Raw genomic sequence first — 55129 nt, forward strand, 5'->3', positions numbered from 1 at the left:
GAACTCCGGCGGGTGAGGAGCGGGCACGAACGACATCCTTCCCGGCGGACGAGGTCCGCCTCAGAGGAGGTGTCCGGCCTCAGGGGCCAAGCTCAGTTGGGGTAGGGCCGATGTTGCCGGTCGCCCCCTCGACCACTACTGGTCGTACCTCGAGCGACAGGCGCCTACGGGGCGTTCGCGGTTAGTCCGTGAACTGGGTGGATGCCGCCAGGAACAGGGTGTAGCGGTTTCCGTAGGTGGGGTAGCGCGTGAGCATTTCGTCGATTAGGTCGGGCGCGGTGGCGGACTTGGCGGCGAGGTGGTCGAAGTCCTCGATGTGGTGGCGTGACTGGTCGAGTACGCGGGTTGCGTTGTCGTCGGGCGCGTCGGGGTCCTTGTGCCCCACGATGATGGTGGTCGGTTCGAGGGCGGCGACGGCGTCGAGGGAGGCGAGCCATGCCTGCCGTGACTGTGGCGTCGAGTTCCACAGCCACATGTGGATGTTGTTGTAGGCGATGTCGCCGGAGCAGATGGTGTGCAGCTCTGGTGCGTGCACGATCGTGGTGAGCGCGCCGTCGGCCGTGCCGATCGTGCGGAACAGTACGGGGTGTCCTTCCAGGTCGAGTTCCTGGGAGTCGGCCAGGACAGGTGTGGTGGGGGACTGGGGGAACTGGCCGGCGAACCAGGAGTTCCAGAGCGTCATGGCCTGAGGGGTGATCTGGGTACGGGCTTCGTCGACGACCTGTTGATCGCCGGCTACCAGCGCCGCGCCGGGGAAGGCGTCGAGCAGCGGACCGGCGCCGAAGAAGTGGTCGCCGTGCCCGTGGGTGACGAGGCTGCCCGGAGGTACTTGCCGGAGTTGCGGACCCATGTCGTCAGCCGCTGTCCCTCGCTGCTGGTCATCAGGGCGTCGACGAGGAGGGCGTCGCGGTCACCGGAGATCAGCGTCGATGTGCTGGCCGGCCAGGTGGCCGGCGTGCTGTCGTCCCATCCCGGTCCGCCGGGAATCGGCTTGTACCCGCTGATGAACACGTCGAGCGACAACGAAGTGGCCATTCCTGCCTCCCTGGCTTGATCTGCTTCCCGGCGGTCGTCGACGGCACCGACGGCGTCCTTCGCGATCTGCCCTCCCGCACTGCCGGCTCGGGGCCGCGGTCACACCTTTCGCGTTGTGCGGTTCAGACACCTCGGGTGCTGCGGTCGCCCGCCGGGATGGTGGCCAGCTGGCGGTGATGCCGGCGGCAAGGTTGGGGTGAACGGGCAGGGTCGCCGCACTCGGCCCGCGCGGCCTCCTCCCACGCGGGTGAGCCGACGAACGGTGAGGTTCTCGCCCCGGACTTGTCCTGGACCCGTCTGCTCCATGCCAGGCGCATCGGTCCCGTCCTGTGCGTGACGGTGGCGCAGCGGTTCCGATCCGGCCGCGTGTTCCTATGACCCGCCCCTGCTCGAGGTAGCGGTCCGCCACCGCGTCGACGGCCTTCGCGCACCCCAGCCCGCCCGTTTGCAGCTCGCCGGCCCGGGTCCGACAGGCTCGAGGCCCCTCGTGGTGAGGCCCTCCCACTTCTCGACCGGTTCGCCCGGCTCGACCGGGCGGCTCCTCGGACACCCCGGAAAAGCGGCATCCGCGATTGAGCTGTGACCTCCCGCAGCTGAGCGCGCTGGGGCGTCCGGATCGGCCGGTGGTGGCGTCCGCGCGAGCGGAGAGGGCGTCACCGGTCAGCGTGATCGACTCGCTACGCTTGTCCGCCTTCACCGGGTCCGGTGGTAGGTCTGGGCGAAAAGAACTCGATCAGCAGCTGTGTGACGCGTTCGGGGGCGTCGTGGTGCACCCAGTGCGAGGCGTCGGGCAGGTACTCGACGCGGTCGAGGTTGGGCACGTCGTCGCGGCTCGGCTCGGCCAGTTCCGGGCCCAGATAGCGATCGCGCTGCCCCCAGACGACCAGAGTGGGGGCCTTCACCGGGCGGAGCGCCGCTTCGGCCCGCTTGGGCGAGGTGCGCACCGAGGCACGGTAGTAGTTGAGCATCGCGGTTGCTGCACCCGGCTGCGACCACGCCTCGACGTAGCGGTCGATCTCCTCCGGGGTGAGGGCCGGGCTGGTGTCGCGCAGGAAGTGCCGGAAGAACCGCCAGCGGTCGGCGTGCACGATGGCCTCGGGCAGTTCCGGGAGATCGAAGAAGAAGAAGTACCAGGACCTCCGGAGTTGGCCCGGATGGTGCAGGCCCTCCAGGAGCCGCCTCGGATGGGCCGCGTTGAGGATGGCCAGCCGGTCCACGACCTCGGGGTGGTACATCGCGGTGGCCCACGCGACAGTTCCGCCCCAGTCGTGGCCGGCCAGCAGTGCGGTCTGAGCGCCTCGTTCGTGGATGAGGCCGCGGATGTCGGCGGCCAGTGGCTCGGTCTCGTAGGCGGCGACCCCGGCCGGCCGCGACGAGAGGTTGTAGCCGCGCATGTCGGGTGCGACGACGCGGAATCCCGCCCTCGCGAGCGGTTCGATCTGGTGTCGCCAGCCGTACCAGAAGTCGGGGAAACCGTGCAGCACAACGACGAGCGGCCCCTGGCCGGCCTCGACGTAGTGCAACCGTACGTCGCCGATCTCGGCGTAGCCCTCACGAAGGTGGCCGGGTTCGTCCAGCATGATCGCTCCTCTGCGGCCGCGCTCGCTTGCCTCTGGCTCGGCCCACGCAGCCGTGAGGTGCCGACGCGGCTCGTGCCCTGTGTCAGGTGACGAATTGTTGTCCGCCGTCGATGTCGTAGGTGGCGCCGGTCAACGCCGTGTTGGTCATGATGTGCACGGCGAGCGCGGCGACGTCGGCGGGACCGACGACCCTCCCGATCGGGAGCGTCACGCGCAGCTCGGCGCGGCGCTCGTCGAGTCGATCTCCCAGCAAGGAGGCCGACAACGGCGTGTCGACGAAGCCGGCCGCGAGCAGGTTGACCCGGATCGGGGCGAGCTCGAGCGCAAGGGTGGCGACGAACGGCGGCAGGGCGGCGGTCGCCGCCGCCACGATCCCGAGCCGGTGATCGACACGTCGGCCGCCGGTGCCGCCCATGAACAGCAGGGTGCCGCCCGGTCGCATCTTCGGCGCGGCGTTGCGCGCGACCTCGAGGTCCAGCGCGACATGATGGCCGAGGGCCTCGAGTATCTCCGCCCGCTTCATCCCCAGCAAGGGCCCGTACCGCGGACCGCCTGCGGTGACCAGGACATGGTCGATCGGCCCGGGCAGGTCTTGGAAGAACCGCTCCAGCGCCGCTGGATCGTCGGCGTCGAAGGCCGCGGTGCGGTGCGCACCGACCTCCACCGCCGCATCTCGCAGCCGCTCGGCATGGCGGCCGGTGAGCACGACCTCGGCACCCTCGGCCCGCGCCCGTCGGGCGGTCTCGAGCCCGATCCCCGCGCTGCCGCCGACCAGCACGACGGTCTGCCCCACCAGCTCCGGCGCGCGCGCCGGCTCCCCTGTGGATGTCATCGGTCCTCCCCGCTCGACGAACTCGCCTGCGCGTTCGCCGGCCTGACCGGCCGCGGCGGCGGCGTTCGCGGACCTCGCCGGCCGCCCCGGACACCGCCGAACCGTCCGCGCTCGGCGCACCACCAGCAAGGGCCATCCGTCTCACGCGTCGCGGGACCGTTGCGACTGGTGATGGCACCCCGGGCCAAGACGGGCATCGGGCCAGCGCAGCCCCGAACGGGGCCTGCCGGTGACTGGGCCGCCCGCGCCGGAGAACGGAGGACGGGCCGAAGGCGGCAACCGTGCGCTCACCCGGATACCGGTCCTCGCCGACCGCGGACTTGACGGCCACCCTCTTGCGGGGACTCGGCATGCCGTGGCGCGACAGCGGCCGACGACGGCGAGGGGGCAGATCGTGGACGCCATCGTCGTGACTGTCATGGCCAGCCGCATCGAGGCAGAACGAATCGCCGGGCTGCTGCGCAGCGACCGCCTGTGGGCAGCCGTGTCGGCCGAGGATGCCGGCGGCCCAGGAGCCCAGCTGCAACAGCAGGGGCGTTCGTGTACTCGTCGCCACCTCCGAGACGTACTCGGCCCCGTCGGGTCCTCGGCTGAGGCCGGCGCGCCGGACGCTCCGTAGATGGCAGCGCTGGCCCGGACGACCAGTCCCGCCCCGCGTGGCCGAGCGGTTCACCTGCGTTGGGGCGATGCCGCCGGGGCCAGGGTCGGAGCACTGGGCGCAGCCGGGGGGCCCGTGCGGGTGACGGGGCCTTTCCGATCTTCATAGCGGTAGGAGCGAGCCATGGGAGATGGCCCTGGCCAAGCCCACGCTGCTGCTCGGCATCCACACCAACATGCCGGCGACCGTCCCCGGAGATCTCCAGGGCGCTCCAGATCGGCGGGCCGCCTCCCGCAGGCCTGTCCGCCGAGGAGAGGGCAGGACACTAGTGCTCCGGCGCACTGTCCCCGAGTACTCGGCCGATGGCCGGCAGCGCGTCAGCGGGATTGCGGACCAGGATGATCTTGGCGCCTGGCGCGTGAGCGTGGACAATGTTGAGGATTCGGTTGAACCAGCGTGTTCTCTTCTCAGTCGGCGGGTCCTCAGGATCCTGGCCGTTAATGAAGCCGCCGATCAGCACGCCGTCATAGTCGGCGTCGGTCAACTCCTGGATCAGCCGGCTGTCACCGGCCTCGTCGTCGGTGAGAGCGAAATGGGTGGCCGCCAAGCCAGCGTTCCGCAGGCGTGCCTGGATTGCCGCGGCGTTCTCCGGATGCTTGCCGAAGCCCAGCACCCGCCAGCTCTGTGGCAAGTTTGGTTTTGACATGCCTATTCTCAGCTCGTCATTCAGGTCCGTTGAGCAGGAGCGCGGCGGTGGCCAGCATGATAGCTGCCGTGGTGCCGTGCACCCCATAGGCGGTGACCTTCGAGCCGTTGCGCCGCAGCACGTTGGCCCCATCGCCGATCGGAATGATGCTGGCGGCGATCAGGTACCTCCCCAGAATGTGCGGTTTCCCCGCTCCGAGCAGGACAAATACGACAATGCCTGAAGCGATGTCCCGCACGCCCTTGGCGGCAAGGTAGGGGTCGCTGGCCGGCCCGCTTCGCTCGGTCGGGATGCCGTAACCGGCCGCCGCCGCCTGCGGCGCCGCAAGGAACCGGACGCCGATCCCGATGATACCGGCGCCCAGCAGGCCGGACAGCCCGTAACCGACCTTCGTCAGCACCATGGCACCCCCTCAATCCTCTGTTGGTCTGCGCTTCGCAGGACGCGACCCGACCAGTTAACCCTGATCAGCAACGATCGTCTTCCTCCACGCGCGGCGTCTCCACGGCGGGCCCGCCCTCGTCAATCACCTGGTCACGCAGACTGGCGTCGTCAGCCACCAGGTCGATGAGCGCCAGGAAGACCATCGCCTTGTCGACGTGCCGGTGCAGCTTGCGCCGCGCACGCTTGATCAGATGCACGCGGGACTCATCGCCTGCTCCGGCGCTCCACTGCCCACAGAACCTCGAGCAGGTTGTTGTAGCGACGCTCGGGCAGGGCCTGCAGCTGCTCGACCGAGCGGGCGTCGGCACCGTAGCTGTGTGCCTCCGCGATCAGCTCCCAGCGGTGCGCAGGGAAGCGTTGCCCGGCGAGGATCAGCTGGAGGCGCCGCAGCAGGGCTCGCTCCGGCAGCCCGGCCGGCCCATCATGTGTGGCGTGAGTCACCTTTTTGTGATACAGCAGATCACCTTTCCCGAAGGTGAACATCGGGTGTTGGATGCTGTACTCGCGCGGTGGAAGTGATCTCCCTGATGTGGCCCAGGACGAGGTCACGACCTACTCCGTCCCGGCGGCGGACCGGTCGTACCCCGAGGAGTAGGGAGTGGAGACGGCGGGCCGCGATGATGTCGACCAGTCCTCCGCCGGCGGGACCTGCGAAGGCCGACCAGGGCAGCCCGCTCAGGACGGCGTCGACCGCGTGATGCCGCGGTCGGCCAGGATCGCGGGGAGGTGGGCGGCCGGAGCGGTGACGACGTCGCCCGAGGGAAACCGGTCGGCCAGCACCCTGGCCAGATGGGGGTTGAGGTCGATGGCGATGTGTCGGCCGCGGGGTACCGCGATGTTGCACCGCTCCCGTGAACGCTCCGGTACCGGGGCCGAGCTCCACGACGGTCGGTTCCCCGCTGCTCGGGACCGGCGCGGTTATGGTCGCGGCGAGGGCGGGGGAGCTCGTTGTCACCTTGGCCATCCGCAAAGGGTTGCGGGCGAACTCGCGCAGGACGAGTGCAGTGCTATTCGCGGGCCTGCTTTCTGCCGGCCCGCCGGCGTTCGAGGTCGGGACCCGCGCATGATCGTGCAGCCGGCAGCAGACCGGCGACAACGGCCACTGCTGTGGGGGAGCATCTGAGAAGGGCCGGGCTAACGGTGACCGGCGGTCGACCGGTGTTCTCGGCTGCCTGGGGCGCCTCGCCGACGAGCGCGGCGGGAGATCACCCGGCCCGGTGCACGGACTCCCGGTAGCGCCAGGCCCCGGTGACGTCGGGGAGCTCCTCGACGCGTTTGTAGACGGCGCCGCGACCGGAGGTGGAGTCCGTCCAGAACAGGCTGGGGAGCGGGACGGACATGTAGCCGTACCGGACGACCTGGCCGCGAGCTGGACCGTCCTCGAACCGAACGTTCACCGCCATGCACCGAGTGTGCGCGCGTCGGGACCGGCAAAGCTACGCCTACCTGGCCGAGTCGTGAGGCGGACGTGTCCGCCCCCGCGCTGTGTCCCGCGTCGATGCGGTGCGTTTGTCGCGTCGTCCGCGGCGGGTAACGCTGTTGTATGGGCGGGAAGACGGCGGACCAGGGCGGGACGCGGGAGACCGAGCGGAAGTTCGAGGCTCCGGATCGTCTGGACCTGTCCGATCCGGGGTCGGCGTTCGGACTCGGCGTCGGGCGTCACGACGAGGTCGAGCTGGACGCGACGTACTACGACACGGAGGATCTGCGACTGGCCCGGGCCGGGCTCACGCTGCGGCGGCGGGTCGGTGGCGACGACGCCGGCTGGCACCTGAAGCTGCCGGTCGATGCGGACACCCGGGAGGAGATCCGCCGACCGCTGGGGCAGCAGACCCGTCCGCCGGAGGCGCTGGTCGCCCTGACCAGGGTCTACACTCGTGGGGCCCGCCTGGACCCGGTGGCCAAGCTGGTGACCCGACGCCGGCGCTGGGGGCTGGTCGACCCGCAGGGCGAGGAGCTGGCCGAGCTCGCGGAGGACCGTATGCACGGCATCGCCCTGCACCCGAGTCCGGGCGAGCTGAACTGGCGGGAGCTGGAGGTCGAGCTGACCGGGCCGGCACCGGCAGGCCTGCTCGATTCGATCGAGCAGGAGCTGCGCAGCTATGGTGCGCGGCGCTCGTCGGCGCCGTCCAAGCTGAGCAGGGTCCTCGGTGACCGCCTGCCGGCGAGATCCGGGGGCAGCGATGAGGGCAAGCGGCGCAAGCTCACGAGTGCGCAGGTCGTGCTCGGTTACGTGTCCGAGAAGGTCGACGTGCTGCGCGCGCACGATCCGTTGGTGCGGCTCGAGACCCCGGACGCGGTGCACCGAATGCGGGTCTCGGCCCGCCGCGTGCGAAGCATCCTGCAGGGGTATCGCCGGGTGCTGGATCGCGAGGCCACTCGCGAGCTGGTCGAGGACCTGCGCTGGCTCGGCGGCGAACTGGCGCCGGCCCGCGACGCCGAGGTCACCTCGGCGCGGTTCCAGGAGGCGGTCGACGCCCTGCCTCCCGAGGTCGTACTCGGGCCGGTGTCGGCCGAGCTGACCCGGCGCTTTGCCCGTGAACAGGCCGGCGGGCAGCGCCGGGCGGTGGCGGCCCTCGACAGCGACCGCTACCTGCTCCTGCAGGAGCGTCTCGACGCCCTGCTCAGCGAGCCGCCCACGACGGGGGCGAGGTCCACGTCGTCGAGCCGTGACCTGTCCCGGGCCGTGCGCAAGGCGCATCGGCGCACGGCACGCCGGATGGAGACCGCGGCAGCTGCGGCGCCGGGACACGACCGTGACGGATCCCTGCACGAGGCTCGTAAGGCCGCGAAGCGGCTGCGCTATGTGCTGGAGGCCGCCGAACCCGCCCTCGGCAAGAAGGCCAAACGCCTGCGCAAGCGGGTCAAGGGCGTGCAGTCGATCCTCGGGGACCACCACGACGCCGTCGTCGCGCGGCCGGTGCTGCGCGAGCTGGGCGGCCGGGCCCGGCTCGACGGCGCCAACGGCTTCACCTTCGGCGTCCTGCACGGCCTCGAGCAGGACCGCGCCGACCGGCTGGAGGCCGAGATGGTCTCGGCGTGGGAGCGGGTCACCCTCCCCGCGAAGCTGTAGGGCGACCCGCCGTCACACCGGCAGCAGGAACCACAGGCCGGTCATGGCCGTGGCGATCAGCAGGACCACCGTCAGCAGGGCACCGAGCATCCGGTCGCGCGCCATCCCGCCAGTGTTCGCGCGCCAGGTGAACGGCCGGTGGCTCCACAGGCGGGCCCGCCCCCTCCCAACTTGCCTACGGCAACGCCCGTGCTTGACGTGCGATCGGCTCTCGCAGGCTGGCTCACCGGAGTCGACGACTCTGCTACGCCGGCGGCTGGCCGTATTGATCGGCGACGCGATGGTGGCGCCGGACGACGTTGTCCGGGCGCCTCCTTCGGAGCTCGACTGCACCGAGCCCGTCGGGCTCACGTCGTCAACAAGCGTTGACCTATCATTGACGCTGAATTCGTCAACTGCGGTTGACGCGCGTTGCGCGCCCGCTTGGAATCGACGTCGACGGGCAGGTCGTACGGACCCGGATCGCGCCGAGTTGGACCGGTCGGCCGAGGCACTGGTCTGTCGGGTGACTTCGCTGGTCAGGCTTCTGCAGCGGCCGAGGGGGAGTGGTCTGCGGAGCCGGCTGCGCAGCAGCGGTTGTGGTGACCACCGTGACCGGGCAGGCGGCGTGAAGGACGCAGCCGATCGCGGTGGTGCCGAGAACGAGCTCGCGCACCCCGCTGCGTCGGCGTCCGACGATCAAAAGATCGGCATCGTGCGCAATGCGGACCAGCTCTCTCGCCGGCGAGCCGACAACCGCGGTGACGCCGAGGTGCGAGGGGCGGTCCTGCTCGGGGAGCCCGGCGGCAACGCGATTCACCTGCTGCTCGGCGGCTTGGCGGGCCGAGTCCCGTAACGCGTCGCTCGGCAGCACGAAGTCGGGGAATACGTAACGGGCGTTCGGGTGGTCGGTGACGTCGAGAATGGTCAGCACCAGCAGACGGGCGCGGCGACGGGCCGCCTCGCGGAGTGCGTAGGCCACCGGTACGTCGCAGGCGGGAGTGGTGTCGGTCCCCACCACGACGGTGGACGCCCGATCGGACTGGGTGTCGGTGCTCGGCGGGTTCCTGGACATGAGGGGCTCCTGCCTCCGGGCGTCGTGAGAGCTGCAGCCGACGGCACCCGTCGGGCCCGGGAGGTCGGTGATCGGGACGTGTCGCCTGGAGGGCGTTACCTATGTGGTGAGGATGTGTGTCGGGCCCCGCTGTCGTGAGAGCCCGACCTGCCCGGCCGGGACGGGTCGATGGCCCCGAGATCGTGACGGCGGCTCAGTCATAGCGCGCGCCGTCCTCCGATCGCCCGACAGGCCGTCCCCCCGCGTATCGGGCGTCGGGTCGACGGTCGGGGGGCCGGGATCGGCGGGAGGGTTCTCCCAACAGAAACCACGCCAGCCACTCGAGAAGGGGAATCACGATGACCATCGCAGACACTCTCGCCGTCCCGACCACCCAGGATCAGGACCTTCGCTCCCACGACTGCGACGACGCTCTGCAGGACGTCGAGGCCTCGTCGGGCCTCCGGCTTGTCGCCCGCTGGTCCGGCGACACACGCCCCACCGCCTCCTGGTACGTCGAGCGGCGTCGCCCTTGAACGGACACGATCCAACGTCGCCACCGAGTCCCGCTCCCGGCAACTTCCTGCACGACACCGTCACCCGCGGCGGCACGCTGCTTAGTCGATCAGGCGGGGTTGGGCTCGGTGGTCTCGCTGGTCGAGCCCTCGTTGGGCGCGTTCGACGGTGGCACGGCGTGGGTGGAGGCTGTGGTCGAGCGCGGGATGGTGTCGAGCTGGTCAGCGCGTCGCTGCCGGATCTCGGCGATGCAGTCGTCGACGGTGACTGCGCTCCGCCGGGTCCGGTGGTCCTGTCGGAGTAGCCGAGCAGATCGCCGGTAATGCTGCTGGTCGGTGAACTCGGCGAGCTGGTCGTCCAACCCGAGGATCTGCGCTTTGGCGATGGCGGCGGACTGGAACGCGACGAGTCCGGCGACCCGGAGCGGGAAACCAACGGCGTGGATGCGGCGGGCGCCGTCGAGTGGGTGAAATCCGGGGTCGGCAACGCAGGGGGCGCAGCCGATGTCGTGCAGCCACGCCGAGACGACGGTGTCATCACGGTGCTCGACTACGGCGAGTCAGCGGCATCAGCAGGTGACCGGCCACAGTGCCTCGGCCGGCGAAGGGGAGCCATTCACCTGGCCGCCGGGCGGTGGGCGGAGCGTTACCGCAAGTGGCGGGCGACACCCGGGCGCGGAGCTCGGCAACCGGGTGTGGTGAAGAGTCCGCACGCGACTCGCGCCCGACCGCTTTTCGCCGCACCATAGTCGGATGCTGTTCATCGGGCGCGAAGCAGACGAGGCGACCGACGAGCACGAGGGCTACATCGCCGGCCGCTATCGAAACGGAGCGTTGTCCGACATCTGGACGGATGTGACTCGCTGCGCCCAGGGCACGTTCACCGCGCTGGTCCCCGCCTGTGAATGCGGCTGGCGCGGCCTGCCGCAGCGGCCCGACCGACGAGGGGTGGACCGGTGCTGGAGCGCGTGGTTCACCGAGCACTTCGTGCGGCTCGCGGTCGCCCGGCCGGTGGTCGCCCTGCGCCCGATGGGGCCGGACGACTTCCTCCCGCCGAGCTCCGGACCGTGCGACAGCGAGCGGGAGTTGGTCCGGACCAACGGGGGCGCCGGATCGGCCTAGCCGGTTTCGCCAGTCGGGACCTCGGGCACGGCTGCGGCTGAAGGAGTGCGTTGTCCTGTCCTGGCCCCGAGGATCAGCGGCTCTCACGCGACCTCGACGAGCGATCAGGACAGGCGGCGCGAGGAGGCGCCGAGCGCCTGCGCGGCCTCTGCGAGGCTGGAGTAGCACGGAAGCGCCGAGATCACCGCGCGGTCCTCGCGCGGCAGGACCCCGAACACCGTCTGGTCGCCGGTCAGGGCGAACGACGCCGACGTCCGGCTCGTGTCCCGTCCCGCCTGGATGACGGCTTCCAGGCCGAGGCTCGTCGCCCGATCGACGAGACCGAGGTCGATCACCAGGCACCGGGTGGTCAGGTCACGGCCGGAGCGGATGAGCGTCAGTCGCGCCGCGACGAGCCGTCTCAGGCGGAGACCGGCGTCGGCGTCGAGTTTGCCCTCGATCGAGATGGCGTGGATGCCGGGCTCCACGGTACTGATCACCATTCGAGCGCGACGAGAGCGAGCCACCGCGCCTCCGGGTGAATGGGGGCCCGGACGGCGTGTCCCCCCACCGCCCGGGCCGGTGCCACTGGTGCACCGTCGGCCACCCGCCTCGTCGGCGCCCAGCCCACCCGTGCAGAGCGAAGATCGGTAGGTTCTCGATCGATTTAGTAGTCGAGCGTTCAGCTCGGTGTCGCCTGCTGGAAGCCTTGTCGCGGGCAGCTGCCGCTCACCGGCTGAGCGCGGAGCATCGTCCGTGCGGGTGTTCGTCATGGCGGGGACCCGGGTGTGGCTGAAGGCGGTCAGCGCGGCCCGTGACCGGTGCCGGCGTGCGGGATGCTGTCGCGGATCGCGTCCATGATCCGTTCCAGGTCGCCTCTCGGCAGGCCGGTACCGCTGTGTTGGGAGTCGAGCTGCCGGTGGGCGTAGGCGATGAGGTCGAGTGAGACCGAGTCCGGCTCGCTCGTTCCTGCGATGTGGGTGGCGCGTACGCGCCAGGCGTCGAGCTCGAGTCGGGTGAGGTGGGGGTAGAGGAGCTCGTCGAGGTCCTCGGGGTCGGGGTGCTCGGTGACCCGGGTGAGTTCGGAGTCGAGCTCGTCGAGGCCGGCGTCGAGCGCGGCCCGGTACTCGGACCAGCGCTTCGCGTCGATCGAGGCGCAGCGCTCGTGGATGACGTGGAGCCGCACTCGCAGCGTGTCGAGCGCGATCCGGATCCCCGCGCCGCGCGGACGGGGACCGGAGGTCACGCGCGCAAGGGCGTCGTCCACCTCCGAGAGGCGCTCGTCGCGCATGCCGTGCCGGAGGGCGGTCGTCTTATGGCGTGACGGTAGGCGAGGCCGACAACGAGGAGCCTTCGGTCCGGCCAACGGACGGTGGCCGTTGCGCGTCGTCGATGAGGTCCTGGCGGCGTGTGTCTCGGCTGACCGCGCATACTGCTCCCGGGAATTGCTGACGGACCCGGGGCGGGCGCGGCCGGTCGACCTGCCGCGCTCCGGGTTCGGCACGCGGCCACCGCTCTACGAGCGAAGCTGCGAGTCAGGCTGCGTTCCTGCGCGTGACCGGCGGATTTCGGCCGGAACGGCCTGCGACGCGTCGTCGCCCTCCGACACAAGCTCGCGGGGGCGCGCCTTGCCGAGCCTGCGCAGTTCGAAGGCCAGCATGAGGTCGGAGACTCCACGGAAGATGGCCATGAACCCCACCCAGAGCAGGATGAAGACGGCTCGGCCGGCGAGGTCCCAGGTCCGGTCGGACGTGGAGACCCAGAGGGCGAGCAGCACGAGGAGTCCGCCGGAGACCAGGCCGAGCCACCAGTAGGGGCTTTCGTCGCGCAGCGCGAGGCTTCGGGCGATGTAGAAGACCCCCTGCAGGAACAGCAGCAGGCCCAGCATCGAGGCCAGCGCGAAGAAGGTGTTGACGGGCCGGACGAACGACCACAGCGCACCGAGTAGGAACACCACGCCGAGCGCGTAGTGCAGCACCTTCCAGCCGCCGAGCATGATCGCGCCCAGGCCTGCCTCGGTGACCGCGGCGACCAGGAGGACCACGCCGACGAGGACGCCGACGGTGGCCAGTGAGGTGATGTCGGCGCGCAGCACCAGCCAGGCGATGAGGAACCAGATGATTCCGGCTACGAGGGGCGCCCACCACCAGCGGGCTGCCTCGCGTTTGAGCAGGCGTCCGGCGATGCCGGGTAGCTGCGGGGTGTCCGTGTACATGTTGTGCTTCCTTCTTGTGTCGGACTTGTGCGTCGGACGGAGCGGCCGGGCCCGGCTGAGTCCGGGGCCGCTGTGCTGGGACCGGGCGATGGCAGGGCCTAGCTGCTGGTGGCCTTGGCGCGTTCGTCGGCGTAGGAGCGGGCGTCGATGGCGTCCAGCACGGCCAGGCGTGCGTTGTCGACGGCCCATCCCGCGTAGTCGATGGCGTCGTATGCCGCCTGTTCCGCCAGGACTGCGTCGCCGGCGGCGATGTCGGCGTCGAACTGGGCGTTGCGTGCGTCGATCTTGGCCTTGATGTCATCCCTCTTGGCGGCGGCGTCGGCCTTCATCTGGGCCCATTTGCTGCGTTCACCGGCGTCTGCGGCGCCGGTGTGCTGCTGGGCGTCATGGGCGGCGAGGTCGATGTCGGTCTGGGCCTGGTCGATCCGCTGCCGGAGTTGGTCGCGGGACTCGGTCGCGGCGGTCTCCGCTGCCGCCTTTGCCTCGGTGACGGTCCTCTGCAGGGCGTCGAATTGTGCGGAGTAGTCCATTTTTCCTCCCGATCTAGGTTTCTCTGTGTTCTGTGCGAGCGAAGCGCGTTCCGTCGAAACGCCAAGTGGCCGAAGGATCCGGATCACGAGAGCACTCCGACTTGCTTCGTCCCTGGGTTGTTCGGCCCGGGCAGGTCGGCGTCAGTGGGTGAAGGCGCTGATGCCGGTGATCTCGCGGCCGACGATGAGGGCCTGCATGGTCTCGGTGCCCTCGAAGGTGTGGACGGCCTCGATGTCGGCCATGTGTCGCATGACGTGGAAGTCGAGCAGGATGCCGTTGCCGCCCAGCAGGTCGCGGGCCTCGGCCAGGACGGCGCGGGCCTTGGACGTGTTGTGTAGCTTCGCCAGGCCGGCGAGGGTGTCGGTCAGGGCGCCGGTCTCGGCGAGGCGGGCGATTTGTAGGCAGTACAGCTGCATGGCGGTCAGGTCAGCGAGCATGCGCACCAGGCGCTGCTGGATGATCTGGAAGCGGGCGAGGGGGTGCCCGAACTGGCGGCGGCGCCGGGTGTAGGTCAGGGCGGCGTCGTACCCGGCGAGGGCGTGACCGAGGGCCATCCAGGCGCAGGAGCTGCGGGTGGCGGCGAGTACGCGGCCGGTGTCGGTGAACGAGTCGGCCCCGGGCAGCCGGTCGTGCTCCTCGACGCGGACGCCGTCGAGCGCGATCTCGGCCTGCCAGACCGCCCGTAGCGAGGCCTTGCGTTCGATGCGGCGGGTTTGGAAGCCGGGTGTCCCCTTCTCCACCAGGAACCCCTTGACGCGGCCGTCGGTGGTGTCGCGGGCCCACACCACGACGACGTCGGCGATGGTGCCGTTGCCGATCCATTTCTTGCGGCCGTCGAGGACCCAGGAGTCGCCGTCGCGGCGGGCGGTGGTCTGCAGGGAGACCGAGTCCGAGCCGTGGTCGGGCTCGGTGAGCGCGAAGGCGCCGATCCTGTCCAGCCGGGTCATCGGCGGCAGCCAGCGCTGCTTCTGGTCCTCGGAGCCGAGCTCGGCGATCGACCGCATGGCCAGTCCGGCCTGGACCCCGACGAAGGTGCCGATGCTGCCGTCGCCCCGGCTGAGCTCCATGGTGACGAGACCAGCGGAGAGCGGGTCCATCGAGGGGCAGCCGTAGCCAGTGAGGTCGTCGCCGACCAGGCCGGTCGTGCCGAGCTTCTTGACCAGCAGCCAGGGGAACTCGGCGCGGTCCCAGTAGTCGTTGATCGTCGGGAGCACCTCGTCGTCGACGAACTGCCTCGCGCGGATGAGGTGGTCGAGCTGGGTGTCGGTGAGTTGGTCGCGGAGCTGGAGGTAGTCGGTGGACAGGGCGGTGCCGATGCCTTCCTGCAGGTCGTCGGTCACTGGGTGTCCTCCTTCCGGTCGATGTGAGGTGTGGTGGGTGTGTCGACGAGGAAGTCCTCGATCAGCGGGACGAGGCGGTCGGGCCGGGTGATCAGTTCGAGGTGCCCACCCTGGTAGACGTGTAGTCGGGCGCGCGGGATGAGCGCGGCGAGCAGCCGCCCGTTGATCGTCGGGATCAGGGGGTCGTCGTCGCCGGTGAGGACGAGGGTCGGCTGCCGCAACAGCGGCAGGAACGGGAGGCTGGTCCATCCTGCGGCGGCCAGTAACTGAAACGCATACCCCCGGCGCGAACCGGTGCGGCGGTGGGGGTGCAGGAGCCGGGCGGCGGTGGCCGGGTCTTCGCGGGCCGCGCCGCCGTAGATCTCGGGGGCGACGCGGCGCAGGTAGCCGGGATCGGTGTGGCGGCGCGGGGTCGCCATCCGGGCGAGGACGCGGGGGCCGCCCGGCACCATGACCGTTCCGGTGCCGGTCGCGACCAGCACCAACCTGCGGCAGCGGCCCCGGGCGGTGCGGGCGAACTGTTGCGCCAGCCCACCGCCCCAGGAGACACCGAGGACGTCGACCCGCTCGTGGCCGAGGACGTCGAGCAGCGCGATCATGGTGCGGGCCAGGCAGGGCAGGCGGTAGGGCCGGGCCGGGACGGGTGAACCGCCGGCGCCCGGGGGGTCGAAGCGGATCACCGGGCGGTGCGGGTCGAGCGCGTCGACCAGCGGGTCGAAGGCTTCGAGGCCCGCGCCGATGCCGTTGACGAGCAGCAGCGGCGTGCGGCCGGGGGCGCCCGGGCGAAGGTGGATACGCAGCCGCTGCCCGCCGATCAGCCGGGTGGGACGGGCGTCGTCGCCGTTCATCGGTCGAGGACGTATAACCCGGGCGCGGGGTCCAGCAGCGTGAGCCCGGCGCCGCCGAGCGCGTCCGGTGCGTCCCGGTCCGGCCCGCTGCGCTCGGACAGCCAGGCGAGGTAGTCGGGCCACCAGGAGCCACGGGTCGAGGGCGTTGCCCGCTGCCACGCGGCCGGCTCCTCGTACAGGTCGTCGGAGACCTGGTAGGACGCCTTGGGGTTGCTGGGCGGGTTGACCATGGCGGCGATGTGACCGCTGCTGGACAGCACGAAGCGCATCCGGCCGCCGAACAGCTGGGCGCTGCGGTAGCAGGCCTGCCACGGGGAGATGTGGTCGGCGACGCCGGCGACGACGTAGCCGTCCGTCGTGATCGCCGACAGGTCGACCGGTGCGCCGAGCATGTGCGCCTCTCCGGGGCGCACCAGCGCGTTGCGCAGGCCGAGGTCGAGGAGGTCGCGGTGCAGGGCGGCGGTCATGCGGGTGGTGTCGGCGTTCCAGAACAGGATGTCGAACGGCGCCGGGTCCTTGCCCTGCAGGTAGTTGTGCACCCAGTAGTGCCAGATCAGGTCGTTCGGGCGCAGCCAGGCGAAGACCTCGGCGAGTGCGCGCCCGTCGAGATAGCCGCGCCTCCCGGACACCGCGGTCGCAGCGTCGGCGGTGGTGTCGTCGAGGAACGCGCCGGCGACGCCGGCCCGGGCCTGGTCGAGTACGCACACCGCGAGGGCGAATCCGGCCACCTTGTCGCCCAGCTCGCCGCGGTGCTGCAGAGCGGCCAGCGCCATCGACTGCAGCGTGCCGCCGGAGCAGAAACCCAGGACGGTTCCGGTGTCGGCCCCGGTGACGCTCAGGGCAGCGTCGAGGGCGTCGAGGATCGCCTGCCCGTAGACGTCGGTGCCCCAGTCGCCGTGGCGGGCGTCGGGGTTGCGCCAGGAGATCATGAAGACCTGCTGGCCGCCCTGCACCAGGTACTCCACCAGCGATCGTCCGGGGGCGAGATCGGCGACGTAGTACTTGTTGATCACGGGTGGGACGACGAGCAGCGGACGGGTTCGCACCCTCGGGGTCCGGGGGCTGTACTGGATCAGCTCGAATGCCTCGGTGCGCAGCACGACCGCACCGGGGGTGACCGCAAGGTCGACGCCGACCTTGAAGGCGTCGGGGCGGACCGTCGTCGGCACCCGGGGCGAGGCAGCCAGGTCGGTGACCAGATTGCGCAGGCCTCGGACGACGGAGGCGCCGCGTGAGTCGATGAGCGCCTTCCGCGAGGCCGGGTTGAGGACGGGGTTGTTGCTCGGTGCCAGGGCGGCGACGAGGTTGTCGACGGCGAGCTCGAGGCGGGTGCGGTCGCGCCAGCCGAGGTCGGCGTCGGCGAGCAGACCGCGGACCGTGTCGCCGGTGGCCAGGTAGGTCTGGAGGATCCGCCGCAGCACCGGATCGGTGTGCCACGCCTCGTCGGTGAAGCGCCGGTCCCGTGGCCCGGGAGCGCTCACCGAGCGGTCGAGGGCGATCCGGGCCAGCTCGGCGGGTAGCTCGCGGGCCCGCCGGACGACGGCGTCTGGGCGGCCGGCGAGATCGGCGGCCCAACGCAGGCCCGGCCCGGTCGGCGCAAGAAGTCGTCGCGGGCCGAGTGCCCCCTCGGTCAGCAGCAGGTCCGGTGTCGCGGCAGTCCCGGGTGCGCCGGGGGCCGGGACGGGCCGGTCGGTGATCATGCCTGGGCCTCCGTGGAGCCGGGTGTGGGAGATGCTGGAGTTGCGCACGGCGGTTGCGGCGCCGCCGCGGTCGAGTGGTGAGGAAGCCGGATCGACGCGAGGTCGGCGGCCAGGGCGGCGACGTCGCGGCCGTCGCGTTGGACGGCGCCGTCCGGACGCACGAGCGCGGCGCGGGCCCGGCCGCGCCGCAGCCAGCGGTGCAGGTCGGTGCCGGGTACGGCGATGACGACGACTGCGCCGCGGCGCTCGATCTCGGACTGTTCGGACGGAGTCGGAGCGGTCGTGGTGACCAGGGCGAAACGCCCGGCGGCGAGGTCGTCGAAGCGGCGGGCCCCGTCGGCGAGGGCGTTGGGGCACAACTGTCCGGCCAGCGTCCGACGCCGACGGGACCTGGCGACGAGGGAGGTGCGCCGCAGTGGCGGTGTGCGGCTGTCGAGGACGTGCGCCTTGATTCCGGGGACGCGGTGCAGGCGCGGCGCGACGGCGCGGCGTACCAGTTCGCCGACGCGGCCGCCACCGGTCATGACCGTCCCGATCAGCTTGGCCAGCCGGATCAGGGCGTGGGCGTGCGGCTTACGCTCCGCTTCGTAGGTGTCCAGGACGCGTTCGGGTAGCGCGCCGTGCTGGACGGCGGCGAGTTTCCAGCAGAGGTTGGCCGCGTCCCGCAGCCCCGCACCCATGCCTTGTCCGACGAAGGGCGGCGTGAGGTGGGCGGCGTCGCCGAGCAGGAAGATCCGGCGGTCGCGCCAGCGATCGGCGATCTGCGCCCGGAAGGTGTACTCGGCCACCCGCACGACATGCAGCTGGTCGGGCGGTGTCGCCTTGGTCCAGGGTGCGATGAGCGGATGCAGGCGGGTGATGTCGCGGTAGTCGTCGGCGGTCTCGGTGGGGGCCAGGCGGAACTCCCAGCGGTAGCGGGTGCGCCCGACGCGCATGTAGGTCGCCGCTCGCCGGGTGTCGCAGACCTGGTGCACTCCTTCCCACTCGCCCAGGTCAACTGCGGTGTCGACGTCGACGACGAGCCACCGCTGGTCGAATCCCAGATCCAGCATGTGTGCGTCGATCGCGGCGCGGGCGAGGCTGTTGGCGCCGTCGCAGCCCAGCACGTAGGTGGCGAGCAGCGTTTCGGACGTCCCGCGGAGCCGGTCGGTGACATCGACCCGGACCGGCCCGTCGCCGTCCTGGGTCAGACCTGTGACCTCAGCGCCCCCGCGCAGGGTGACGCACGGATACCGGGCAAGGTTGTCGCGCAGGAGCGCTTCGAGCTCGGGCTGGTCGAACATGTTGGCCTCGGGGTAGCCGTGCCGGCCCCGGTCGGCGCCCCGTGCCAGTTCGGCCAGCACCGTCATGTCCGGCTTGACGAGCCGCAGTCCGTGGCAGGGCCGGGAGATCGCGGCGAACTCATCACGGAGCCCGAGATTCGCCAGGATGCGGTAGACCTCGTCGTCGAGGTGGACGGCGCGGGGTTGCGGGTAGATCGACTCCCACCGGTCGAGGACCAGGCACTCGACGCCGTGCCGGGCGAGCAGCGTCGCAGCGGTCAGTCCGGTGGGGCCGGCGCCGAGGACGACGACCGGGACGGCCGGATGGTTCGTGGTGTTGCTGGTGGTGGTTGCGGTAGTGGTGGTGTTCATGGTCTGGCTCCGAGTAGGACGGCGAGATAGGCGGCGACGAGCAGGGCAGCGACCAGCGCCGGTGCCAGCACGCTTGGGCGGTCGCCGTGGCGCACGTGCGTGACGGCCGCTCCGCAGAGCAGGAGCAGTAGACCGACGGCGGCGAGAGCACCGAGCGACGGCGCGACCGGGCCGAGCGCGACGCCGACGGCACCGGCGATCTCCAGCGTGCCGATCACCCGGTACGCGCCGGTCGAGTAGCCGAGGTGGGCGGCCCGAACGCGCATCGGGGCCACGGCGGCGACCTTCCCCGCGCCGAGCGCGAGGAAGACGACGGCGACGATCGCGGTCAACGCGAGCAGGGCGGTCATGCCGTCGCTCCCCGGTCTGCGCCGACGAGCGGCTCGGGCTGGTCAGGCTCATGGCTCGACCGCAGTTCCCATGGGATGGCGTAACGGCCCAGGACCGCCTCCACCGCGGTCGGGTCGGCCCCCGGCTCGACCACCACGGTGACGATCACGCTGCCGTCCTCGATCCGGGCGGTGATCGCGGCCCGTGGGCTGACCGCGGCGAGCGCCTCCAGGACGGCGCGGCGGGTGGCGTCTGCCCGCAGCGGCAGCTTGTAGGGCTTGCCCACGGCGGTGACCGGGACCGCGTCGAGCACGGTGACGGCCTTGGGCGCGGCGGCCGGCTCGGCGACGCGGTCGCGGGCCCAGCTGCACAGCTCGTCCTCGGCGATCGTCGTCCCGGGTGCGAGGGTCACGTAGGCGACCGGGACCTCCCCGGCGTGCGGATCGGGCCGGCCGACGGCCGCGGCCGCGGTGACCTGGGGGTGGGCAAGCAGTGCGTGCTCGACGACGTTCGGGTCGATGTTGTGGCCGCCCCGGATGATCAGGTCTTTGGCACGGCCGGCGAGGTGGACGAAGCCCTCGCTGTCGACCTGGGCGAGGTCGCCGGTGTCCAGCCAGCCGTCGACCAGCTTGCTGAGCCCGTCCAGGACGTAGCCGTTCTCATCGCGCCCCACGACGTAGCCGGGGAACACCGTCGGGCCGCTGATCGCCAGCACGCCCGTCCGTCCCGGGGCCAGGTCCTCCCAGGTGCCGTCGGCGCCAATGCGGACCGCCTTCATCTGCTGGTAGGGCAGCCGCTGGCCGACGGTGCCCGGGCGGGATGCTCCGGGAAAGGTCCGGGCGCTCGCGCAGGTGGCCTCGGTCAGGCCGTAGCCCTCCATCAGGGTCAGCCCGGTGTGGGCCTGGAATCCGTACCGAACGGCGATGGGCAGCGGGGACGCGCCGACGACGGCGAGGCGCAGGCTGGAGATGTCGGCGTCCACGGGGCACCGGGCCAGCGCTGCATAGACGGTCGGGACTGCGCTCATCGAGGCGATGCGGTAGCGCTGCACGATCCGCCAGAACCGCGCGAACAGGTCGGGGTCGCGGTAGCCCAGCGGCCCGGCCCAGAGCACCTGCTGGCCCTTGAACAGCGGCATCAGGACTGTGACGACGAGAGCGTTGACGTGGAACAGCGGCAGCGCGGCGAACACCGTGGACTCGGCGGTGAACCCGGAGTAGGCGGCCAGCATCCAGGCGTCGGCCACTTCCATCCCGTGGGTGTGAGCGGCCAGTTTCGGCGCGCCGGTGGTGCCACCGGTGTGGAACAGCGCGGCGAGATCGCACGAGCGTGGGACGGTGCCCACGAATTGTGACGAGTCGCGGTGCCGCGCTGCCGCGTCGAGGTAGGCCACCGTGACTCCGGGCAGGACCGGCAACGGCTCCAGGATGGCCGAGGCCGCGGTGGGTCGCACGACCAGCACGGTGTCGAGCGCGCCGGTGCCGGCGAGATGCCGAGCGTTCGTCCATGTGTCAGGGGCCAGCTCGGGCCCGGCGGTGATCAGCAGGCGGGCCCCGGAGCGGCGAAGCAGCTCGCCCAGATGGGTGGGCGACAGCGACGCGTTGAGCGGGGCCGCAATACCGGCCAGCTGCGCGGCGAGCGTTGCGGTGAGCAGCTCCGTGCAGTTCGGGGCCATCAGGGCGACCGCGTCGGCGCGTCGCACGCCGAGGTCGTGCAGCAGGTTGGCGTAGCGGTGCACGTCGGCGAGGAGCTGGGCGAAGGTGCGCCGGTGCGGTTCCTGCCAGCGGTCGGCATCGGGCAGGACGGCGACCGCGGGCCGGTCCGGCCACAGCATGGCGGCGCGGGTCAGCAGCGCGTGAGTGGTTTCGGGCAGGCCGCGTGCCGCCAGCGGCACCGCTTCGATCGCGGCCAGGTCGTTCGGTGCGGCGTAGTCGGGCCACAGGAGCTCGGCGGTCATCGGGTCCACCGCACCGTGGTGCGCTGCCGGCCGAGGTCGATCGTGCCGTCGTCGGTGGCCACGGTGGCCTCGATGACGTCGCCGTCCTGCAGGTACTTCGGGTTCTTCTGCTGCCGATCGAGGAAGAGCTTCCACTTCAGCGCCGGTGGCAGCAGCGAGGCGAGGAACGCGACCGGTGCGGCGGGGGCGGACAGCGCCGTGCCCACGGGGGTGCCGGTGAGCAGGAGGTCGCCGGGGTCGAGGTGCTGGAAACGGGCCAGCGCCTGCAGCGCCTGCAGCGGCGTGTAGATCATGTCCGCGGCAGTCATGTCCTGGCGCGGTTCGCCGTTGACCCACAAGCGCAGCCGCAGGTCGGTGAACCGCTTGAGCTCGTCGCGGTCCAGCAGCACCAGGGCGGGCCCGACAGGGGTGAAGGTCGGGTAGGACTTGGCCTCGTAGAACTGGGTCTGGGGCAGCTGGACGTCGCGGGCGGACACGTCGTTGCCCACCACCAGGCCGGCGATGTGGTCGGCGAGGTTGTCCTCGGTGATCTCGGTGCCGACCGTCATCTCGCGGCCGATGACGAGACCGATCTCGACCTCGTAGTCGAGCAGGTGCACGTGGGCGGGCCGGACGACGTCGGCGTGTGGGCCGCTGATCGATCCCGACGCCTTGCGGAAGAACGTCAGCGGGATCGTGTCCGGGTTCATGCCGGCGTCGGTGACGTGCGAGGCGAAGTTGGTCATCTGGGCGACGACCCGGCAGGGCGCGCTGACCGGCGAGAGCAGGTCGAGGTCCTCGACCGGGACGGTGTCGGTGCGGGCGGTCGCGGCGCTGACGGCATCGGGATCGGCCAGCAGCTGGGCGGTCGTGGTGGCGTCGGTGTCGATGCGGGCGGCGCCGCGTGTCGTCCGGACGTACCAGGCGGTGGCGGTTCGCAGGATTGTCGTGGTCATGACGAGGGCACCTTCAGCAGTCCCATGAGTCGGTGGAGGTCGAACTCGGTGTCGTGGTTGCGCAGGGCGCGGGCGATCGCCCGCAGCTCCCGCAGGGACTCCCGGCCGGGGGTCATGCCGAGGAAGTCCTTGGTCGCCGGCGGGCCCCACTGCGCCAGCCCGGAGGCGGTCATCGGGGCCCATCCGGGCTCGAGGGTGTTGTCGAACAGGTCGCCGTCACTGAAGTGCTCGACGAGGAAGCCGTCCGGGTCACGCCAGTAGTCGAAGACCTGGCTGCCCTGGATGTGCCGGCCGATCCCCCAGGACCGCTGATAGCCGTGCTCGCGCAGGAACTCGCCCCCGGCGGCGAGGGCGTCCAGGTCGGCGACCTGGTAGGCGGAGTGGACGTAGCGGTTGGAGGGGCCGAGCGCCATCGCCAGGGTGTGGTGGTCGGTGGGGATGGCACCGCGGTCGCAGCGGATGAAGCTCATCACCGGCCCGCGTTCGCGCTGGCCGGGGTAGTAGAGGAAGTCGCTGACGATCAGCCCGAGGTGGTGCAGGTACCAGTCGAGCGTCTCGAGGTAACGGTTGGTCTGCAGCACCACGTGCCCCAGCCGCTGCACCGCCGCGGGAGCCCGAGGCGGCCGCTGTGTCGCGTTCACCCGCGTCGCCTCGTGTCCGACGTTGCAGGACAGCGGTTGCTGCGCGGGCAGGCCGGGCAGCTGATGGGTGTCCGCGACCACTCGCACTCGCGCTCCGCTCGGGTCGACCAGATCGACACCGACCCCGCCCAGGGTCTCCGGCAGGGCGGAGACGGTCCGCCCGGTCACCTCGGCGAGCCGCAGGAGATCGCTCCGGTCCGCGGCCTGGAAGGCCGAGCCGATCAGTCGCGACCGGGGGCCCCGCCGGATCAGCACACACGGGGTGCCCGCATCCGAGCCGCGCAGCTGCAGCTCCGAACTGGTTCGTGAGGCGGTGACGAAGCCGAACGCCGCGGCGAACAGCTCGGCGCGCTCCAGGTCCGGCTTCTCGAACTCCAGCCACGCCAGATCGCGGACCTTGATGACCGGGTTCGCCGCTCGACCGGGGTGCTCGCCGGCCAACGCGCCCCGCTCGCTGTGCAGGCCCGTGTGGGGGTCGTGGTGCGTATTCACGTTCGCTCCTCGGGTTCCTCGTAACTGAGGATATACTCAACTATGAGAGTAGCGTCAGTCAAGTGTTCTGACGAATTCATCAGAACTGACGTTGCGTGCTAGCGTGGAGACGATCGACGAGCGGAGGCTCAGACATGACGGAGCAGGGCGAGCGCGCCCCCACCAGACGGGATCGCCGCAAGGCGCACACGCGAGCCGCGCTCGTGCGCGCCGCACAAGGTTTCCTCAGCGCAGGCCGGACCGACGTGCCCATCCTCGAGATCACGCAGGCCGCCGACGTGGGGATGGGCTCGTTCTACAACCACTTCGACAGCAAGGAACAGCTGTTCCAGGCCGCGGTCGAAGAGGCGCTCGACGCCCACGGCGCGCTGCTCGACGAACTCACCACGGACATCGACGACCCCGCCGAGGTCTTCGCGCGCAGCTTCCGGCTCACCGGGCGCCTGCACCGCCGGCAACCCGAGCTCAGCAACGTCCTGCTCCGGCACGGCCTCGCGATCGCCACGTCGGACAAGGGCATCGCGCCCCGAGCCCGTCGCGACATCGTCGCGGCCGACCGAGCGGGCCGGTTCACCGTCACGGACGTCGACCTCGCGATGACCATCGTGGCCGGTGCGGCCCTCTGTCTCGGACAGCTCCTGCACGACCGGCCCGAGCGCGACGACGCCCAGGCCACCGACCAGGTCACCGAAGACCTGCTGCGCATGCTCGGCGTCCCGCCCGACGAAGCACACGAGATCTGCCACCGCCCACTACCTACGCTCGACCGCACGACCGAAGGGGGCACGGCAGCCTGACCTCTGCCGCCGGACGAACCGCTCAGGTCACCATGCCCGCCCCTCCGAGGGAACCGCGAGCGTGCCGCGCATGTTGTGCCTGCCGCGGCAGACCCGGGCGAACCGGCCCGCGGGCGCCGGGCCCTTCGGCCTTGGTTCGGCGAGCGGGGGTGGGGGCAGCGTGAACCCATGAGTGCGCCGACGGGTTTCCGGCACCTTCCTGCGAGGTGGCCTGCAGAAGGCGCAGCCGGCACAACCGAGACGCGAGGCCGAGCCCGCGCGGTGGCGTCTCGGCCGCAGCTGCGTCGAACCACCGCATCCGCCACGCCGATCCAGCACGGCATCGGGGCAGGACGCAGCGATGAACGTCGATGAACACCTGGCGGATGAACACGTGAGGCCGGCGGCGGAAGTGCCCATGGAAGCGCCCTCGGATGCGTCCGAAGCTGCACGGCCCACGACGCCGTCGGCCCGAGCGGGGGATTCCCGATCGCCCTTCCGGATCGGCATGATGGCCGCGGCTGGCGTGGGGATCACCGCCGGACTGGCTGTGTTGATCTTCACGGCCCGCAACATGCTGGTTCTGATCGGACTGGCGTTGTTCTTCGCCGTGGGTCTCGAACCGGCGGTGGCGTCGCTGGTCCGCCGCGGGCTGCCGCGCTGGGTGGCGGTCACGGTGGTGTGTGCGAGCATCGCCGTCCTCGTCGGCGGGTTGATCGCGGCGGCGATACCGCCGTTGATCGCGCAGGTCGCGGCGTTCAGGGCCGATGCCCCCGTCTATGTGGGGATGCTGAACGACCGCAGCTCCTTCCTCGGCGGTCTGAACGAGCGATTCCAGCTGCAGCAGAGCCTGGAGCAGGCCCTCGCCGGCGGCGGCAGCAATCTCGTGAACGGTGTGCTCGGCGCCGGAGTCGTCGTCGTGAACGCCGCGATCTCCACCGGGGTGGTCGCGGTGCTGACGGTGTACTTCCTCGGCTCGTTGCCGCAGATCCGCAGCGCCTTCCACCGTCTGATCCCGAGATCACGACGGGCCCGGGTCGCCCGGCTGGGCGAGGAGATCGCCACCAGGATCAGTGGGTACGTCCTGGGCAACCTCGTGACCTCGCTCGTCGCGACGATCCTGACCTACATCTGGTTGCTGATCTTGCACGTGCCCTACGCCCTCCTGCTGGCCGCTCTGGTCGGCTTCCTGGACCTGATCCCCACCATCGGCTCGACCCTCGCCGGAGTTGTCGTGTGCCTGGGCGCCTGGACCGTCTCGTGGCCGGTTGCCCTGGCCACGGCCGGCTATTTCGTCGTCTACCGGCTCTTCGAGGACTACGTGCTGTCCCCGAAGGTCTTCAGCCGAGCCGTGAAGATGTCCCCGGTAGCGACGCTCGTCGCGGTACTGCTCGGCGGAGCCCTGCTCGGCATCGTCGGCGCACTGGTCGCCATCCCCATCGCCGCCGGCGTACAGCTCGTCGTCCAGGAGGTGGTGCTCCCGCGACTCGACAGGGCCTGACCTGTCGTGACACCCCGGCGGCTGCGCGGATCCGATGCCCGCGGCGCCGTGGGCCAGCGGCCGGACGTGAAGCCCGGCACGAGAAGGAGGAAAGGCATGTCGATGCCCCGGGCGCGACCCAGGGACGGTGCGACAGCACCCGGCGACTCGCCGGAGTCGGCGCCGTGACCGCAGCGGAACCCGGCCGGAGACACCGGCGAGCTCGTCTGGTCATCGGAGGACTCACCCTCGTCCTGGGCACGGGCGCGGCCGTCAGCCGCGTCCGCGCGGTCCGCCGCGCGCGCTCGTCACCCAGTCGGACCGTCCCGCCCGCCGACCACCCCGTGCTGCTCATGAACCCACGCAGCGGAGGGGGCAAGGCGGAGCGCTTCGGCCTGCAGCGAGAATGCCGAGCCCGCGGCATCGAGCCGGTCGTCCTCGGACCAGGTCAGGACCTGGTCGAGCTGGCCGAGGCGGCGGTGGCCGGCGGGGCCGACGTGGTCGGCATGGCGGGCGGCGACGGCTCCCAGGCGCTCGTCGCGGGCGTGACCGCCAGGCACGGCGTGGCCATGGTGGTCGTCCCGGCAGGCACCCGGAATCACCTGGCGATGGACCTGGGCCTCGATCGCGACGACGTGGTCGGCGCGCTCGACGCGTTCGGGGCGGCGGTGGAACGCCCGATGGATCTCGGGGACGTGAATGGGAGGCCGTTCGTCAACAACGTCTCCCTCGGCTTGTACGCCGAGATAGTCCGCCTGCCCGAGTACCGCGACGCCAAGCTCGAGACCACATTGAGCACCCTGCCCGGCCTCTTGGAGCCGGGACGACCACCCTTCGACCTGCGCTTCATCGGCCCGGCGGGGGAGCAGCACACCGCCGCACACGTCGTCCAGGTCTCGAACAACCCCTATGGCCGCACGATCGGCACCCTCGTCAGCCGTCCCCGTCTCGACACCGGTCACCTTGGGGTGATCGCCCTCGAGCTCCCGGCCGACCCCGCCGACAAGGCCTTCCTCGCCGCCGTCGCGGCCGGTCGTCCCGAGCGCTTTCCCGGGTACGTGGCCTGGACAACGTCGACCTTCGAGGTGGATTCCGAAGCCCCCATCAACGCCGGTATCGACGGGGAGGCGCTGCAGATCGCCTCGCCTCTACGTTTCACCAGCAGGCGGGCAGCGCTGCGCATCCGCCTGCCCAGACACGCGAGTGGGCTCTCGCCCGCCGCCCGCGAGCTCCGCGCACGGGCCCTGCGCGGGCCGAGGTACTCCGCGTCGGGCCGGACGACCGCGCTACCGCCGTGACCCGAGACTCGATCGGTGACAGCCGGTGCCGGTAGCCGGCCAGGCAGCGCAGGTTCGCCGGCCACACCAGGTCATACCCGGTGACCAGGCGATACTCCCAGCCGACCTTTGTGTAGGCGCGCTCGGTTGCCGCGAACGCAGCGGCGTAGCGCGATCGGACCCGATTGGCCGGGCGGCAATCGACCACAACTCCGACGCTGTGTCGGGTGCGGGCGACGAAGCCCGGGGCGTGCGAGCGGGGACGGTCGGCGTCCGATCAGGCCAGCCAGAACGGCTGCGCGGCGAAGGCGGTCGCGTCCGGATCGAAGTCCAGCGCCATCGCGGCGTCACGCGCAAGCCACGACTCGAACGTCCGAGTGCGTCGCCGCGTTGACCTCCGTGCACCGCCTGCGGGCCGCCTCGTTGGCCGCGGCCAGGTCCACCGGGCGCCCCTGCTCCTGCCCGGTGTCGAGGTCGACCAGGTCGAAGCCGATGATCAGATCCTGCTTGGCGTAGCCGACGAGGTTCTCCACGATGCCCGTGGACTCCGGATCGTTGCCGTGGCAGAAGTCCGGGCGGAACCGGTAATGGGAGGCGAAGCGCCCGTAGTCCGGTGTCGGAACGACCTGGTCGGCCACGACCGCGGCCTTAGGCAGCCCATCCGGTCGGCGAGCACGACCTTCTCCGACCCCGCCGATGGTCTCGAAGCACTCGGCGAGCATGTTCAGGGTCGTCGCGGCGCGCTCGTCAGTGGCAAAGAGCACCGTCGTGTGTCGTACCGGGCGGTGAGGCCCTGGCCTGGCGCCACACCGGCGGCGATCGAGTTCGCCGGCCGCTGGCGGGACATGCCGAAGGTGGTGTTCTCCTCTACGACCAGCACGGTCGACTGGAACACCCGTCTGGTCACCGGCGACGCGGTCACCGAGATCATACGGCTCAAGCCGAGGACGGCGGCCCGACCTCGCTCGCCTGCTGCCGTGGGGTCATCGCCGCCAGCAACGCGAGGGCCTCACGGACATAGCGGTCCATCGTCGAGGTGCCAACCTCGAACCCGCAGGCCAGGTGGGCGAAGGCTCAGTGAATCGTCCGTAGCTGAGCTACACGTCCTCGTAAGGACGTCAATCAAGGTCGAACGGCCGCAGGACTGGTGGCCTTCGCCTCTGGCTAGGATATCCGCCAGCGACTACCGCTTCGAACTTTCCGAATAGGCATCCCGCTAGTCGGCGGAGTCTCCAGTGGGCCTTCGCCGAGCGTTGATCAACCGTGGGGAGGCCTCAGGGTGATGAAGCGTGTCGTCGCCGATCACTACGGCGGACCCGACGTGTTGCGGGTGGTGGAGGACGACGTCCCCCGACCGGGTCCGGGTGAGGTGCGCGTTCGGGTCCTGGCCGCGGGGGTGTAGTTGACCGATGCTCAGTTGCGCGCCGGCACGTACCTGGGCGTGCCCAGGCCGCCGTTCACGCCCGGTTACGAGATCGTCGGCGTCGCCGACGAGCTCGGCTCGACCTGCGCGCGGTTGCACGTCGCGGACCGGTTGCCGCGCTGACCGCCTATGGCGGCTACGCCGAGTACGTCTGCGTGCCCGAGGCGGAGGCCGTCGAGGTGCCCGAGCGCCTCGACCCGGCAGAGGTCGTGGGCCTGGTCCTGACCTACACGACCGCTTACCAGATGCTGCACCGTAGCGCGCACGTGCACACTGGTGAGTCGGTGCTGGTGCATGGCGCGGCCTGGCGGTCCTCGAGCTCGGTACGCTTGCCGGGCTGCGTTTCTTCGGCACCGCGGCGGCCCGCGACCGCGCCGTCGTCCAGCGGCTCGTCGCGGTGGCGATCGACTACCGCACCGAGGACTTCTTGGCCCGGATCCGCCAGCTGACCGGCGATGGGGTGGACGTCGTTCTGGACGGGATCGGCGGCGCGACGTCGATACGCTCCTTCCGGGCACTACGGGGCGGCGGACGGCTCGTCGTCTTCGGCCACTATGCGCTGCTCGCCCGGGGGCGCACTAGCTGGCGACGGTGGGCCGCCGGATGGGCGGGGTGGTACGGCACGACCGCGACCGTCGCGCTGTGGGGCCTGCTCGACCCCCGCCGGATGGTGATGACCTACCGGATCCAGCGGCTGCACGACAGCCGTCAGTGGCAGCCGGTCTCCGGCCGCCGCCCGGCCCGGCTGGTCGGCGGCGGCGGCCCGCGGCGGACAGCGGCAGGCGCTCCGGACGCGCGCACGAGCTATGCAGCCCGAGGAGGGACCGGGTGTCTGGTGCAGTCCGACGTCCACGCTATCTGCCGATCGCCGAGCACGGCCTGATCGGCGACCTGCACACCGTCGCGCTCGTCGGCACGGACGGCACGATCGACTGGTACTGCTGCCCCCGGTTCGATGCACCGCGTCCGCGTGCGGCACCGGCGGCTCCCCGCCTTCGACGCCACAGCGGCGTTCTGGCGAGGCTGGGTGCGCCGGTCGCGCTACGGCGGGCGGTGGCGGGAGATGGTGCATCGTTCGGCGCTGACGCTGAAGCTGCTCACCTACGCGCCGAGCGGCGCGATCGTGGCCGCCCCGACCACCAGCCTGCCGGAGCAGTTGGGCGGCGCACGCAACTGGGACTACCGCTACACCTGGATGCGCGACGCCGCCTTCTCCGTCTACGCGCTGCTACGGCTGGGCTTCACCGAGGAGGCTGGCGCGTTCATGGCCTGGCTACAGGAGCGTGTCCGGCACGGGGCCGGGCGCGAGTCCGGCCCGCTGCAGATCATGTACGGCATCGACGGGCGCGAGGACCTGCCCGAGGCCGAGCTCTCCCACCTGGAGGGCTACCGGGGCTCGCGGCCGGTGCGGATCGGCAACGGCGCGGCGACCCAGCTCCAACTGGATGTCTACGGCGAGCTGATGGACTCCCTCTACCTGTGCAACAAGCACGGTCTGCCCGTCTACCAGGACGGCTGGGCCGAGGTCACCCGCACTCTCGAGTGGCTGATGCACCCCACCCGGCTCGCCGAGGTGGGAGACCACGTAGTCGCGCACATCGTCGCGCACACCGTCGGCATCCCACGTGGCGGCGTTGAGCAGGCGCTGCATCCCGTCCGGCGTCGCGTCCCCGGCCACCTTGGCCAGCGTCCACCCGTTCTTCCCGGCCAACGGCGCCAACAACCCACGCACATACGCCCGCGCACGCCGCCGCGGCTCCGCACGGAAGAACCGGCCCGCCACCAGCCCGAACAACCCGTCCAGGCCACCGGCCCACGCCTCGAGATCCTCCGACGACTCCCCAAGATCGAAGCCTATCGGAAGATCACATAACGAAGTGCGGCTGGAGTACTAGCCCTCCGGGAAGTCGACGAGAATGAAGAAACTTCTATTCAAAGTAGGGTTGGGCTCGCGGGCCAAGTGCGTTGTCGATTCGTAGTCGCATAGCTGGGTGCATCCTGAGATCGGCTATGTCGACATCTGCGCACCAGGCCGCCGCATTCGTTTCGATGCCGTCGGGACGCGGGTGGCCGCCCTCGTCCGGCACTGTGGGAACAGCGTGAAAACACAGCGCCAGTTGTTGGTGAATTGAGCCATTTGGGTCGACCAAGACATGACTGGGATCGCTGTAGACGCCGGCTAATCCAGTGAGCGCGATGGTGATGCCGGACTCTTCGGCAACTTCACGTATAACGGCTTCGTTGACCGATTCTCCGACCTCGATCCGGCCTCCGGGCAACTCCCAGTTGCCATCGTCGATCCGACGAACCAGCAAAAGCCTTCCGGCGCCGTTGCGGACTGCCGCGAATGCGGCGGGCAGAACGTCGTGCGCTCTTGGTGCGTTCGCATCGCGGAAGAACTCACGTATCCGGACCACTCGCCAGATTCTCCAACCCCGGACCGACCAGCGACAAGTGGCTGAACCGGGCGCTCCCCCGTCCGGAGCGGCGCCGGCGAAGGCCACCCTTAACATCTCGAGCTCCAGGAGCACCAGCCATGCGGCGCTGCCTGCCCCTCATCGACGGCGACGAGGAGGACGCGATGTCCCGCCGGGCCCGCGCCCTGTACCGCTGGCGCGCAGGGCAGCTCCGCCGGATCGAGCGCAAGGTCGCCAAGCGCGAGCGCCGCTACGGCCGCACCGAGGCCCTGCGCGACGCCAGCACCGCCGGCCACCGACCCGCCTCGGCGTCCGCTACCCGCCCCTCGCCGACGACGGGGACAGCGTGCTCGTGTGGTGCAGCCCCGCCGAGGTGTAGCTGTCCTGCTGCGGCGCCCACCTCATCGACCACGACCACGTGGGCATCGAGCGCCTGGCCCTCCACCACTGGCGCACCCACCACCAGGCGCTCACCCGAGCGACCAAGGAGGGAGCCACGACGACCGACCCCCAGCACGCCCACACCGAGCCCGAGGCCGACGTCGCCCAGCACGACGACGTGACCACCGAGCCCGAGCAGGTCGAGCCCACCGAGCCCGGGCACGTCGACACCGACGACGAGGACGACGAGGACGCCGAGGACGACGAGGACGACGAGGACGACGAGGACGACGAGGACGACGCGTAACCCCACGAGCAGGCCGTGGCGCACGAGGAGGAGCAACCGAGCCCGGGGGTGGAACCCGGGTGCGTGCGACGCGGGGACCACGTGCACCCCGGCCAACCACCCCACCCCCTGCAGACGGGGGCGGGTCCACCCGGCCCCCCAACGCGCTGCGCGTGGCCCGGCCGTCAGTCGTCGGCCGTCGCCGCGTCCTCGGTGACCACGATCGCGACGCCGAGCGCTTCAGTGATCTTCCCTGCGGCGGAGAGGACACGGGGTGCCCCGACGATGGGGGCGACCGCGACGAGCACGTCCTGAACCTGCTCGATCTTCACGCCCGACTCCACGGCCGGACCGACGTGCATCAGGTAGGACGCGGTAGGCGCTTCGACGGCGGCGAGGGCGGCAATCCTCACCAGCAGCAGCGTCGCCGGGTCGAGCTCGGCTCGGGCCAACGACACTCCGTTCATCTCGACCAGAGCCTCGAGCACGGGTGCTTCACCGGTCGCCATGAATGTTCCCCTCCCAGGATCGAGCGGCGCGCTGCCGAATAGCTGGCCGAATGTGTCGAGCCTTCCGGCGCGCATCGCGGGCGTCCTCATCCGGCAAGGATGACCGTGCGCGTCGACGCGCGTGCGCAACGCCCTCGTTCCAACACAGCGTGCCCTGTACGGCCCGGTCCGCCACCGCATGCCGCCCCGGGTGCCGCCACCCGACCCCCACCCCCAGGCCCCACCGCCCAGGGAGAAAGGGGCGACCAGATCCCTGGCGCCACCAGGCAGGCCACCGCCTCTATAACACCGGGGCCCCACCACAGGGGGGCCGGGCACCGAGGGGGCCCGGGGGCCCAGGGGTCAGGGGCCAGGGCCACGCGGCACCCCGGGCGCGTCCGCGACGGTCTGTCCGACGGGCCCGGTACCATGTCCGACAGAACCGCTGGTCGACGGGTCCGGTCGCAGGCCGGGCGCTATATGTCTCGCTCGCGGTTTCTCGTGAGTCCGAAAGCGACGTTCCGGATCGCGACGATGCTCTCGTCCACCTCGTCGATAGCCTCCGTCAGCCGCTGGCGGGCCGTCCCTGTGGTCAGAGAGAGCGCGCCGTTGAGGCGTAGGCCCGCTGCGAAGAGCTTGGCCACAACCACGTCGTTGAGGCCGTTGGCGATGCGCAGGTCTTCGTCCGCGATGGCGTTAGACACTTCATCGGCAGGCGCTGCGCCCCGCTCGGCATTGGCAGGTCGTAGGGCGAGTTCGGCATGACCTCCACATCGCGGGCACTCCGCCGCCGACGCAGCGCCGAGCGCCAACTCCAGCAGGACCTCTCGCGGCACGGGTTCGGAGCAGCGGGGGCACGTGGGAGTGGCTTCGCCCGTGCTCCGGGTTTCCTCCCATCTACGGGCAGTCAGAGACGCCGTGTCGGCCAGCGCCCGCCAAGACTTGGCTGTGGTGCGGTGGTCGAACTGAACCGGATACCGACGGTTGTCCGCCCGCTGCTCGCGCTGTCGGGCTTCCTCGCCGTAGGAGGCGCTGAGCTCGCGCAAAAGGTCGCTGAGCTGCTCGCGCAGCTCGACCGTCCGTACCTGGGCTTCCTGTACTCGCTGCAGCGCGTCGTGCGGCCTATCGGCCATCCCGCCCCCAAAGCGGCCATGCGCGGCCGCGCTCGCCAGGTCTACAGAACCGGGCTGGCCAGGTCAACGCGGCCATTTGATGCAGCGCCTGGTCCAGCTCCATGCGCGCCAGGTCCGGGAACGTCAGCCCCACCAAGCGGTCGCCTCCTGCGACCGAGCGACCGGCCGGCCCGAGCCGGACCTGGTTGTAGCCGTCCGATTCGTCCGAGCCGAGAGCATCGGTGCGCACGGGGAGCCCCTGCCTTCCCATCACCGGGTCCCCAGGCACCCCATCGCGCGACTGACGGTGCACCCGGCCAACAACACCCGACGTTAGAAGCGCGCCAAACCTTGTTCAACAAGGTTGGTCCGCACGGCCCAGTAAGTTGCACCGAGCGATGTCGGGCCGGGCCAACGTTGTGGTTCAGCACGGGCTGGGCAAATGTGCAGATACGGCAGAGGCCAACACAGAGCCCCCTGTCGTGCCCCTGCCGAGCCCCCAGCCCCCACTCCCCCAGGCCCCCACCGGCCAGGGGGGAGGGGGCGATCAAATCCCTCGCGCCACCCGGCAGGCCACTGCCGCAGGCGGTGAAGTCACGACATGCCGCGTTTCTTCGACTGAGGACTGGCCCGGGAGCCGAGCTGTCACTGATCACCCGCCTCCCCGATGAGCACCGCCCATGAACTGGCTCCCCCGACGCCGCCGCAAGGCAAGCGAGCTGGAGGCCGCTCGTGCGCGAGGTACGCAGGACTACGTATTGCTCGTGTGCGTGGTCGCAGGACCATGGTGCAAAGCGCGGGATGACGTTGAGCGTTTATTGAACACAAATCCGGCCTTACTTGTTGGAGGCATAAAGAACTTCCAGTGCCAGTGTCGGGAGCTGAGATGCCGAATCAACCGTCTGGCCTGCTGGTTCCAGCGTATGATTACCCGAGCGAAGGAGATGAGGCTTGGGATACTCTCACGAATGTTGGTGGGTTATTGACGTCAGGCCAACTGATCGTAGTGATTAACCATGGCGATGGTCACTTCGTTGCGGCAAACCCCGACTACGAAAGAGTCATTGAAAAACTAAAGGGAGTGTGCGCTTCAATCTTGGGTTACGTGCATGACTGCTACGACAATACCAAGGACGAGCCGCCTCTTTGCCCGAGGACCACAGACATAATGGGTGACGTCGACAGGTGGTTCGCCACATATGGAGTCGCCGGAATCTTTATTGACCAGATACTTCCGGACCATGTGGACCATGCCGCTACGCTCGTGCAGCAAGTGCGCGACCGTTATTCCGGTGCAATCGTCGTCCTCAACCCGGGGACCATCCCCCCTGAGGAGTTCATGGAGCGAACGAATCCGGCTGTCGTCGTGATTCAAGAGGGGTCAGTTCATTCTGACAATCCTAATAGTCCTCCTACTTTTGACGGGAACTGGCCGCCACCGGGCTGGGTGAGGGACAGGGCAACGCTTACGCCAACGGGCGCCGCATCGACAGCGGCTAGCCGGCTCGCGATTATAGGCCACACGGCGCCGAACGCAGAGCATGTCGACTATTTGATCGACAAGGCGTCACAATACAAAATCGGCTGGGTATATGCCCAACACGTGACTGGATCCACTTACAATCCGCTATCCAGTCACCTCCAGTTGCTGGGCGAGCGCCTTAGTGCTTTTGCCCGCTTGGGCGCCGGGCTGGCCTGGCCCCGCTGCCCGAACCGGTCGTCCGTCCGATCGACCCGCACGCCACCGCGCGCTCGGACTGGCGGGAGATGTTCCGCGGCATGTACCTCAAGCGCACCCTGATGACCTGGGTGCTCTGGATCGCCGCATACGTGATCAACAACGGCCTGGTCGCGTGGCTGCCCACGCACTACAGCCAGGTGTTCGAACTGCCCCTGCAGACCAGCCTGCTCTACGGCTGGATCACCTCCGCCGTCGGCGTCGTAGCCTCAATCATCTGCGCGCTCTACATCGACAAGTCGGCCGCAAGCGCTGGTACACCATCGCGTTCTGCTCGGCACAGTCCCGCTGGTCGTGTTCACGGCGCTCGGCGCGACCACCGCCACGCAGGTCGTCATCCAGCTGCGGAACAATGTCGCTGAGGAGGGGCTCGGTCGGTAGGGCCTACGCTGTAAGGCCAGCAGAGTCAAGGATCGCCGCGGCATGATGATCCCTGCTCGGAAGCAGGAAGTTCGCTCGGCGTGTCGGGTCGCCAGTTCGCCCAGATGTTCTGGGTATCTGCTTAACTGCAGTCGGCCTGGTAGAACGGTCGTACCAGTGTGGGCAGCGGCTGCGGGTCGGTGTGCACGGCTTGTTGGAGTAGCCGGTAGAAGAGCAGACCTCGACTGGTGGAGCTGCGCCGGTTGAAGCGGAAGGCGTATTCGTCGAGGTAGTAGGGCAGTTGGGCGCGGTCGACGCCGTAGTGCAGGGTGCCGATCAGCCATCGCTTGAGTAGCGAGGCGACCATGTGCACCCCGGGGAGGACCGCGGCCGGGTCGGGCGCCCGGTAGCCGTCGACGTATTCGTGGGTGTAGCCCAGATCGGCAAGGCGGCGCAGCATGCGGGCGCCGTCGGTGCGTACCGTGGAGCCGGGAGCGATGGTCGCGGTCGCGAACTCGACCAGCTCGAGGGTGTTCGGGGCGGCGGCGACCTGGAACCGGACCCGGCCCAGCCGCCGCGGCCCATCGCGTTCGACCGCGACCATGATCGGCACCTTGTCGCTGCTGGCGCCGATCCGGCCGGTCGAGCGGCCTCCGACAAAGGTCTCGTCGAGCTCGACGACCCCGCTGAGCAGGTCGCGGTCCGGGCGGACCATGGCCCGGCGCAGCTTATGCATCCATGCCCAGGCGGTCTCGTAGGAGCCGAAACCCAGCACCCGTTGCAGCCCTTGGGCGGAGACGCCGTTCTTCTGCGAGGTGATGAACCAGATCGCGGCGAACCACGTCGACAACGGCGTCCGGGTTCGATGGAAGATCGTCCCCGCGGTCACCGAGGTCTTCCGCCCGCAGGCCCGACACATCCACAGCCCCTGCTTCGTGCGCCAGGACTCGCCGCCTCCACACACCGGACACGTGAAGCCCGCCGGCCAGCGCAGCCGAGCGAGGTAATCCAGGCATGCCGCGTCATCACGGAACCAGTCCTGGAGCTGCTGATAGGTACGCGGATAATCCTCCCCCGCCACAGGGTGGGCCTGACCGCCGCCGCTCACGAGATCAGACTACTGCAGTTAAGCAGATACCCAGACCAGATGTTCGATGGACAAAGAGGGCTCGACGACCTTGCGGTCGGCGCCAGCGGGATGATCAACTCGATCTGCGGCGGTAGCTAACTCGGGTTGAGAGGTGGGGGTGAGGGCCTTGGCGGCGACGCCGCGGTCCCAGCCCAGACCAGGGCATGTCCTGTGAAGCCCGTGCGGGGCGCGTCCGCGTCTTCAGGGCGCCCGGGCCCGCGCAGAGGCGATCCGGACGGCCGCCGCGGGGCCGCCCGGTCGGCTGCTGCTCAGGAGACCTGGAATCCGGCGTAGTCGTTCGCCTTCGCCTCTGCGTACTTCGCCCGGTAGAGCGGGAGACCGCCCGGGTAGTTGAGCATCTGGACTGCCTTGCCGGGGATGTTCGCGCCCACGTACCAGGACTTGGCGTGGAGGAAGAGCGTGGGCGCGACCAACTCGGCCACGTGGTGGGTCCATTCCTCCTCGGCCTCCGGGGTCGCTTCGATGCGCCGGTGGCCGTTGCTCAGCATGTGCTCGAGGGTCTCGACGATCATCTCGCCCTGGATCTCCGCGCAGGTCGGGCCGTTGCAGAAGCCCGAGGGGCTCTGTGGGCCATAGGCGAACAGCAGGTTTGGGAACCCTGCCGTGGCCATGCCGAGGTGGGTGCGCACCCCGGGGGCCCACTTGTCGCGCAGCAGCGAGCCGTCGGCGCCCCGGATGTCGATCGCGGTGAGCCCGCCGCTGACGGCGTCGAACCCGGTGGCGAGCACGATGATGTCGAACTCGTGCTCGATCCCGTCCGCCGTCAGGATGCCGCGCTCGGTGACCGACTGGATCGGCGTGTCGTTGAGGTCGACGAGTGCCACGTTGTCCTGGTTGAACGCCTCGTAGTAGTGCTGCTCGAGGGAGGGGCGCTTGACCCCGAACGGGTGCGGTGGCGTGGTCGGCGCGAGCTTCTCCCGCATCGCTGCGTCGGTGATCCGCGCACGCACCTTGTCCCGCCAGAATGCGTAGGCGTACTCGTTCGACTTCGGGTCGAACAGCGTGTCCTGGAAGGTCGCGAGCCAGAAGCGGAAGCCACCGGCCTGCCAGAGTCGCTCGTACTCGGCGGTGCGCTCCTCCTGGCTCACGTCGGTCGCATTCCGGGGCTCGAAGTCGAAATCGAAGCCCGCGAACGTCTGACCGCGGGACTCGAACCGCTCGGGGAGCGTGGCCTTGATGGCCGCCTGGTCGGTCGGGCCGAGCTTGCGCTGACCCATCGGGAGCGCCAGGTTCGGCGTGCGCTGGAAGAGCGTCAGCTGTGCGGCCTCGCCGGCGCCTTCCTGGACGACCTGGACGCCGCTCGCCCCGGTCCCGATGACGGCGACCCGCCTGCCGGTGAAGTCCAGCCCCTCTTGCGGCCACAGGGCCGTGTGATGCCAGCGTCCCTCGAAAGTGTCCTGGGCCAGGCCGGGGATCTGCGGGATGTACGGCTTCGAGGCGAACCCGAGGCAGGCCACGAGGTAGGTGCAGCGCATGGTCGTGCCGTCCGACGCGCGCACCACCCATTGGTTGTGGCCGCTGTGGAAGTGCGCCGCCGTGACCCGGGTGTTGAACCGGACGTCCTTGCTGATGTCGAGCTTGCGGTCGAGGTAGGCGAAGTAGTCGCGAACCTCGTTCCAGCCGGGGTAGAGCTCCGTGAACTCCCAGTCCCTCCACAGATCGTCGCGGGAGAACTGGTAGATCGGGCCCTCGGTGTCGACCCGGGCACCCGGGTAGCAGTTCCAGTACCAGATCCCGCCGAGTTCAGGGCCGGCCTCCAGGATCTTCACGGAGTGACCGAGGCTGCGCAGCCGGTCGAGTTGGTAGATGCCGGCGAAACCGGCCCCGATCACGAGGACGTCGAATTCCTCGACGACATCAGGTGTCGTGCTCATGGTCTTGCTCCTTCACCACGAAGCTGGTGTTGATTGACCGGAAGCGGACGTCGCGCACGGAAATCCGTCGTGATCTCGTCGTCGAGCCGACTGCCCTGATCCAGCCGGCACCGGCGAGCCCCCTGCAGGTCGACGAACGCCCATGCAGTCTGGCGAGCCTCCTGGACCGTCAGGTGCTGGAAGGGTCGCCGGCCGACCTCGCGCATATGCCCGAGCGCCGCCTGAGCCTGGGGACCAGCGGCATCCTTGCCTCCTGCGCATGTGGTGACCCACATCACAACAGTCGCCCCGCCCTTCCGAGTAGTCAAGGACCCGCAAGGGCTGCCGGCCGCAGCAGCGCCACTTGTCCTGCCCGCCATCGGGACGGACGAGATCGTTCTGACTCGAGCAGGACAGTACGAGCCCGCGAGGAGAAGGAGCAGCAAAGCTCATCGGCGACTCCAGGCCAGATGTGGATCGCCGGTGCGGCACCGGTCCCGGCGCCGGCTTTGGCGCGATCCGCCACGGCCCGTCGGCGCCGTCCGAGGCCTCGCCGCTCGGCGTCCTGGCCGACCACCAGCGCCGACATCGCCACTGCCTCCGCGGCCCTGGCGTCGAGCTCGGTGCCGGGCGGGTGTCCGAGCAGCCGTGCGCCGAGATGCGCGGCGGGCGGGAGTCGCGGGTTGATCGTCGACGATCGGGCCGAGCCATGCGGGGTGCCGGGGGGACTCTGTCGAGCCGAAACCCGGAATGTCCGCCGCGCGCGGCGCGACCGTGGTGAGTTCCCCGAGCCGGTGCCCTACCCGACCTCCTGCTCGCCGCAGGCGTGGGCCTCGGCCACCCCGGTCCAGCTCGTCCGGACATTGCTGCGGTTCGACCCGGAGCCTCCTCGGGAGCGGCTGTGGGTCGACCCCGTGCTGCCCCCGGCCTTCGCCCCGCTCCGGGTCGAGGGGGTGGCCCTCGGGGCCGACCGCGTCAGCGTGGAGGTGACCGGTGATGAGACGCTGGTGGACGGGGTCCAGCTCGAGCTTGTCCCGCTCGCCGAGTTCGCCGACGTACTCCACGCCCCGAGCAGAGGTGCGGCTTGACCTCGGCATCGAAGCACTCTCGCTGGGCGGGCTCGCGGACCTCATCGTCAGGGGTACGCCGGCGGCGCGGGCGATCGGCGCCGCTGCCCGCGGACCCTCGTCCGGGCTCATCCGCCGAGGAAGCGGCGAACCCGCCGCGCCTTCGGCCCTCCGGCACGGCCGAGATGTCGATGCCGTGATGGATCACAGCGGCGATGCGGACGTCGTCCGCGGTCGAGGCCTGGGAGTGCGAGATGGCGATCACCGGGACGTCATGCAAGGAGCGATCGATAGCGTTCAGCGTGGCGTCGAACGGGCCGTGGTCGGTGGTCGCGACGGGAACGCCCACCGGGCGGTTGCTGTCTTCAACGACAGCCGACTGATCGGCCGACGACCATCGGCGAAGCGGCCGGTTCCCGTCCGCGCCGGACCGGCTCAGGTCGCTCCCGTCACTGCGGGCGGGATGCGTATTCCGCCGCGCAGAGCGCGCACTGTTGCCGCCGTGAGGTCGCTGGTCCGCAGGGCGACCAGGCATCGCCCCAGGGAGTCCGCCACCGCCTCCGCGGCCACGTGGAGTGACTGCGCGAGGGTCGGGATGTCGGTGACGCCCTCGACCAGGAGGCCCAGGACCCGGAGGTCCAGAACAGAGAGGCCGTACAGGTCGCCCGTTGGGCGCAGGAGCACCGCGGCGTAGAGGTGATCGAGGTCGGGGCGGGCGAAGTCGAGCGCGATGACCCGGATCAGCTGCTCGCAACCGGTGCCGGTAGGGGCGAGGAACGAGATGTACGCCCCGCTCGCGGCCAACTCGTCCACGGCGACTGTGAGGATCGGTGAGCCCGGCGCCAGCAGGCGGTCGTCGGGGAGACCTGGCAGCGGCAGGACGTCGCCTGCGCGGGTGAGGACGACGCCGGCGCTGGCACTCGCGACGATCCGGGCGGTCTCGGCGATGTCCCGGGTGCGGTCCAGGTCATCGGCGATCACCGTGGTGACGGCCGCGACGACCCTTAGGTCAGCCTGGCTCGGCCGCGACCGATCGGCGGAGAGCAGGCTGAGGAAGCCGACGTGCCGCCCCTCCGTTGTGAACAGCCCGGCTGCGAGGCCCTGGCGGAAACCCGCCGGGAGCAGGTGGTCGGCCCACGCGCGGACCTCGGACAGCGAGCTCGAGATCTCGCTGGCCAGCATCGGCGGCCGACCCCGGCTGAGGCCCAGCATCTCCACCTCCTCGTCGGCCTCCGGACGACTGAAGTAGTCACGGAGAGGCTCGGCCGCGCCCGTGGTGGCCAGCGGGACGTGACGGTGCTGCTCGGGGTCGCGTACTGCGAGCCAGCTGGCGTCGAAGGCCAGGATCCGCCCGAGCTGCTGCAGGATCACCGCAGCCCGTTCCTGCATGGTCGCAGACGAGGCGGCGAGCCGCCCGGACTCCAGACGCAGGTCAGCCAGCTCCGGTGCTCTCCCGCTCATCGTTCCTCTCCCGTCCGTGGTGGGACGCACCACCCTGCACGTTCGGCGCGGACAGCGGCGTGGGGTTCGCGTCGGTGCTGGCAGCTCGGCCAGGGTGTGCTCCACGTGGGCCGTCCCTGTTCGTCGGGAGATGGCGAGGGTGCGCGCGATCTGCCTGTTCGAGCAACCCTCCACGATCAGCCAGTAGCTCGAGCTCCCGCGCTGTGAGACCGTGCAAAGCATCCGGTGCGGCCCGGCGCCCGCCATCATGCGCCGGAAACGCTCTCAGAGCGTCCCCGCGTAGATCACCGCCTCGGCCAGCTCTTGCACCTTCACATTGCGGTGCTGGCTTTGTGCCTTGAGGGTCGCGATGGCCTGGTCGTCCGTGAGCTGGCGCCGGGCCATCAGGATGCCGATCGCGATGCCGATCCGACGGTTGGTGGCTAGCGCGCGCTCCAAGTTGGCCGCCCTGTCCTCCGCCGACCGGGCCCGCGCCTGCAGCTCGTCGAGCTCGGCGAGGACGTCGAAGCGCTGCGCCGGCGCGGCCGGTTCCTCCACTGACAAGCAGACGGGCATCATGTCCTGGTCCTCCTCCTCGTGCGCCACGTGTGCGAATCGGCGGTGCGCCGTCGTCGCCGGTCCGCCATGAGCGTCCGTGCCTCGGACGTCCAGGGTGAGGGCATGTTCCGGCGTCCGACATCGGCAGAGCGACCGATCCGCGCCACCGCGACCCGGAATAGGCATGTCTGCCGATACCGCAGCGTGTACGCCTGGCGTCGGATGGATCGCGCCCGGCATCGCCACGGCGCCGATGCTCGGGCCGCCCCGAGGACCGGCAGCCACAGGGAGGCGGCGTGAAGCAGTCGTCTACGACGGACCCCGTCAGGCCAGGGTCACGAATGTGCCGGGTGCGCGTCGAGCGACCGACGACCTGCCCGCCTTCTGCGAGCGCATCGTTCAGGAGTTCGCTGGTGCGGACGCTCTGGCGGGTGGTCGTGCCGCGTCCTCCTGAGCCGCCTGCGTCGGGTGGGGGTGGCCCGGGTGGCCACGGTGCTCCCGCCGCGAGCGGGACCCGGACGGCAGGAGGGGAACCGGAACGGCGGATCATCTCCTGGCGTCGCCTGGCGGTGTCGCTCGCCGCGGGCACCGCGGCTTCGGTCGCCCTGGCCCTGGCCCTGGCCCTGGCCCTGGCCCTGGCCCTGGCCCTGGCCCTGGCCCTGGCCCTGCCTCGGCCTGGCCTGGCTGGCGGTCCTCGTCGGCTGGGCTGTTGCCGTGTCGGTCGTACTGGGATGGGTCTGGCGCATCGGCTGGCCGCAGGACCAGCGAGGCACCAAGCGCTTGGCGGAGGAAGAGGGACGGTCCCACGTCACGGACACGGCGGTTCTCGTCGCGGCCGTGGCCAGCCTGGTCGCGGTTCTCCAGGCCGTCGGCACCTGCCGGACGGGACGACGCGGTCGCGGTCGCGGCCGTCGTCCTCGCCGTCGTCGACGCGATTCTGTCCTGGGCGCTGGTGAACACGGTCTTCGCCCTCAAGTACGCGCGGCTCTACTACGCGGGCAACGACGGCGGCATCGAGTTCCACCAGGACGAGCCGCCGGTTTACAGCGATCTTGCTTACGTCGCGTTCACCGTCGGCATGACGTTCGCCGTTTCCGAGACCCGGCTGGCGACCACGCAGCTTCGCAAGGTCGGCCTGGGACACGCGCTCCTGTCCTACCTGTTCGGGACCGTGGTGATCGCCGTCGCTGTCAGCCTGCTGACCAACCTGTGACCGAGCGCCGGGGCGGGTAGCGCACATGGGCATGGCGGCCGACGCTGCGGGTCTGCTCCTGGTCCTTCTGGTCGCCGTGGATGCGGTCACCACCGTCCTGCACCCCACGACTCGGGGGCACGTGGATCACGGGTGCGGCGGCGTGGACGGCGGCGCGGGCGGTCGTCCGGGCGGTGCGGCGTCCCGGCCTGCTGACCTCGGTCGGCCCCTGGCCGTGGCCGCCGTCTTCGGTATGTGGACGGTGCTCATGTGGTCCGGCTGGGCTGGTGTACCTCCTCGACCTCGACGCCCTCGCTTACAACAGCTCGTGCCTACGGGCCGCACACGTCACCGTGCTGTACGTGAGCGGCATGTGGTCCTGGGCGGCGCCTCCTACCCGCAGGACCTGCAGCAGCAGGTGGTCGCGGTGGACGAGGACCCCCATCGCTTCCGTTCCTCTTCCACCTATGCGCCCAGGATCCCGCGTCGTCGCTGCACATACTCACACGGGCTCGACCACTTCGCGTTCTTCGTGGGGCGTTGCCGGTCCTTCCTCGACGAGCTCGCCCGGCACCACCTGTATTCGCGGATGCACATCCTCGGGGGCGAGTGAGACCCCTCGGTCACGCCGGCCCTCGCTCAGCGCCCCCCACACCGCGCCGTAGATGGGTGCTTCTGCCGATGCCGTCGGGGGCGTCATCCGGCGTGCAATCGGGTAGCTCTCGACCGATCGTCGTGTAGCTGATCGACGCCGCCGTGGCGGCCGACGGAGGAGATGCCATGCGTGCAGAGGATCTGTCAGGAGCGGATGCCGCCGTGTACCGCGCCGTCGCCGAGCGGGAGGTCGGCGCAGGCGCGCCCCATCTGCAGGACATCGCCCGTCAGGCCGGGCTGAGCCCGGAGGCGACCCGCACGGCCGTTCACCGGCTCCTGCACAGCGAGCCGAAGATCCTGCGCGAGGTTCCTGACACCAGCCCCACCGACCTGGGACCGGTCTACGAACTCGCGCCGCGCACCTGACTACGCGCGGCGGTTCCGGGCCTCCGACCGGAGAATCCGGTCACTCGGCTCGGCGTCGCGCGCCCGTGACCCGGTCTCCGCGGGGAGTGCGCATGTGCTCGGCGACGCGCGGAGGGGTGCGTCCATCCGCGCCTGCTCGGCGGCCAGGCCGAAGGAGCGCCCCGGGGCTGGGTCCACTCGCACCGGGCGCACGACTCCGCGCGGCTGCAGTAGTCGACCGGTGGGATGGCCCGAAGGCTCCGGAGCACCTCGTCGGGCGCCGCAATCGGGGGTGCTCGGTGGTCGCCGCGAACGGGTGGATCAACGAGCCGGTCGGAGTGGGTGCTGCGCAGCGGGCACGTGGTCGCCGTGCACCCCCTGCAGGTCTCCTTCAACGGAGCCTTCTGGTTCGAGGCGCTGCACATGCTGTTGGCCGGCTACATGGTCGCCGGCTTCGTCGTCGCCGGCGTCTACGCCGTCGACCTGCTGCGCGGCGACGGTCACCCTGGGCTGGGGGTCGCGCAGTACCCCTACCTGCTGGGCACCCACCTGCCGATCGCTGCCGCCGCTGCCCCGTTACCCACGCTGTCCGCCTTGACCGTGGTCGCCGCCGCGGCGCTGGTCCTCGTGGTGCCGTCCATGGGGTTGCTGTTCGTGCTGCAGCAGCGCGGGCGCCTGGGCAAGTCCCCATAGGGGCACGCCGGGGGGTGCACCCGCCGGACTCTTCTGGACGGTCATCGCATGCCCGTCCATGCCTCCTCGGCCGGTGCAGCCGGTGGGATCGATCAGCGGGGCCGCACGGCGACGGTTCGGCCAGCTGCGGGCCGCCGCGGCTCACGGCACCGTGCCCACGTCGATCCGTCCATCGGCAGCACTGCCCATCCCGGCTGGAGCACGCCGCCACGGACTGCTCCGGCCCCACCGCGTGCCGCCCCATCGGTAGAACGACCGATTGCCGTCGTCGGCACGAACGTCGACCGTAGACGGCACAGTGCGGCGGGACCTTCGACGTGGCCACCGCGCGATCGAGAGATCTCCGTTGACGTCAATGCGACAGGAGGAACAGTCCGTGGCTCTGATGCGGTTCGACCCGTTCCGGGAACTCGACCGGCTCGCCGAACGGACTCTGTCCGTCGGGGCGCGTGGGCTGCGCAGCACGCGGCTGAACGGGGAGTGACTCATGACTTCGTCAGCTCGACACGACGCGAACCCGACCGGCTCCCGAGGGGGCGGCGCTGTCCCCCCGTGGTCTCCCGGTAACCCCGACGCCTCGGCTCGCTCGGCCCGGCGGACCGTCGCCTCCTACACCAGCTACGCCGACGCCGAGCGTGCGGTCGACCGGCTCGCCGACCTCGACTTCCCGGTCGAGCGGGTCGCCATCCTCGGCCAGGACCTGCAGACCGTCGAGCAGGTGACCGGAAAGCTGGACTATCCCACTGCCGCCTGGCGGGGTGCGGTGAGCGGTGCCGTCCCGGGCGCGCTGCTCGGCTGGATCTTCGGACTCTTCGGCTGGGCCGATCCGTTGGTGAGCGCGCTTCTGCTCGCCCTCTACGGACTGCTCATCGGAGCGGTGATCGGAGCGGTCATCGCGGTGATCGTCTACGCGCTCCAGGGAGGTCGCCGGGACTTTGCGTCGGTGGCCTTCATGCGTCCCCAGCGGTTCGAACTGGTTGTCGACGACGAGGTGGCCGACCAGGCTGCCCGGCTGCTCGCAGAGAGGGTCTGAGATGGCGCGCGCGGTGGGTATCGATCTCGGGACGACGAACTCGGTCATTGCCGCATGGGAGGGCGGTGAGGCCTCGGTCGTCCCCAACGCCGAGGGGGCTCGCACGACGCCGTCGGTGGTGGCGTTCACCGAGAACGGGGAGCGTCTGGTCGGCCAGTTGGCCCGCCGGCAGGCAATCCTCAACTCCAAGGGGACGATCTACTCGGTCAAGCGGTTCGTCGGCCGCAGATTCGAGGAGGTCGAGGAGGAGGCCGGTCAGGTCACCTACGACGTGGTTCCCGATGCGAACGGGCTCGCCCGGATCAAGGTGCGGGACAAGATGTATGCGCCGGAGGAGATCTCCGCGCTGATCCTGCGCAAACTCGCCGACGACGCCGGACGGCACCTCGGCGAGCGGGTCACCGAGGCGGTGATCACCGTCCCGGCCTACTTCAACGACGCGCAGCGAACCGCAACCCGCGATGCGGGGAAGATCGCCGGCCTCGAGGTCTTGCGGATCATCAACGAGCCGACTGCCGCGGCGCTCGCCTACGGGATGGACAAGGGCCAGCACGAGACGGTGCTGGTGTTCGACCTCGGCGGCGGGACGTTCGACGTCAGCGTCCTCGACGTCGGCGACGGCGTCGTCGAGGTGCGTGCCACTGCCGGTGACACCCACCTCGGAGGTGACGACTTCGACCGGCGGATCGTCGACCACCTCGCCGAGGAGTTCCAGAAGGAGAACGGCATCGACCTGCGGAAGGACCCGCAGGCGCTGCAGCGGCTGTACGAGGCCGCCGAGAAGGCGAAGGTCGAGTTGAGCTCGGTCAGCCAGACCCAGGTCAACCTGCCCTTCGTCACGGCGGACGCCAACGGGCCGAAGCACCTGACGATGACGCTGATGCGCTCGAAGTTCGAGCAACTCACGGCGGACCTCGTGGAGCGGACGATGGGGCCGGTACGTCAGGCCATGTCGGACGCCAAGGTGGGGGCGGACGACGTCGACGAGGTCATCCTGGTCGGCGGGTCGACCCGGATACCGGCGGTGCAGGCGCTCGTGCGCCGGCTGACCGGTGGCAAGGAACCGAACATGACCGTGAACCCCGACGAGGTCGTGGCGGTCGGCGCCGCGATCCAGGCGGGGGTGCTCAAGGGCGAGGTCTCCGACGTCCTCCTGCTCGACGTCACGCCGCTGTCGCTGGGGGTGGAGACCCAGGGCGGGCTGATGACCAAGATCGTCGAGCGGAACTCCACGATCCCGGTCCGGCGCAGCGAGGTCTTCTCGACGGCCGCGGACAACCAGCCTGCCGTCGACGTCGTCGTGCTGCAGGGCGAGCGCGAGCGCGCGGCGGACAACCGGGTGCTCGGGCGGTTCCAGCTCACCGGCATCCGACCGGCGCCGCGCGGGGAGCCGCAGATCGAGGTCGTCTTCGACATCGACGCCAACGGCATCGTCAACGTGACGGCCCGCGACAAGGACACCGGCGCCGAGCAGGGCATCACGATCTCCGAGAGCGCCAACCTGGACACCGCCGAGGTCGAGCGGATGGTCACGGAGGCCGAGCGGAACAGGGCGTCGGACCAGCAACTCCGGCAGGAGGTCGACGCGCGCAACCAGTTGGACAGCGCGGCCTACCAGGTGGAACGCCGACTCGACGAGCTGGGCGACTCGGCACCACCGCACGAGCGCGCTCGGGCCGAGATGCTGGTGACCGAGGCCCGGCAGGCGGTGGCTGATCAGGCGCCGCTCGATCGCGTCCGCGAGCTGACCGGCGAGCTGCAGCAGGTGCTGGCCGGGCTCCAGGCGGCGTCGACCAACTCTGCCGCGGACGTCGGTGAGGCAACCGCCGGTGACAGGGCGGCCGCGGACGACGACGTCATCGACGCCGAGTTCGACCGGAAGTGAGCTCTGGCGATGGGAGAGCCCGGACCGGAGACGCCGTCCGCCCGGCCGCAGGGTGGACCGGGTGGGGACGCGGAAGCCTCCGAGGCACGGCCTCACCCGGAGGGCGGACCTCCACAGGAGGCGGGGCCCACACCGGCGGACGGCGCGACGGCCGGCCCCACCCAGCGCGCGCTCGACGCCGCCGAGGACCGCTGGCGGCGCGCCGCGGCAGACCTGGACAACCTGCGCAAGCGCTACGCGCGGGAGGTCGCACGCGAGCGCGAGATCGAGCGGGAGCTCGTCACGTCCGCGTTCCTACCGGTGCTCGACACCATCGATCGTGCGCTCGAACACGCCGCGGCGGACCCCGAATCCATCGTCGAGGGCATCCGCACCCTCCGTGAGCAGGCCCTCGCCGTCGTCTCGGGGCTCGGCTACGGACGCGAGGACGAGCCCGGAGTGCCGTTCGATCCGGCGCGGCACGAGGTGGTGGGGGTGGTGGACGCCGACGGGGCCGGGACCCCGCCCGGTTCGGTGGCCTCCGTGGTCCGGCCCGGCTACGGCGCCCCTGGACGCCAGCTCCGACCGGCAGCCGTCACCGTCGCGCAGCGGCAGGAGAGCTGACCGATGCCCCGCGACTTCTACGAGGTACTCGAGGTGTCCCGTGACGCCGGCCCCGACGAGCTGCAGCAGGCGTTCCGGCGGTTGGCGCGGAAGAACCATCCGGACGTGAACAAGGATCCGGGGGCGGAGGAGCGGTTCAAGGAGATCAACGAGGCGTACTCCGTGCTGTCGGACCCGGAGCTCCGCAAGCGCTACGACCGTTTCGGGGAGGACTTCCGGCGGGTTCCCGAGGACTGGGAGCAGCGCGTCGGTGCCGGTGCGGGCGGATTCGGTGGCCGGGCCGGTCGTGGTCGCCGGGCGACCTGGACCGCGGAGGGCGCCGACGTCGGCGAGGGATTCGTCGGCGGAAGCTTCGACGGCATCGACATCGAGGACCTCCTGGGAGGCATGTTCGGCGGCCGTGGCCGCGGCCCGCGTGTGGCCCGCACTGCGGGAGCGGATCAGGAGGCCGAGCTCCCCCTCACCGTGGAGGAGGCCTATCACGGCGGACGCAAGGAGATCACGCTCAACGGCCCGGAGGGCCCGCGCAGCTACACGGTCACCATCCCACCCGGCGTCACCGACGGCCGGCGGATCAGGCTGGCCGGCGAAGGAGGTCGGGGGCTCGGCGACGGCTCGGCCGGAGACCTCTACCTGGTGGTGCGGCTGTTGCCGCACCCGCTCTTCCGCGTGGAGGGCCGGAACATCCACGTCGACCTGAAGCTCGCCCCGTGGGAAGCGGCCCTCGGCGCGACCGTCCCGGTCGCCGCGCCCGGGGGCGAGACCAAGGTGACCGTGCCTTCCGGCTCCTCGTCGGGACGACGCCTCCGCCTGCGTGGGCAAGGCATGCCGGACCCGGCGGGGCAACCGGGCGACCTGATCGGCGAGATCAAGATCATGGTGCCGGCACGGCTCAGCGAACGCGAACGCGAGCTGTACTCCGAACTCGCCACGTCGTCGACGTTCGATCCGCGCCGCGCCACGACCGACGACGCGAGGCGACGCCGATGAACCCGCAGAGTCGTCCGCTTCGCTACCCGCTGGTCCGGAGTCCGAGATCCGCCCTGCTCGACGAGGAGGAGTTCGCCCGGCGCTGCGGCCTGCACCCCGAACTGGTGCGGCGGTTCTGGGCGCTGGGGCTGATCCCGGCCGCGCGTCACGTCGACGGATCCCTGTGGTTCAGCCCGGCGCAGGTACCGGCCGTCTCACGGTTGCAGCGCTTGCGCGCCTCCCTGCCGCTCAACTACGCCGCCCTCGGACTCGTGTGCGACCTCCTCGACCGGATCACCGACCTCGAGACCGCCCTGCGCGTTCGCGGGCGCACCGAACCGGTGCGCCGACGCACCACCACCCAGCAGCCGACCGTCGACCGACCGGAGCGGAGTCAGCGATGGACCTGAACCGCCTGACCCAGAAGTCCCAGCAGGCACTGTCCGAGGCGCAGGACCTGGCCACCCGTGCGGGCCACACCGAGGTCGACGGCGAGCACCTGCTGGCCGCACTCCTCGACGAGCCGGAGGGGTTGGTGCCCCGCCTGCTCGGGGAGATGGGCGTCGATGTCCGGGCGCTGCGCTCCGACCTGGAGGAAGAGCTCGGCCGCAAGCCCCGCACGACCCGGCCGGGGCCCCAACCGGGCCAGGTCGCGGTCACCCGGCGGCTGGCGAAGGTGCTCGACGTCGCCGACCGAGAGGCACGGCGGATGAAGGACGAGTACGTGTCGGTCGAACACCTGCTCGTGGCGCTGGCGGAGGAGGGGTCCGCCAGCGGTGCGGGCCGGGTGCTCGCCCGCCACGCCGTCACCCGCGAGGCCTTCCTCGCCGCGCTGACGCGGGTACGCGGCAACCAGCGCGTCACCTCGGCCACTCCGGAAGGGTCGTACGAGGCCCTGACGAAGTACGGGATGGACCTGGTGGAGTCGGCCCGCTCCGGTCGGCTGGACCCGGTGATCGGCCGCGACGCCGAGATCCGCCGGGTCGTCCAGATCCTGTCCCGGAAGTCGAAGAACAACCCCGTGCTGCTCGGCGAGCCCGGAGTCGGCAAGACCGCCATCGTCGAGGGCCTGGCCCAGCGCATCGTCGACGGGGACGTCCCCGAAGGCCTGCGCGAACGCACCATCTTCGCCCTGGACATGGGGCTGCTCGTGGCCGGGGCGAAGTACCGCGGTGAGTTCGAGGAACGGCTGCAGGCGGTGCTGTCGGAGGTCAAGGCGGCGGAGGGCCGGATCCTGCTGTTCGTCGACGAACTGCACAACGTCGTCGGTGCAGGGGCATCCGAGGGATCGATGGATGCCGGCAACATGCTCAAGCCGATGCTCGCCCGCGGTGAGCTGCACATGATCGGTGCGACCACACTCACCGAGTATCGCCAGCACGTCGAGAAGGACGCCGCGCTCGAGCGCAGGTTCCAGCCCGTCTTCGTCGACGAACCCACCGTCGAGGACTCGGTCTCCATCCTGCGAGGGTTGCGCGAGCGGTTCGAGGTGTTCCACGGTGTCCGGATCCTCGACGGATCGTTGATCGCGGCGGCGACGTTGAGCCACCGCTACCTCACCGACCGTTTCCTGCCCGACAAGGCCATCGACCTGGTCGACGAGGCGTGCGCCCGGCTGCGCACCGAGATCGACTCCATGCCCGCCGAGCTCGACGAGATCACCCGCAAGGTGATGCGGCTGGAGATCGAGGAGGCGGCGCTCGCCCAGGAGGAGGAGGACGCCGCATCCCGTGCGCGGCTCGACCAGCTCCGCCGTGAGCTGGCCGACCTGCGCGGCGAGGCCGACGCCATGCGCGCCCAGTGGAATGCCGAACGGCAGGCGATCAAGCGCGTTCAGGAGCTACGGGCGGAGCTGGAACAGGTCCGCCACGACATCCAGGATGCCGAGCGCGCCTACGACCTCAACCGCGCCGCGGAGCTGCGCTTCACGAAGCAGGCCGACCTCGAGCGCAAGCTCGAGGCCGAAGAGCATCGGCTCGCCGAGAAGCAGGGCGAGCACCGGCTGCTGCGCGAGGTGGTGACGGCGGAGGAGATCGCAGAGATCGTGTCGGTGTGGACCGGCATCCCGGTTGCCCGGCTGACCGAGGGCGAGCGGGAGAAGCTGCTGCGCCTCGACGAGGTGCTGCACCGGCGGGTGGTAGGCCAGGACGAAGCGGTGCAGGCAGTCGCGGACGCGATCATCCGGGCCAGGTCCGGGGTGAAGGACCCACGACGGCCGACCGGCTCGTTCATCTTTCTCGGCCCGACCGGTGTCGGCAAGACGGAGCTGGCCAAGGCGCTGGCCGAGGCGCTGTTCGACTCCGAGGACAACATCGTCCGGATCGACATGAGCGAGTACCAGGAGCGGCACACCGTGTCCCGCCTGGTCGGCGCCCCGCCCGGCTACGTCGGCTACGAGGAGGGCGGCCAGCTCACCGAGGCGGTCCGCCGCCGTCCGTACGCCGTCGTCCTCTTCGACGAGATCGAGAAGGCGCACCCGGACGTCTTCAACACACTGCTGCAGGTCCTCGACGACGGTCGGCTCACCGACGCGCAGGGACGCACCGTCGACTTCCGCAACACCGTCATCATCATGACGTCGAACATCGGGTCGCAGTACCTGCTCGACGGGGTCACCGACGACGGCCGGCTCAAGCCGGAGGCACGTGATCTCGTGATGGCCGAGCTGCGTGCCCACTTCCGGCCCGAGTTCCTCAACCGGGTCGACGACACCGTGCTGTTCACGCCGCTGAGCCAGGGCGAGATCGAGAACATCGTCGAGCTCATGCTGTCCGACCTGCGCGTGCGGCTCGCCGAGCGCAACATCACCATGGAGATCGGCGAGGGCGCCCGTCGCTTCATCGCGCACGAGGGCTACGACCCGGTGTACGGGGCTCGTCCGCTGCGCAGATTCATCGCGCGAGAGGTCGAGACCCAGGTCGCCCGCGCGCTGCTGCGCGACGGGGCCATCGAGGGGTCCACCGTGCGGGTCGACGTGGGCGGCGACCAGCTCGTCGTCTCCCACGAGCCCATCGGAGCGCAGGCGTGAGCGCCTCGGCGACGGCGCGGACGAGCACCATCGCCTGCCCGCACTGCGGGAAGCGGAACCGGGTACCGGTGTCCGCAGGCTCGGTGCCGAAGTGCGGCAACTGCCACGAGCGCCTGCCCTGGATCGCCGACTCGGGCGACGACGACTTCGCCGAGGTCGCGGAGCGGGCTCCGGTCCCGGTACTCGTGGATCTGTGGGCGACCTGGTGCGGCCCGTGCCGGATGGTGAGTCCCGTCCTCGAACGGGTGGCCACCGAGCGAGCCGGTGAGCTCAAGCTGGTCAAGGTCGACGTCGACCGGGCGCCCCGGCTCTCCCAGCGGTTCGAGGTGCGCGCCGTCCCCACGCTGATGGTCCTGCGGGACGGTGAGGTACTCGCCCGCCAGCCCGGAGCCGCTCCGGAGCCGGCGTTGCGAAGCTGGCTGGACCAGGCACTGCAGTCGAAGGGAACCGAGGACCGATGAACGTTCCGGTAGGGCTCGACCCGCACCTGGCCTTCGTCCGCGACGACGTCGAGCCCCGCACGCCCGAGGGATGCCAGGAGTGCCTGCGGATCGGATCCCCCTGGGTCCATCTGCGGCTGTGTCTGACCTGCGGGCACGTCGGCTGTTGCGACCAGTCCCCGGGCAAGCATGCCCGCCGGCACGCCGGCCTGGTCGGCCACCCGATCATCCGGTCGTTCGAGCCGGGCGAGGACTGGCGGTGGTGCTTCGTCGACGAGGCACCGGTGTGACCGCCCGAGAGTCGGCCGACCAGAAGAGCCCTGGCGTCGAGCAACTGCTGGCCGACGTGCCGCCCGGGGAGACGCCGGACGTGTCCGGGGCCTTCCCCCGCCTCGAGGAGACGCGCCTCCGGGAGCTGGAGGCCTGGGGGGAGCGTCGGCCCACGACACGCGGGGACGTGCTCGTCGCCGAGGGCGAGGCGGAGGACACCTTCTACGTGTTGCTCTCCGGCCGGGTCGCCGTCGTCGAAGCGATCGGGACGCCCGACCAGCGTGTGGTGCGGTTGCACGGGCCCGGCCGCTTCCTCGGCGAGCTCGGTGTCCTGACGCGGCAGCCGGCCTTCCTGAGCGACGTCGTCGTCGACCCGGGTGAGGTCCTGGCGGTTCCGGCCGACCGGCTGCGTGCCCTCGCGGCGCGGGACCACGCCTTCGGTGATCTCGTGCTGCGGGCCTACCTCGTCCGACGATGGCTGACGCTGGGCGAGGGCATCGGGTTCCGGATCATCGGCTCCAGGTACTCGGCCACCACCAGGCAGCTGCGCGAGTTCGCCGTCCGCAACCGGCTGCCGCACCGGTTCCTGGACCTGGAGACCGACCCCATGGCCGAGCAGCTGCTCCGCTCCCTCGGGCTCGGCCCCGCCGACACGCCGATCGTGCTGTACCGGGACCGGCTGCTGCGTAACCCCTCGACCACCGAACTCGCGCCCACGTTCGGGCTGCGCGACATCGGTGACGGCCGGGAGATCTGCGATCTCGTGGTCGTGGGGGCCGGCCCTGCCGGGCTCGCGGCTGCTGTGTACGGCGCCTCGGAGGGCCTGGACACCGCGCTGCTCGACGGCGTCGCGCCGGGCGGGCAGGCGGCGCGGACGTCGTGCATCGAGAACTACCTCGGCTTCCCCTCCGGGATCTCCGGGGGCGAGCTGGCCGAGCGCGCTGTGTTGCAGGCGGAGAAGTTCGGGGCGCGGCGGTCCGTCCCGTCGGAGGTGGTGGGGTTGGAGGAGCGGGAAGGGAACCACGTGCTGCGGTTCGCCGACGGCGGTGAGCTGGCCACCCGCACGGTGATCGTCGCGTCCGGCGTGCGCGTCCGCCGGCTCCCGGTCCCCGGACTGGAGCAGTTCGAGGACACCTGTGTGTACTACGCGGCCACGCCCATCGAGGCCCAGCAGTGCGTCGGAGACCCGGTGGTGGTCGTGGGTGGGGGCAACTCGGGCGGCCAGGCCGCGGTCTTCCTCGCCGGCCATGCCGCCGAGGTCCACCTGGTGGTCAGGGAGCACGGACTCGACGAGAACATGTCGCGCTACCTCGCCGACCGGATCACCCAGGATCCGCGCATCGAGGTGCATCTGCACACCACGGTGGAGGACCTGGAGGGCGAGGGTGGCCGCCTCGAGGCCGTCGTCGTGACGGACACGGTGACCGGTGAGCGGCAGCGCCTGCTCGCGCGCGACCTCATGGTGTTCATCGGGGGGGAGCCCAGCACGTCGTGGTTGCCGGACTCGGTCGCCCTGGACTCCGGTGGCTACGTGCTGACCGGGCGGGACGCGCGCCGGCCGGCGCAGAGGGGAAGGTCCGGCGGGCCCGACCCGCTGCTGCTCGAGACCAGCCTGCCCGGCGTCTTCGCAGCCGGCGACGTGCGCAGCGGCTCGGTGAAGCGGGTCGCCTCGGCGGCGGGGGAGGGTGCGATGGCGGTCCGCATGGTGCACGAGCACCTGGCCACGGCCCGGTGACCGACGAGCTCAAGGAGATGGACGTCGCCGGAAGCACGGAGCAACGCCGCGCGACGGAACAGTCGCGATGTGATCGCCGCACCGGAGGACGTACGGAACCGGTCGAGCGACCAGCGGGAGGGCGATCGACCTGTTCCGGCCCGGCGACGGTCCGGTGGAGCCGCCGGCGGAAGACAGCGAGATCGTCGGCGCAGCCTGCGATCCGGGACCGACCTACGAGACGGCGCCGCGGACCTGAAGCCCGCCGCCGTCGGAAGCGGGCAGTCGGATTCGGGACTCAGCCGGAATGCCGGGTGCCGTCGCCCCGGTCCTCCCGGGGCTCGCGCATGTGCTCTGCGACGCCGGCGGGGGTGCGCGTGCGGGCCTGCTCGGCCGCCCGGCTCGCCGACCGGCCCGCTGCGGGGTCGCCGGGCACCGACCGCGCGACCTCCGCGCGGTTGCGGTACTCGACCGGCGGGATGGCCCGGAGGCTGCGGATCACCGCCTCGGGTGCTCCCGCCTGCTCGGCGGCGGCGACCAGCACCTCCTTACCGGCCGGGTAGTCGACGTCCCCCAGGTACCGCAGGACCTGGTCAGGGGTGATCGCATCGGTCACGGGGCTAGCCTTCCTGGTCGCGGCCGTCGGGTGTCCGGCGGGCCGGGGTAGGTCAGCCGGAGGACCCGAGCGCGGCGATGGCCGCGTCGATCCGCCGGGCGAGCTCGACGTCCATGTCGGTCACACGGTCGAGCGAATGCGTCCAGAGCTCGAAGGTGACCGCGTCCTGCTGTTGCTCGACGCGCGCGTGGTGGGTCAGAGGGTGAGAACAGCTCCTCACCGTCCGGCAGTCCCCGGGCGAGGACGCTGGCCAGTTCTGGTTCGGAGCCGGCCAGCGTGGACAGGACCGCCTGGGTGTAGAAGCGGGCCCGCTCGGCCGGGCATTGGGACCGGGCGCTCAC

At 70.6% G+C, this 55129-nt stretch carries 58 protein-coding genes and 4 pseudogenes (1 of these 62 cut by a window edge); 28 read left to right on the forward strand and 34 right to left on the reverse strand.

Going from position 1 to position 55129, the window contains the following annotated elements; translation table 11 throughout:
* Positions 1–181: 181 nt before the first annotated feature.
* From AB0B41_RS11255 to AB0B41_RS11290, 8 genes are all read right to left on the reverse strand, one after another.
* Positions 182–850 carry an MBL fold metallo-hydrolase gene (locus AB0B41_RS11255; RefSeq protein ID WP_358201612.1) on the reverse strand — a complete coding sequence of 223 codons (669 nt, stop codon included), beginning with the start codon at positions 848–850 and terminating at the stop codon, positions 182–184.
* An 862-nt stretch (positions 851–1712) separates the two neighbouring features.
* Entirely contained in the window at positions 1713–2615 is a 903-nt protein-coding gene (locus AB0B41_RS11260; RefSeq protein WP_358201614.1) for an alpha/beta hydrolase, read from the reverse strand.
* Between the two features lie 82 nt (positions 2616–2697).
* Positions 2698–3447 carry an SDR family oxidoreductase gene (locus tag AB0B41_RS11265; RefSeq protein ID WP_358201617.1) on the reverse strand — a complete coding sequence of 250 codons (750 nt, stop codon included), beginning with the start codon at positions 3445–3447 and terminating at the stop codon, positions 2698–2700.
* A gap of 923 nt (positions 3448–4370) precedes the next feature.
* Complete coding sequence (locus AB0B41_RS11270; protein ID WP_358201619.1) at positions 4371–4718, reverse strand: hypothetical protein; 348 nt, start codon at positions 4716–4718, stop codon at positions 4371–4373.
* A 49-nt stretch (positions 4719–4767) separates the two neighbouring features.
* On the reverse strand, positions 4768–5154 hold the full coding sequence (locus AB0B41_RS11275; RefSeq protein ID WP_358201621.1) for a DUF4267 domain-containing protein: 387 nt from the start codon (positions 5152–5154) through the stop codon (positions 4768–4770).
* Between the two features lie 64 nt (positions 5155–5218).
* On the reverse strand, positions 5219–5392 hold the full coding sequence (locus AB0B41_RS11280; RefSeq protein ID WP_358201624.1) for a hypothetical protein: 174 nt from the start codon (positions 5390–5392) through the stop codon (positions 5219–5221).
* Between the two features lie 7 nt (positions 5393–5399).
* A complete protein-coding gene (locus AB0B41_RS11285; RefSeq protein WP_358201626.1) occupies positions 5400–5678 on the reverse strand; it encodes a DUF2795 domain-containing protein in 279 nt (92 codons plus the stop codon).
* Positions 5679–6400: 722 nt separating this feature from the next.
* A complete protein-coding gene (locus AB0B41_RS11290) occupies positions 6401–6598 on the reverse strand; it encodes a hypothetical protein (protein ID WP_358201629.1) in 198 nt (65 codons plus the stop codon).
* A gap of 140 nt (positions 6599–6738) precedes the next feature.
* Between AB0B41_RS11290 and AB0B41_RS11295 the strand changes: the two genes are divergently transcribed.
* Positions 6739–8268, forward strand: coding sequence for a CYTH and CHAD domain-containing protein (locus AB0B41_RS11295; RefSeq protein ID WP_358201630.1), 1530 nt, complete (start codon positions 6739–6741; stop codon positions 8266–8268).
* 391 nt (positions 8269–8659) lie between these two features.
* Here the strand turns inward: AB0B41_RS11295 and AB0B41_RS11300 are convergent, their stop codons facing one another.
* On the reverse strand, positions 8660–9322 hold the full coding sequence (locus tag AB0B41_RS11300) for a universal stress protein (RefSeq protein ID WP_358201632.1): 663 nt from the start codon (positions 9320–9322) through the stop codon (positions 8660–8662).
* 338 nt (positions 9323–9660) lie between these two features.
* Here AB0B41_RS11300 and AB0B41_RS11305 point away from each other — a divergent pair, with 338 nt between their 5' ends.
* The 3 genes from AB0B41_RS11305 to AB0B41_RS11315 all read left to right on the forward strand — a co-directional run bounded on the left by AB0B41_RS11305 (position 9661) and on the right by AB0B41_RS11315 (position 10938).
* Positions 9661–9837, forward strand: coding sequence for a hypothetical protein (locus AB0B41_RS11305; protein WP_358201634.1), 177 nt, complete (start codon positions 9661–9663; stop codon positions 9835–9837).
* A gap of 302 nt (positions 9838–10139) precedes the next feature.
* Positions 10140–10565, forward strand: coding sequence for a hypothetical protein (locus AB0B41_RS11310; RefSeq protein ID WP_358201637.1), 426 nt, complete (start codon positions 10140–10142; stop codon positions 10563–10565).
* 4 nt (positions 10566–10569) lie between these two features.
* Complete coding sequence (locus AB0B41_RS11315; RefSeq protein WP_358201639.1) at positions 10570–10938, forward strand: hypothetical protein; 369 nt, start codon at positions 10570–10572, stop codon at positions 10936–10938.
* Positions 10939–11042: 104 nt separating this feature from the next.
* On the opposite strand, the gene AB0B41_RS11320 is transcribed toward AB0B41_RS11315, so the two are convergent.
* The 12 genes from AB0B41_RS11320 to AB0B41_RS11375 form a co-directional block, all read right to left on the reverse strand.
* Complete coding sequence (locus tag AB0B41_RS11320) at positions 11043–11420, reverse strand: hypothetical protein (protein WP_358201641.1); 378 nt, start codon at positions 11418–11420, stop codon at positions 11043–11045.
* A gap of 299 nt (positions 11421–11719) precedes the next feature.
* Positions 11720–12163 (reverse strand): hypothetical protein, encoded by a 444-nt coding sequence (locus tag AB0B41_RS11325; RefSeq protein WP_358201643.1) that lies wholly within the window; start codon positions 12161–12163, stop codon positions 11720–11722.
* Between the two features lie 270 nt (positions 12164–12433).
* Positions 12434–13132, reverse strand: a complete 699-nt coding sequence (locus AB0B41_RS11330; RefSeq protein WP_358201645.1) for a DUF308 domain-containing protein — start codon at positions 13130–13132, stop codon at positions 12434–12436.
* 98 nt (positions 13133–13230) lie between these two features.
* A complete protein-coding gene (locus tag AB0B41_RS11335) occupies positions 13231–13662 on the reverse strand; it encodes a hypothetical protein (protein ID WP_358201647.1) in 432 nt (143 codons plus the stop codon).
* A 141-nt stretch (positions 13663–13803) separates the two neighbouring features.
* Entirely contained in the window at positions 13804–15003 is a 1200-nt protein-coding gene (locus tag AB0B41_RS11340) for an acyl-CoA dehydrogenase family protein (protein ID WP_358201649.1), read from the reverse strand.
* Entirely contained in the window at positions 15000–15851 is an 852-nt protein-coding gene (gene phaZ / locus AB0B41_RS11345; RefSeq protein ID WP_358201651.1) for a poly(3-hydroxyalkanoate) depolymerase, read from the reverse strand. The genes AB0B41_RS11340 and phaZ overlap by 4 nt, the downstream gene beginning before the upstream one ends.
* A complete protein-coding gene (locus AB0B41_RS11350; RefSeq protein WP_358201653.1) occupies positions 15848–17551 on the reverse strand; it encodes an alpha/beta fold hydrolase in 1704 nt (567 codons plus the stop codon). The genes phaZ and AB0B41_RS11350 overlap by 4 nt, the downstream gene beginning before the upstream one ends.
* A complete protein-coding gene (locus AB0B41_RS11355; RefSeq protein WP_358201656.1) occupies positions 17548–19185 on the reverse strand; it encodes a bifunctional 3-(3-hydroxy-phenyl)propionate/3-hydroxycinnamic acid hydroxylase in 1638 nt (545 codons plus the stop codon). The genes AB0B41_RS11350 and AB0B41_RS11355 overlap by 4 nt, the downstream gene beginning before the upstream one ends.
* The gene (locus tag AB0B41_RS11360; protein WP_358201658.1) at positions 19182–19535 is read right to left on the reverse strand and encodes a DoxX family protein; all 354 of its coding nucleotides are present in this window, start codon (positions 19533–19535) and stop codon (positions 19182–19184) included. The genes AB0B41_RS11355 and AB0B41_RS11360 overlap by 4 nt, the downstream gene beginning before the upstream one ends.
* A complete protein-coding gene (locus AB0B41_RS11365) occupies positions 19532–21472 on the reverse strand; it encodes an acyl-CoA synthetase (protein ID WP_358201660.1) in 1941 nt (646 codons plus the stop codon). The genes AB0B41_RS11360 and AB0B41_RS11365 overlap by 4 nt, the downstream gene beginning before the upstream one ends.
* Positions 21469–22407, reverse strand: a complete 939-nt coding sequence (locus tag AB0B41_RS11370; protein ID WP_358201662.1) for a fumarylacetoacetate hydrolase family protein — start codon at positions 22405–22407, stop codon at positions 21469–21471. Before AB0B41_RS11370 ends, AB0B41_RS11365 begins: the two co-directional genes overlap by 4 nt.
* On the reverse strand, positions 22404–23540 hold the full coding sequence (locus tag AB0B41_RS11375) for a VOC family protein (protein WP_358201664.1): 1137 nt from the start codon (positions 23538–23540) through the stop codon (positions 22404–22406). The genes AB0B41_RS11370 and AB0B41_RS11375 overlap by 4 nt, the downstream gene beginning before the upstream one ends.
* Before the next feature lie 134 nt (positions 23541–23674).
* Here AB0B41_RS11375 and AB0B41_RS11380 point away from each other — a divergent pair, with 134 nt between their 5' ends.
* From AB0B41_RS11380 to AB0B41_RS11390, 3 genes are all read left to right on the forward strand, one after another.
* Entirely contained in the window at positions 23675–24337 is a 663-nt protein-coding gene (locus AB0B41_RS11380) for a TetR/AcrR family transcriptional regulator (protein WP_358201667.1), read from the forward strand.
* 340 nt (positions 24338–24677) lie between these two features.
* Complete coding sequence (locus AB0B41_RS11385; RefSeq protein WP_358201669.1) at positions 24678–25817, forward strand: AI-2E family transporter; 1140 nt, start codon at positions 24678–24680, stop codon at positions 25815–25817.
* 332 nt (positions 25818–26149) lie between these two features.
* On the forward strand, positions 26150–27094 hold the full coding sequence (locus tag AB0B41_RS11390) for a diacylglycerol kinase family protein (RefSeq protein ID WP_358201672.1): 945 nt from the start codon (positions 26150–26152) through the stop codon (positions 27092–27094).
* A 326-nt stretch (positions 27095–27420) separates the two neighbouring features.
* Here AB0B41_RS11390 and AB0B41_RS11395 read toward each other — a convergent pair whose 3' ends face one another.
* On the reverse strand, positions 27421–27837 hold the full coding sequence (locus AB0B41_RS11395; protein WP_358201674.1) for a hypothetical protein: 417 nt from the start codon (positions 27835–27837) through the stop codon (positions 27421–27423).
* Between the two features lie 33 nt (positions 27838–27870).
* Here AB0B41_RS11395 and AB0B41_RS11400 point away from each other — a divergent pair.
* The 4 genes and pseudogenes from AB0B41_RS11400 to AB0B41_RS11415 all read left to right on the forward strand — a co-directional run.
* Positions 27871–28031 (forward strand): annotated as a pseudogene (locus AB0B41_RS11400) (dihydrofolate reductase); the annotation flags it as partial.
* 444 nt (positions 28032–28475) lie between these two features.
* A complete protein-coding gene (locus AB0B41_RS11405; RefSeq protein ID WP_358201675.1) occupies positions 28476–28619 on the forward strand; it encodes a hypothetical protein in 144 nt (47 codons plus the stop codon).
* A 181-nt stretch (positions 28620–28800) separates the two neighbouring features.
* A complete protein-coding gene (locus tag AB0B41_RS11410) occupies positions 28801–29379 on the forward strand; it encodes a zinc-binding dehydrogenase (protein WP_358201821.1) in 579 nt (192 codons plus the stop codon).
* Positions 29325–29991: pseudogene (locus AB0B41_RS11415) on the forward strand (glycoside hydrolase family 15 protein); the annotation flags it as partial. The gene AB0B41_RS11410 and the pseudogene AB0B41_RS11415, both read left to right, overlap by 55 nt.
* Positions 29992–30048: 57 nt before the next feature.
* Here the strand turns inward: AB0B41_RS11415 and AB0B41_RS11420 are convergent.
* Both AB0B41_RS11420 and AB0B41_RS11425 read right to left on the reverse strand, forming a co-directional pair.
* A pseudogene (locus AB0B41_RS11420) lies at positions 30049–30300 on the reverse strand (transposase); the annotation flags it as partial.
* A 124-nt stretch (positions 30301–30424) separates the two neighbouring features.
* Positions 30425–30913, reverse strand: a complete 489-nt coding sequence (locus AB0B41_RS11425; RefSeq protein WP_358201677.1) for an NUDIX domain-containing protein — start codon at positions 30911–30913, stop codon at positions 30425–30427.
* A 418-nt stretch (positions 30914–31331) separates the two neighbouring features.
* Between AB0B41_RS11425 and AB0B41_RS11430 the strand changes: the two genes are divergently transcribed.
* Positions 31332–31601 (forward strand): hypothetical protein, encoded by a 270-nt coding sequence (locus AB0B41_RS11430; protein ID WP_358201680.1) that lies wholly within the window; start codon positions 31332–31334, stop codon positions 31599–31601.
* A gap of 164 nt (positions 31602–31765) precedes the next feature.
* Here the strand turns inward: AB0B41_RS11430 and AB0B41_RS11435 are convergent, their stop codons facing one another.
* Both AB0B41_RS11435 and AB0B41_RS11440 read right to left on the reverse strand, forming a co-directional pair.
* Entirely contained in the window at positions 31766–32179 is a 414-nt protein-coding gene (locus tag AB0B41_RS11435) for a carboxymuconolactone decarboxylase family protein (RefSeq protein ID WP_358201682.1), read from the reverse strand.
* A 365-nt stretch (positions 32180–32544) separates the two neighbouring features.
* The gene (locus AB0B41_RS11440; protein ID WP_358201684.1) at positions 32545–33201 is read right to left on the reverse strand and encodes a hypothetical protein; all 657 of its coding nucleotides are present in this window, start codon (positions 33199–33201) and stop codon (positions 32545–32547) included.
* 865 nt (positions 33202–34066) lie between these two features.
* Here AB0B41_RS11440 and AB0B41_RS11445 point away from each other — a divergent pair.
* Together AB0B41_RS11445 and AB0B41_RS11450 are read left to right on the forward strand one after the other, a co-directional pair.
* The gene (locus AB0B41_RS11445) at positions 34067–34981 is read left to right on the forward strand and encodes a spherulation-specific family 4 protein (RefSeq protein ID WP_358201687.1); all 915 of its coding nucleotides are present in this window, start codon (positions 34067–34069) and stop codon (positions 34979–34981) included.
* On the forward strand, positions 34960–35280 hold the full coding sequence (locus AB0B41_RS11450) for a hypothetical protein (RefSeq protein WP_358201689.1): 321 nt from the start codon (positions 34960–34962) through the stop codon (positions 35278–35280). Before AB0B41_RS11445 ends, AB0B41_RS11450 begins: the two co-directional genes overlap by 22 nt.
* Before the next feature lie 140 nt (positions 35281–35420).
* On the opposite strand, the gene AB0B41_RS11455 is transcribed toward AB0B41_RS11450, so the two are convergent.
* Both AB0B41_RS11455 and AB0B41_RS11460 read right to left on the reverse strand, forming a co-directional pair.
* Entirely contained in the window at positions 35421–36359 is a 939-nt protein-coding gene (locus AB0B41_RS11455) for an IS1595 family transposase (RefSeq protein WP_358201823.1), read from the reverse strand.
* A gap of 317 nt (positions 36360–36676) precedes the next feature.
* On the reverse strand, positions 36677–38302 hold the full coding sequence (locus AB0B41_RS11460; RefSeq protein ID WP_358201692.1) for an NAD(P)/FAD-dependent oxidoreductase: 1626 nt from the start codon (positions 38300–38302) through the stop codon (positions 36677–36679).
* Positions 38303–39075: 773 nt separating this feature from the next.
* Between AB0B41_RS11460 and AB0B41_RS11465 the strand changes: the two genes are divergently transcribed.
* Positions 39076–39369 (forward strand): hypothetical protein, encoded by a 294-nt coding sequence (locus AB0B41_RS11465; RefSeq protein ID WP_358201694.1) that lies wholly within the window; start codon positions 39076–39078, stop codon positions 39367–39369.
* A gap of 414 nt (positions 39370–39783) precedes the next feature.
* Here the strand turns inward: AB0B41_RS11465 and AB0B41_RS11470 are convergent, their stop codons facing one another.
* A complete protein-coding gene (locus AB0B41_RS11470) occupies positions 39784–40809 on the reverse strand; it encodes a hypothetical protein (protein ID WP_358201696.1) in 1026 nt (341 codons plus the stop codon).
* Between the two features lie 264 nt (positions 40810–41073).
* Positions 41074–41394, reverse strand: a complete 321-nt coding sequence (locus AB0B41_RS11475; RefSeq protein ID WP_358201698.1) for an ANTAR domain-containing protein — start codon at positions 41392–41394, stop codon at positions 41074–41076.
* A 444-nt stretch (positions 41395–41838) separates the two neighbouring features.
* Between AB0B41_RS11475 and AB0B41_RS11480 the strand changes: the two are divergent.
* Both AB0B41_RS11480 and AB0B41_RS11485 read left to right on the forward strand, forming a co-directional pair.
* A pseudogene (locus AB0B41_RS11480) lies at positions 41839–42162 on the forward strand (hypothetical protein); the annotation flags it as partial.
* Complete coding sequence (locus AB0B41_RS11485) at positions 42056–42559, forward strand: DUF1345 domain-containing protein (RefSeq protein WP_358201701.1); 504 nt, start codon at positions 42056–42058, stop codon at positions 42557–42559. The pseudogene AB0B41_RS11480 and the gene AB0B41_RS11485, both read left to right, overlap by 107 nt.
* Positions 42560–42854: 295 nt before the next feature.
* On the opposite strand, the gene AB0B41_RS11490 is transcribed toward AB0B41_RS11485, so the two are convergent.
* Positions 42855–42983, reverse strand: coding sequence for a hypothetical protein (locus AB0B41_RS11490; RefSeq protein WP_358201703.1), 129 nt, complete (start codon positions 42981–42983; stop codon positions 42855–42857).
* A 335-nt stretch (positions 42984–43318) separates the two neighbouring features.
* Here AB0B41_RS11490 and AB0B41_RS11495 point away from each other — a divergent pair, with 335 nt between their 5' ends.
* From AB0B41_RS11495 to AB0B41_RS11545, 11 genes are all read left to right on the forward strand, one after another.
* Entirely contained in the window at positions 43319–43558 is a 240-nt protein-coding gene (locus AB0B41_RS11495) for a hypothetical protein (RefSeq protein ID WP_358201705.1), read from the forward strand.
* 321 nt (positions 43559–43879) lie between these two features.
* A complete protein-coding gene (locus AB0B41_RS11500; RefSeq protein ID WP_358201707.1) occupies positions 43880–44230 on the forward strand; it encodes a cytochrome ubiquinol oxidase subunit I in 351 nt (116 codons plus the stop codon).
* 487 nt (positions 44231–44717) lie between these two features.
* Positions 44718–45263, forward strand: a complete 546-nt coding sequence (locus tag AB0B41_RS11505) for a general stress protein (RefSeq protein WP_358201709.1) — start codon at positions 44718–44720, stop codon at positions 45261–45263.
* Between the two features lies 1 nt (position 45264).
* Positions 45265–47148: a molecular chaperone DnaK gene (gene dnaK / locus AB0B41_RS11510; RefSeq protein WP_358201712.1), complete on the forward strand. Its 1884-nt coding sequence runs from the start codon at positions 45265–45267 to the stop codon at positions 47146–47148.
* Positions 47149–47157: 9 nt separating this feature from the next.
* Entirely contained in the window at positions 47158–47751 is a 594-nt protein-coding gene (locus tag AB0B41_RS11515; protein ID WP_358201714.1) for a nucleotide exchange factor GrpE, read from the forward strand.
* A gap of 3 nt (positions 47752–47754) precedes the next feature.
* Positions 47755–48741 (forward strand): J domain-containing protein, encoded by a 987-nt coding sequence (locus AB0B41_RS11520; RefSeq protein ID WP_358201717.1) that lies wholly within the window; start codon positions 47755–47757, stop codon positions 48739–48741.
* A complete protein-coding gene (locus tag AB0B41_RS11525) occupies positions 48738–49130 on the forward strand; it encodes a chaperone modulator CbpM (RefSeq protein WP_358201719.1) in 393 nt (130 codons plus the stop codon). The genes AB0B41_RS11520 and AB0B41_RS11525 overlap by 4 nt, the downstream gene beginning before the upstream one ends.
* Positions 49121–51748, forward strand: a complete 2628-nt coding sequence (gene clpB / locus AB0B41_RS11530) for an ATP-dependent chaperone ClpB (RefSeq protein WP_358201722.1) — start codon at positions 49121–49123, stop codon at positions 51746–51748. The genes AB0B41_RS11525 and clpB overlap by 10 nt, the downstream gene beginning before the upstream one ends.
* Positions 51745–52209, forward strand: a complete 465-nt coding sequence (gene trxA, locus AB0B41_RS11535) for a thioredoxin (RefSeq protein ID WP_358201724.1) — start codon at positions 51745–51747, stop codon at positions 52207–52209. The genes clpB and trxA overlap by 4 nt, the downstream gene beginning before the upstream one ends.
* On the forward strand, positions 52206–52478 hold the full coding sequence (locus AB0B41_RS11540; RefSeq protein ID WP_358201726.1) for a UBP-type zinc finger domain-containing protein: 273 nt from the start codon (positions 52206–52208) through the stop codon (positions 52476–52478). The genes trxA and AB0B41_RS11540 overlap by 4 nt, the downstream gene beginning before the upstream one ends.
* Positions 52475–54193 (forward strand): FAD-dependent oxidoreductase, encoded by a 1719-nt coding sequence (locus AB0B41_RS11545; RefSeq protein ID WP_358201729.1) that lies wholly within the window; start codon positions 52475–52477, stop codon positions 54191–54193. Before AB0B41_RS11540 ends, AB0B41_RS11545 begins: the two co-directional genes overlap by 4 nt.
* Before the next feature lie 277 nt (positions 54194–54470).
* Here AB0B41_RS11545 and AB0B41_RS11550 read toward each other — a convergent pair whose 3' ends face one another.
* From AB0B41_RS11550 to AB0B41_RS11560, 3 genes are all read right to left on the reverse strand, one after another.
* Positions 54471–54788 carry a DUF2795 domain-containing protein gene (locus AB0B41_RS11550; RefSeq protein ID WP_358201731.1) on the reverse strand — a complete coding sequence of 106 codons (318 nt, stop codon included), beginning with the start codon at positions 54786–54788 and terminating at the stop codon, positions 54471–54473.
* Positions 54789–54840: 52 nt separating this feature from the next.
* Complete coding sequence (locus AB0B41_RS11555) at positions 54841–55008, reverse strand: 4a-hydroxytetrahydrobiopterin dehydratase (protein ID WP_358201733.1); 168 nt, start codon at positions 55006–55008, stop codon at positions 54841–54843.
* 117 nt (positions 55009–55125) lie between these two features.
* On the reverse strand, positions 55126–55129 hold the final stretch of the coding sequence (locus AB0B41_RS11560) for a DUF2267 domain-containing protein (protein ID WP_358201736.1). Its footprint extends 293 nt past the window's final position; only the last 4 of its 297 coding nucleotides appear in the window; the start codon falls outside the window, past its right edge; the stop codon is at positions 55126–55128.

The organism is Pseudonocardia sp. NPDC049154, from assembly GCF_040648315.1.
GTDB lineage: Bacteria > Actinomycetota > Actinomycetes > Mycobacteriales > Pseudonocardiaceae > Pseudonocardia.

Bases quoted from the DNA above. Each gene is read 5' to 3' on its own strand.
- AB0B41_RS11255 (WP_358201612.1), bottom strand. From the start codon at position 850: ATGGGTCCGCAACTCCGGCAAGTACCTCCGGGCAGCCTCGTCACCCAC.
- AB0B41_RS11260 (WP_358201614.1), bottom strand. From the start codon at position 2,615: ATGCTGGACGAACCCGGCCACCTTCGTGAGGGCTACGCCGAGATCGGC.
- AB0B41_RS11265 (WP_358201617.1), bottom strand. From the start codon at position 3,447: ATGACATCCACAGGGGAGCCGGCGCGCGCGCCGGAGCTGGTGGGGCAG.
- AB0B41_RS11275 (WP_358201621.1), bottom strand. From the start codon at position 5,154: ATGGTGCTGACGAAGGTCGGTTACGGGCTGTCCGGCCTGCTGGGCGCC.
- AB0B41_RS11285 (WP_358201626.1), bottom strand. From the start codon at position 5,678: ATGTTCACCTTCGGGAAAGGTGATCTGCTGTATCACAAAAAGGTGACT.
- AB0B41_RS11290 (WP_358201629.1), bottom strand. From the start codon at position 6,598: ATGGCGGTGAACGTTCGGTTCGAGGACGGTCCAGCTCGCGGCCAGGTC.
- AB0B41_RS11295 (WP_358201630.1), top strand. From the start codon at position 6,739: ATGGGCGGGAAGACGGCGGACCAGGGCGGGACGCGGGAGACCGAGCGG.
- AB0B41_RS11300 (WP_358201632.1), bottom strand. From the start codon at position 9,322: ATGTCCAGGAACCCGCCGAGCACCGACACCCAGTCCGATCGGGCGTCC.
- AB0B41_RS11305 (WP_358201634.1), top strand. From the start codon at position 9,661: ATGACCATCGCAGACACTCTCGCCGTCCCGACCACCCAGGATCAGGAC.
- AB0B41_RS11310 (WP_358201637.1), top strand. From the start codon at position 10,140: ATGCTGCTGGTCGGTGAACTCGGCGAGCTGGTCGTCCAACCCGAGGAT.
- AB0B41_RS11315 (WP_358201639.1), top strand. From the start codon at position 10,570: ATGCTGTTCATCGGGCGCGAAGCAGACGAGGCGACCGACGAGCACGAG.
- AB0B41_RS11320 (WP_358201641.1), bottom strand. From the start codon at position 11,420: ATGGTGATCAGTACCGTGGAGCCCGGCATCCACGCCATCTCGATCGAG.
- AB0B41_RS11330 (WP_358201645.1), bottom strand. From the start codon at position 13,132: ATGTACACGGACACCCCGCAGCTACCCGGCATCGCCGGACGCCTGCTC.
- AB0B41_RS11335 (WP_358201647.1), bottom strand. From the start codon at position 13,662: ATGGACTACTCCGCACAATTCGACGCCCTGCAGAGGACCGTCACCGAG.
- phaZ (WP_358201651.1), bottom strand. From the start codon at position 15,851: ATGAACGGCGACGACGCCCGTCCCACCCGGCTGATCGGCGGGCAGCGG.
- AB0B41_RS11350 (WP_358201653.1), bottom strand. From the start codon at position 17,551: ATGATCACCGACCGGCCCGTCCCGGCCCCCGGCGCACCCGGGACTGCC.
- AB0B41_RS11355 (WP_358201656.1), bottom strand. From the start codon at position 19,185: ATGAACACCACCACTACCGCAACCACCACCAGCAACACCACGAACCAT.
- AB0B41_RS11360 (WP_358201658.1), bottom strand. From the start codon at position 19,535: ATGACCGCCCTGCTCGCGTTGACCGCGATCGTCGCCGTCGTCTTCCTC.
- AB0B41_RS11365 (WP_358201660.1), bottom strand. From the start codon at position 21,472: ATGACCGCCGAGCTCCTGTGGCCCGACTACGCCGCACCGAACGACCTG.
- AB0B41_RS11370 (WP_358201662.1), bottom strand. From the start codon at position 22,407: ATGACCACGACAATCCTGCGAACCGCCACCGCCTGGTACGTCCGGACG.
- AB0B41_RS11380 (WP_358201667.1), top strand. From the start codon at position 23,675: ATGACGGAGCAGGGCGAGCGCGCCCCCACCAGACGGGATCGCCGCAAG.
- AB0B41_RS11385 (WP_358201669.1), top strand. From the start codon at position 24,678: ATGAACGTCGATGAACACCTGGCGGATGAACACGTGAGGCCGGCGGCG.
- AB0B41_RS11390 (WP_358201672.1), top strand. From the start codon at position 26,150: ATGAACCCACGCAGCGGAGGGGGCAAGGCGGAGCGCTTCGGCCTGCAG.
- AB0B41_RS11435 (WP_358201682.1), bottom strand. From the start codon at position 32,179: ATGAGGACGCCCGCGATGCGCGCCGGAAGGCTCGACACATTCGGCCAG.
- AB0B41_RS11440 (WP_358201684.1), bottom strand. From the start codon at position 33,201: ATGGCCGATAGGCCGCACGACGCGCTGCAGCGAGTACAGGAAGCCCAG.
- AB0B41_RS11445 (WP_358201687.1), top strand. From the start codon at position 34,067: ATGCCGAATCAACCGTCTGGCCTGCTGGTTCCAGCGTATGATTACCCG.
- AB0B41_RS11450 (WP_358201689.1), top strand. From the start codon at position 34,960: ATGTACCTCAAGCGCACCCTGATGACCTGGGTGCTCTGGATCGCCGCA.
- AB0B41_RS11460 (WP_358201692.1), bottom strand. From the start codon at position 38,302: ATGAGCACGACACCTGATGTCGTCGAGGAATTCGACGTCCTCGTGATC.
- AB0B41_RS11470 (WP_358201696.1), bottom strand. From the start codon at position 40,809: ATGAGCGGGAGAGCACCGGAGCTGGCTGACCTGCGTCTGGAGTCCGGG.
- AB0B41_RS11490 (WP_358201703.1), bottom strand. From the start codon at position 42,983: ATGGGGGTCCTCGTCCACCGCGACCACCTGCTGCTGCAGGTCCTGCGG.
- AB0B41_RS11495 (WP_358201705.1), top strand. From the start codon at position 43,319: ATGCGTGCAGAGGATCTGTCAGGAGCGGATGCCGCCGTGTACCGCGCC.
- AB0B41_RS11505 (WP_358201709.1), top strand. From the start codon at position 44,718: ATGACTTCGTCAGCTCGACACGACGCGAACCCGACCGGCTCCCGAGGG.
- dnaK (WP_358201712.1), top strand. From the start codon at position 45,265: ATGGCGCGCGCGGTGGGTATCGATCTCGGGACGACGAACTCGGTCATT.
- AB0B41_RS11515 (WP_358201714.1), top strand. From the start codon at position 47,158: ATGGGAGAGCCCGGACCGGAGACGCCGTCCGCCCGGCCGCAGGGTGGA.
- AB0B41_RS11520 (WP_358201717.1), top strand. From the start codon at position 47,755: ATGCCCCGCGACTTCTACGAGGTACTCGAGGTGTCCCGTGACGCCGGC.
- AB0B41_RS11525 (WP_358201719.1), top strand. From the start codon at position 48,738: ATGAACCCGCAGAGTCGTCCGCTTCGCTACCCGCTGGTCCGGAGTCCG.
- clpB (WP_358201722.1), top strand. From the start codon at position 49,121: ATGGACCTGAACCGCCTGACCCAGAAGTCCCAGCAGGCACTGTCCGAG.
- AB0B41_RS11540 (WP_358201726.1), top strand. From the start codon at position 52,206: ATGAACGTTCCGGTAGGGCTCGACCCGCACCTGGCCTTCGTCCGCGAC.